This window comes from Alishewanella tabrizica (assembly GCF_014652375.1).
Classification (GTDB): Bacteria; Pseudomonadota; Gammaproteobacteria; order Enterobacterales; family Alteromonadaceae; genus Alishewanella; species Alishewanella tabrizica.
On the sequence record NZ_BMYR01000002.1, the window covers coordinates 57,672 to 115,342 of the forward strand.

The 57,671-nt window shown below is 45.9% G+C and carries 57 protein-coding genes (1 of these 57 only partly in view); 45 read left to right on the top strand and 12 right to left on the bottom strand.

Going from position 1 to position 57,671, the window contains the following annotated elements:
• The 5 genes in view from argC to argH are tightly spaced (at most 60 nt apart) and all read left to right on the top strand, a layout consistent with a single transcriptional unit that may run on beyond the window.
• A protein-coding gene (argC, locus tag IE070_RS02655) for an N-acetyl-gamma-glutamyl-phosphate reductase (RefSeq protein WP_189480200.1) crosses the window boundary here: on the top strand, positions 1–845 show its 3' portion. The gene continues 184 nt to the left of window position 1, outside the view; only the last 845 of its 1,029 coding nucleotides appear in the window; its start codon lies off the left edge, out of view; the stop codon is at positions 843–845.
• Positions 842–1,606: an acetylglutamate kinase gene (argB, locus tag IE070_RS02660; protein WP_189480203.1), complete on the top strand. Its 765-nt coding sequence runs from the start codon at positions 842–844 to the stop codon at positions 1,604–1,606. The genes argC and argB overlap by 4 nt, the downstream gene beginning before the upstream one ends.
• A 60-nt stretch (positions 1,607–1,666) precedes the next feature.
• Positions 1,667–2,581, top strand: coding sequence for an ornithine carbamoyltransferase (locus tag IE070_RS02665; protein WP_189480205.1), 915 nt, complete (start codon positions 1,667–1,669; stop codon positions 2,579–2,581).
• Between the two features lie 8 nt (positions 2,582–2,589).
• Positions 2,590–3,804, top strand: coding sequence for an argininosuccinate synthase (locus tag IE070_RS02670; protein ID WP_189480749.1), 1,215 nt, complete (start codon positions 2,590–2,592; stop codon positions 3,802–3,804).
• 5 nt (positions 3,805–3,809) lie between these two features.
• A complete protein-coding gene (gene argH / locus IE070_RS02675; protein ID WP_189480206.1) occupies positions 3,810–5,195 on the top strand; it encodes an argininosuccinate lyase in 1,386 nt (461 codons plus the stop codon).
• 182 nt (positions 5,196–5,377) lie between these two features.
• On the opposite strand, the gene IE070_RS02680 is transcribed toward argH, so the two are convergent.
• Positions 5,378–7,936 (bottom strand): penicillin-binding protein 1A, encoded by a 2,559-nt coding sequence (locus IE070_RS02680; RefSeq protein ID WP_189480208.1) that lies wholly within the window; start codon positions 7,934–7,936, stop codon positions 5,378–5,380.
• A 155-nt stretch (positions 7,937–8,091) separates the two neighbouring features.
• Between IE070_RS02680 and IE070_RS02685 the strand changes: the two genes are divergently transcribed.
• From IE070_RS02685 to IE070_RS02725, 9 genes are all read left to right on the top strand, one after another.
• On the top strand, positions 8,092–9,171 hold the full coding sequence (locus tag IE070_RS02685) for a pilus assembly protein PilM (RefSeq protein ID WP_189480210.1): 1,080 nt from the start codon (positions 8,092–8,094) through the stop codon (positions 9,169–9,171).
• Complete coding sequence (locus IE070_RS02690; protein WP_189480212.1) at positions 9,159–9,755, top strand: PilN domain-containing protein; 597 nt, start codon at positions 9,159–9,161, stop codon at positions 9,753–9,755. Before IE070_RS02685 ends, IE070_RS02690 begins: the two co-directional genes overlap by 13 nt.
• Complete coding sequence (locus IE070_RS02695; RefSeq protein WP_189480214.1) at positions 9,752–10,351, top strand: type IV pilus inner membrane component PilO; 600 nt, start codon at positions 9,752–9,754, stop codon at positions 10,349–10,351. The genes IE070_RS02690 and IE070_RS02695 overlap by 4 nt, the downstream gene beginning before the upstream one ends.
• The gene (locus tag IE070_RS02700) at positions 10,348–10,881 is read left to right on the top strand and encodes a pilus assembly protein PilP (RefSeq protein ID WP_189480216.1); all 534 of its coding nucleotides are present in this window, start codon (positions 10,348–10,350) and stop codon (positions 10,879–10,881) included. The genes IE070_RS02695 and IE070_RS02700 overlap by 4 nt, the downstream gene beginning before the upstream one ends.
• Positions 10,882–10,896: 15 nt before the next feature.
• Positions 10,897–12,963: a type IV pilus secretin PilQ gene (locus IE070_RS02705; RefSeq protein ID WP_189480218.1), complete on the top strand. Its 2,067-nt coding sequence runs from the start codon at positions 10,897–10,899 to the stop codon at positions 12,961–12,963.
• A gap of 171 nt (positions 12,964–13,134) precedes the next feature.
• Positions 13,135–13,653: a shikimate kinase AroK gene (aroK, locus tag IE070_RS02710; protein ID WP_189480220.1), complete on the top strand. Its 519-nt coding sequence runs from the start codon at positions 13,135–13,137 to the stop codon at positions 13,651–13,653.
• 30 nt (positions 13,654–13,683) lie between these two features.
• Entirely contained in the window at positions 13,684–14,739 is a 1,056-nt protein-coding gene (gene aroB, locus IE070_RS02715; RefSeq protein WP_189480222.1) for a 3-dehydroquinate synthase, read from the top strand.
• Positions 14,739–16,205, top strand: a complete 1,467-nt coding sequence (locus tag IE070_RS02720; protein ID WP_189480225.1) for an SPOR domain-containing protein — start codon at positions 14,739–14,741, stop codon at positions 16,203–16,205. Before aroB ends, IE070_RS02720 begins: the two co-directional genes overlap by 1 nt.
• On the top strand, positions 16,206–17,033 hold the full coding sequence (locus IE070_RS02725; protein WP_189480227.1) for a Dam family site-specific DNA-(adenine-N6)-methyltransferase: 828 nt from the start codon (positions 16,206–16,208) through the stop codon (positions 17,031–17,033). It begins immediately after the preceding gene.
• Positions 17,034–17,129: 96 nt separating this feature from the next.
• Here IE070_RS02725 and IE070_RS02730 read toward each other — a convergent pair whose 3' ends face one another.
• The 3 genes from IE070_RS02730 to IE070_RS02740 all read right to left on the bottom strand — a co-directional run bounded on the left by IE070_RS02730 (position 17,130) and on the right by IE070_RS02740 (position 18,398).
• A complete protein-coding gene (locus IE070_RS02730; RefSeq protein WP_189480228.1) occupies positions 17,130–17,324 on the bottom strand; it encodes a DUF2970 domain-containing protein in 195 nt (64 codons plus the stop codon).
• Positions 17,325–17,335: 11 nt separating this feature from the next.
• A complete protein-coding gene (locus tag IE070_RS02735; protein ID WP_229796901.1) occupies positions 17,336–17,548 on the bottom strand; it encodes a hypothetical protein in 213 nt (70 codons plus the stop codon).
• Positions 17,549–17,714: 166 nt separating this feature from the next.
• Positions 17,715–18,398 (bottom strand): TorF family putative porin, encoded by a 684-nt coding sequence (locus IE070_RS02740; RefSeq protein WP_189480232.1) that lies wholly within the window; start codon positions 18,396–18,398, stop codon positions 17,715–17,717.
• A gap of 262 nt (positions 18,399–18,660) precedes the next feature.
• Here IE070_RS02740 and rpe point away from each other — a divergent pair, with 262 nt between their 5' ends.
• The 9 genes from rpe (at position 18,661) to speD (ending at position 27,125) form a co-directional block, all read left to right on the top strand.
• Complete coding sequence (gene rpe, locus IE070_RS02745) at positions 18,661–19,335, top strand: ribulose-phosphate 3-epimerase (RefSeq protein ID WP_189480234.1); 675 nt, start codon at positions 18,661–18,663, stop codon at positions 19,333–19,335.
• 80 nt (positions 19,336–19,415) lie between these two features.
• Positions 19,416–20,420, top strand: coding sequence for a tryptophan--tRNA ligase (gene trpS, locus IE070_RS02750; RefSeq protein WP_189480235.1), 1,005 nt, complete (start codon positions 19,416–19,418; stop codon positions 20,418–20,420).
• A 27-nt stretch (positions 20,421–20,447) separates the two neighbouring features.
• On the top strand, positions 20,448–21,032 hold the full coding sequence (locus IE070_RS02755) for an anthranilate synthase component II (RefSeq protein WP_189480237.1): 585 nt from the start codon (positions 20,448–20,450) through the stop codon (positions 21,030–21,032).
• A 256-nt stretch (positions 21,033–21,288) separates the two neighbouring features.
• Positions 21,289–22,506 carry an aspartate aminotransferase family protein gene (locus IE070_RS02760; RefSeq protein ID WP_189480239.1) on the top strand — a complete coding sequence of 406 codons (1,218 nt, stop codon included), beginning with the start codon at positions 21,289–21,291 and terminating at the stop codon, positions 22,504–22,506.
• Between the two features lie 128 nt (positions 22,507–22,634).
• Entirely contained in the window at positions 22,635–23,654 is a 1,020-nt protein-coding gene (gene astA, locus IE070_RS02765) for an arginine N-succinyltransferase (protein ID WP_189480241.1), read from the top strand.
• 15 nt (positions 23,655–23,669) lie between these two features.
• On the top strand, positions 23,670–25,139 hold the full coding sequence (astD, locus tag IE070_RS02770; RefSeq protein WP_189480243.1) for a succinylglutamate-semialdehyde dehydrogenase: 1,470 nt from the start codon (positions 23,670–23,672) through the stop codon (positions 25,137–25,139).
• A gap of 146 nt (positions 25,140–25,285) precedes the next feature.
• Positions 25,286–25,636 (top strand): DUF3802 family protein, encoded by a 351-nt coding sequence (locus IE070_RS02775; protein WP_189480244.1) that lies wholly within the window; start codon positions 25,286–25,288, stop codon positions 25,634–25,636.
• Positions 25,637–25,832: 196 nt separating this feature from the next.
• A complete protein-coding gene (locus IE070_RS02780) occupies positions 25,833–26,243 on the top strand; it encodes an OsmC family protein (protein ID WP_189480750.1) in 411 nt (136 codons plus the stop codon).
• 75 nt (positions 26,244–26,318) lie between these two features.
• Positions 26,319–27,125, top strand: coding sequence for an adenosylmethionine decarboxylase (gene speD, locus IE070_RS02785; RefSeq protein ID WP_189480246.1), 807 nt, complete (start codon positions 26,319–26,321; stop codon positions 27,123–27,125).
• A 51-nt stretch (positions 27,126–27,176) separates the two neighbouring features.
• On the opposite strand, the gene IE070_RS02790 is transcribed toward speD, so the two are convergent.
• The gene (locus tag IE070_RS02790) at positions 27,177–28,052 is read right to left on the bottom strand and encodes a phosphoribulokinase (protein WP_189480248.1); all 876 of its coding nucleotides are present in this window, start codon (positions 28,050–28,052) and stop codon (positions 27,177–27,179) included.
• Positions 28,053–28,214: 162 nt separating this feature from the next.
• On the opposite strand from IE070_RS02790, the gene IE070_RS02795 reads away from it, so the two are divergent.
• Positions 28,215–28,610 carry an MAPEG family protein gene (locus IE070_RS02795; protein ID WP_189480250.1) on the top strand — a complete coding sequence of 132 codons (396 nt, stop codon included), beginning with the start codon at positions 28,215–28,217 and terminating at the stop codon, positions 28,608–28,610.
• 53 nt (positions 28,611–28,663) lie between these two features.
• On the opposite strand, the gene IE070_RS02800 is transcribed toward IE070_RS02795, so the two are convergent.
• The 3 genes from IE070_RS02800 to IE070_RS02810 all read right to left on the bottom strand — a co-directional run bounded on the left by IE070_RS02800 (position 28,664) and on the right by IE070_RS02810 (position 32,666).
• Complete coding sequence (locus IE070_RS02800) at positions 28,664–30,445, bottom strand: ExeM/NucH family extracellular endonuclease (RefSeq protein ID WP_189480252.1); 1,782 nt, start codon at positions 30,443–30,445, stop codon at positions 28,664–28,666.
• A gap of 82 nt (positions 30,446–30,527) precedes the next feature.
• On the bottom strand, positions 30,528–31,817 hold the full coding sequence (gene purD, locus IE070_RS02805) for a phosphoribosylamine--glycine ligase (RefSeq protein ID WP_189480254.1): 1,290 nt from the start codon (positions 31,815–31,817) through the stop codon (positions 30,528–30,530).
• A 21-nt stretch (positions 31,818–31,838) separates the two neighbouring features.
• Positions 31,839–32,666, bottom strand: coding sequence for a class I SAM-dependent methyltransferase (locus tag IE070_RS02810; RefSeq protein WP_189480256.1), 828 nt, complete (start codon positions 32,664–32,666; stop codon positions 31,839–31,841).
• Positions 32,667–32,851: 185 nt separating this feature from the next.
• Between IE070_RS02810 and trmJ the strand changes: the two genes are divergently transcribed.
• The 21 genes from trmJ to IE070_RS02915 all read left to right on the top strand — a co-directional run bounded on the left by trmJ (position 32,852) and on the right by IE070_RS02915 (position 54,396).
• Entirely contained in the window at positions 32,852–33,664 is an 813-nt protein-coding gene (trmJ, locus tag IE070_RS02815) for a tRNA (cytosine(32)/uridine(32)-2'-O)-methyltransferase TrmJ (RefSeq protein ID WP_189480752.1), read from the top strand.
• Between the two features lie 23 nt (positions 33,665–33,687).
• Complete coding sequence (cysE, locus tag IE070_RS02820) at positions 33,688–34,497, top strand: serine O-acetyltransferase (protein WP_189480257.1); 810 nt, start codon at positions 33,688–33,690, stop codon at positions 34,495–34,497.
• A gap of 89 nt (positions 34,498–34,586) precedes the next feature.
• On the top strand, positions 34,587–35,066 hold the full coding sequence (iscR, locus tag IE070_RS02825; protein WP_189480259.1) for a Fe-S cluster assembly transcriptional regulator IscR: 480 nt from the start codon (positions 34,587–34,589) through the stop codon (positions 35,064–35,066).
• A 19-nt stretch (positions 35,067–35,085) separates the two neighbouring features.
• Positions 35,086–36,300, top strand: coding sequence for an IscS subfamily cysteine desulfurase (locus IE070_RS02830; RefSeq protein ID WP_189480260.1), 1,215 nt, complete (start codon positions 35,086–35,088; stop codon positions 36,298–36,300).
• A gap of 33 nt (positions 36,301–36,333) precedes the next feature.
• Positions 36,334–36,717, top strand: coding sequence for a Fe-S cluster assembly scaffold IscU (gene iscU, locus IE070_RS02835; RefSeq protein ID WP_189480262.1), 384 nt, complete (start codon positions 36,334–36,336; stop codon positions 36,715–36,717).
• Between the two features lie 6 nt (positions 36,718–36,723).
• Positions 36,724–37,047, top strand: a complete 324-nt coding sequence (gene iscA / locus IE070_RS02840) for an iron-sulfur cluster assembly protein IscA (protein WP_189480264.1) — start codon at positions 36,724–36,726, stop codon at positions 37,045–37,047.
• Between the two features lie 18 nt (positions 37,048–37,065).
• On the top strand, positions 37,066–37,590 hold the full coding sequence (gene hscB / locus IE070_RS02845; protein ID WP_189480266.1) for a co-chaperone HscB: 525 nt from the start codon (positions 37,066–37,068) through the stop codon (positions 37,588–37,590).
• Positions 37,591–37,597: 7 nt separating this feature from the next.
• On the top strand, positions 37,598–39,454 hold the full coding sequence (gene hscA / locus IE070_RS02850) for a Fe-S protein assembly chaperone HscA (RefSeq protein WP_189480268.1): 1,857 nt from the start codon (positions 37,598–37,600) through the stop codon (positions 39,452–39,454).
• A gap of 2 nt (positions 39,455–39,456) precedes the next feature.
• On the top strand, positions 39,457–39,795 hold the full coding sequence (gene fdx / locus IE070_RS02855) for an ISC system 2Fe-2S type ferredoxin (protein WP_189480270.1): 339 nt from the start codon (positions 39,457–39,459) through the stop codon (positions 39,793–39,795).
• 70 nt (positions 39,796–39,865) lie between these two features.
• Complete coding sequence (gene ndk / locus IE070_RS02860) at positions 39,866–40,297, top strand: nucleoside-diphosphate kinase (protein ID WP_189430322.1); 432 nt, start codon at positions 39,866–39,868, stop codon at positions 40,295–40,297.
• Between the two features lie 104 nt (positions 40,298–40,401).
• Positions 40,402–41,529 carry a dual-specificity RNA methyltransferase RlmN gene (gene rlmN / locus IE070_RS02865; RefSeq protein WP_189480272.1) on the top strand — a complete coding sequence of 376 codons (1,128 nt, stop codon included), beginning with the start codon at positions 40,402–40,404 and terminating at the stop codon, positions 41,527–41,529.
• 21 nt (positions 41,530–41,550) lie between these two features.
• Positions 41,551–43,098, top strand: a complete 1,548-nt coding sequence (gene pilW, locus IE070_RS02870) for a type IV pilus biogenesis/stability protein PilW (RefSeq protein WP_189480274.1) — start codon at positions 41,551–41,553, stop codon at positions 43,096–43,098.
• Positions 43,091–44,116: a RodZ domain-containing protein gene (locus IE070_RS02875; RefSeq protein ID WP_189480276.1), complete on the top strand. Its 1,026-nt coding sequence runs from the start codon at positions 43,091–43,093 to the stop codon at positions 44,114–44,116. The genes pilW and IE070_RS02875 overlap by 8 nt, the downstream gene beginning before the upstream one ends.
• Positions 44,116–45,216 (top strand): flavodoxin-dependent (E)-4-hydroxy-3-methylbut-2-enyl-diphosphate synthase, encoded by a 1,101-nt coding sequence (gene ispG, locus IE070_RS02880; RefSeq protein WP_189480278.1) that lies wholly within the window; start codon positions 44,116–44,118, stop codon positions 45,214–45,216. Before IE070_RS02875 ends, ispG begins: the two co-directional genes overlap by 1 nt.
• Before the next feature lie 153 nt (positions 45,217–45,369).
• A complete protein-coding gene (gene hisS / locus IE070_RS02885; RefSeq protein WP_189480279.1) occupies positions 45,370–46,635 on the top strand; it encodes a histidine--tRNA ligase in 1,266 nt (421 codons plus the stop codon).
• A gap of 20 nt (positions 46,636–46,655) precedes the next feature.
• Positions 46,656–47,285 carry a YfgM family protein gene (locus IE070_RS02890; RefSeq protein ID WP_189480281.1) on the top strand — a complete coding sequence of 210 codons (630 nt, stop codon included), beginning with the start codon at positions 46,656–46,658 and terminating at the stop codon, positions 47,283–47,285.
• Between the two features lie 9 nt (positions 47,286–47,294).
• A complete protein-coding gene (bamB, locus tag IE070_RS02895) occupies positions 47,295–48,482 on the top strand; it encodes an outer membrane protein assembly factor BamB (RefSeq protein WP_189480283.1) in 1,188 nt (395 codons plus the stop codon).
• 72 nt (positions 48,483–48,554) lie between these two features.
• Positions 48,555–50,048: a ribosome biogenesis GTPase Der gene (der, locus tag IE070_RS02900; protein ID WP_189480285.1), complete on the top strand. Its 1,494-nt coding sequence runs from the start codon at positions 48,555–48,557 to the stop codon at positions 50,046–50,048.
• Between the two features lie 3 nt (positions 50,049–50,051).
• The gene (locus tag IE070_RS02905; protein ID WP_189480287.1) at positions 50,052–52,307 is read left to right on the top strand and encodes an arginine/lysine/ornithine decarboxylase; all 2,256 of its coding nucleotides are present in this window, start codon (positions 50,052–50,054) and stop codon (positions 52,305–52,307) included.
• A gap of 102 nt (positions 52,308–52,409) precedes the next feature.
• Positions 52,410–53,507 (top strand): DUF2157 domain-containing protein, encoded by a 1,098-nt coding sequence (locus tag IE070_RS02910; protein WP_189480289.1) that lies wholly within the window; start codon positions 52,410–52,412, stop codon positions 53,505–53,507.
• On the top strand, positions 53,500–54,396 hold the full coding sequence (locus IE070_RS02915; protein ID WP_189480291.1) for a DUF4824 family protein: 897 nt from the start codon (positions 53,500–53,502) through the stop codon (positions 54,394–54,396). The genes IE070_RS02910 and IE070_RS02915 overlap by 8 nt, the downstream gene beginning before the upstream one ends.
• Here the strand turns inward: IE070_RS02915 and IE070_RS02920 are convergent.
• The 4 genes from IE070_RS02920 to IE070_RS02935 form a co-directional block, all read right to left on the bottom strand.
• Positions 54,393–55,001: a gamma-glutamylcyclotransferase gene (locus IE070_RS02920; RefSeq protein WP_189480293.1), complete on the bottom strand. Its 609-nt coding sequence runs from the start codon at positions 54,999–55,001 to the stop codon at positions 54,393–54,395. The two genes, IE070_RS02915 and IE070_RS02920, sit on opposite strands and share 4 nt — an antisense overlap.
• Before the next feature lie 47 nt (positions 55,002–55,048).
• The gene (locus IE070_RS02925) at positions 55,049–55,510 is read right to left on the bottom strand and encodes a CreA family protein (protein WP_189480295.1); all 462 of its coding nucleotides are present in this window, start codon (positions 55,508–55,510) and stop codon (positions 55,049–55,051) included.
• Between the two features lie 132 nt (positions 55,511–55,642).
• A complete protein-coding gene (locus IE070_RS02930; protein WP_189480296.1) occupies positions 55,643–56,800 on the bottom strand; it encodes a GGDEF domain-containing protein in 1,158 nt (385 codons plus the stop codon).
• Position 56,801: 1 nt separating this feature from the next.
• Positions 56,802–57,449 carry a DsbA family oxidoreductase gene (locus IE070_RS02935; protein ID WP_189480298.1) on the bottom strand — a complete coding sequence of 216 codons (648 nt, stop codon included), beginning with the start codon at positions 57,447–57,449 and terminating at the stop codon, positions 56,802–56,804.
• Positions 57,450–57,671: the final 222 nt, after the last annotated feature.

A 57,671-nucleotide genomic window follows, 5' to 3' on the forward strand; every position in this document is an offset into this window, starting at 1 on the left:
TTGATATCATGGTTGAGCCATGGAGCGACGCCTTTCTGGACAGTATGACAGTGGATGTGGCTTTTTTAGCCTTACCCCATGAAGCGAGCGAGGAAATTGCGCCAAAGTTACTTGCAAAAGGCATTAAGGTGTTTGATTTATCTGGTGCATTTCGTTTAAAACAAGCGGCTCTTTATCCTCAGTATTATGGTTACGCTCATCAGCATCCTGAACTTTTATCGCAAGCTGTGTATTCACTAATGGAGTGGCAAACTGCGCCGCTTGGCGACTTAGTGTCGGTACCTGGCTGCTATCCCACAGCCTGTTCGTTAGCCTTGTTGCCGGTATTGAAAGCCGGCTTAGTCACAGACGATTGTATTCCTGTGATCAGTGCGACTAGTGGCGTGTCAGGTGCGGGTAGAAAGGCCAGTTTAAGCACCTCTTTCTGCGAAGTAGGTCTTAATGCATACGGGTTCTTTAAACACCGCCATCGCCCAGAAATTGAACAAAATTTAGGGCGCAAAGTGGTATTTACACCGCACTTGGGGAATTTCAAACGCGGCATTTTAGCAACCTGTGTTGTTAATTTAAAAAAGGGTGTAACTGCCCAACAGGTAAACGACGCCTTTGTTGCGGCTTATCAGCATAAGCCCCTGATCCGTTTTAGTCAAAAATCGCCAAATGTTGCAGATGTTGCGGGTACGCCGTTCTGTGATCTGTTTTGGCAACAAGATGGCGAGCAATTAGTGATTATGTCTGCCATCGATAATTTATTAAAAGGTGCGGCGGCTCAGGCAATGCAAGCCGCGAATGTCCGCTTTGATGTACCCGAGACAGCAGGTTTATTACCAGGAGCCTTAGTATGAAACCCGTGGTATTAAAAATGGGGGGCCGTTTATTACAAGATCGCCAAGCATTAGATGCGTTATTGGCGGTATGCGCCACGATTAAACAGCAACGCCCCGTTATCCTCGTGCATGGTGGCGGTGATCAGGTTGACAGTTGGCTGGCGAAATTTGGTTTTACCACTGAGAAAATTGATGGACAGCGCGTTTCGCCTGCTGAACAAATGCCGGTTATTACCGGTGCTTTGGATGGTGCGGTTAATGCTGAAATGGTAAGCCGAGCTATGTTGCAGGGGCTAAATCCTGTTGGGTTAAATCTGTCGGCGGGTAATGCATGTCAATTTCAGGTGAATACGCAACTCGGCGCAGTTGGTATCGCCAAACCTGCAGACGCGAAATTGTTAGAATTGCTTTTGCAGCAAGGGTTTACGCCAGTATTTAGTTCTATTGGTATTGGTCAAGAAGGGCAATTACTGAATGTAAATGCCGATTTAGCCGCTGCGGCCATCTGCCAATTAGTCAAGGGGCAGTTGGTATTACTTACTGATGTACCCGGTATTTTAGATGGCAATATGCAACTGATCCCCGCGTTAAATTCGCAGCATGCCGCGACATTGGTTGCGCAAGGTGTGATTAAAGGTGGTATGAAAGTAAAGTTAGATGCTGCTTTAGAAACCGCTGCGGCGCTGCAAAGCAATATTGTGGTGGCAGGATGGCAAAACCCAAATGATTTAATAAATTTAATGCAGGATAAGCCAGTTGGCACCTGTATTGTTTACTAACTAGCGCGTTCGAGGCGCTTTTAACAATAAGGATACCGCTTAGCGGATAACGCGTGTTTTATGAGTAAACTAACCCAGCTGCTATGTTTAGCTGAACTGGACCAAGCACAGCTGTCAGCATTATTGGATTCGGCACTAAAGATCAAACACTCGCCCCAGGACTATCGGCAGGCATTACAGGGCCGCAGTATTGCTCTGTTATTTGAAAAGCCCTCGTTACGTACTCGCGTGAGTTTTGATGTAGGCATTAACAAGTTAGGTGGCCATAGTGTCTACCTTGATTTGCAAAATGGTGCCATGGGTGTACGAGAATCTGTGGAAGATTTTGGCAGTAACCTTGCGTGTTGGACCGATGCGATCGTGGCGCGGGTTTACTCACAAAAAACCTTGGTTCAATTAGCGCTAAGCAGTAAAAAGCCGGTTATAAACGCTCTAAGTGATCTTTATCATCCTTGCCAGGCGCTAGCGGATCTTCTCACGCTAAAAGAGCAGTTCGGCGATCTCGACAAGGTCCATTTAGCGTTTGTAGGCGATGGTAATAATGTCTGTCATTCGTTAATGCTGGGCGCGGCTATTATGGGGATGGATCTCACGGTGATTACACCGCAAGGTTTTGGTCCAGATGCCCATGTATTATTAAAAGCGCAAGAGATGGCTAAGCAAAGTGGTGCTAAATTAACCTTAAGTCAGCATGTGTCTTCTGCTGCAGGTGTAGATGCCATTTATACCGATACATGGTTATCGATGGGAACACGTGCCGATCCAGCATTAATTGAACAGCTTTTCGCACCCTATCAAATTAATACTGCCGTTATGCAGCGTTTGGCAGTAAAACATTTTATGCATTGTTTACCCGCACATCGTGGTCAGGAAGTGACTAGCGAAGTTCTAGACAGTGAATACTCTTTGGCGTTGCAGCAAGCTGAAAATCGCATGCATGCACAAAATGCCGTGTTAGTTAGTTTATTTAGTTGAGGTTGATGATGAGCATCAAAAACGTAAAAAAAGTCGTATTAGCTTATTCTGGTGGTTTAGATACGTCAGCTATCGTTCCGTGGTTAAAAGATAACTACGATTGTGAAGTTATTGCGTTTGTGGCCAATGTAGGGCAAGGCGACGAAGAGCTGGCAGGCGTAGAAGAAAAAGCGATTAAGTCAGGTGCGAGCAGTTGTTATGTGGTTGATCTGCGTGAAGAGCTGGTAAACGAAGTTATTTTTCCCACCTTAAAAACCGGTGCGGTTTATGAAGGCCAATATCTCCTTGGTACGTCAATGGCACGTCCTGTAATTGCACGCGCCCAAGTTAAGTTGGCATTAGAGCTTGGCGCAGATGCGTTGTGTCATGGTTGTACTGGAAAAGGTAATGATCAAGTGCGGTTTGAAGGTGCTTTTGCAGCGCTAGCGCCACACCTTAAAGTGATTGCGCCTTGGCGTGAGTGGGAGTTTAACTCGCGTCAATCCCTGCTAGATTACTTAGCGAAAAAACAGATCCCAACTACCGCCTCTGCGACCAAAATTTATAGCCGAGATGCAAACTTGTGGCATATTTCGCATGAAGGTGGCGAAATTGAAAATCCATGGAATGAACCTTCTGAACAAATTTGGATGTGGACAAAATCGCCAGAACAAGCACCTGATCAAGCTGCTTACGTTGAGCTTAGTTTTGAGGCCGGTGCACTGACCAAAATTAACGGTCAGACGATGGGCGGTGTTGCCGCTATCGAGTGGTTAAATGAACTGGGATCAGAGCATGGTGTTGGCCGTATTGATATCGTCGAAAACCGGTTAGTGGGTATGAAATCGCGCGGTTGTTACGAGACCCCAGGCGGTACTATTTTGTTAGCTGGTTTAAAAGGCCTTGAAGCCTTGGTGTATGATCGCACCTCATTAAAATACCGTGAAGAAGTTGGACAAGAATTTGCGCAGCTTGTGTATGACGGCCGTTGGTTTACCCCGTTAAAAGATGCGTTACTGGCAGCGGCCACATCACTGGCGCAACAACTTACGGGCGATGTCGTTATTAAGCTGTATAAAGGTAACGTAACGGTTGCGAAACGTCGCTCACCGAATAGCTTATACTCAGAAGCCTTTGCTACTTTTGAGGGTGACGAGGTTTATAACCAAAAAGATGCCGAAGGCTTTATTCGTTTATACAGCTTGGCTAGCCGGATCCGTGCCTTGCACGCGAAAAAGGATTAAGCATTATGGCTATGTGGGGTGGTCGTTTCACTGAAGCGACATTAGCAGAATTTCGGGAGTTTAACGACTCCCTCAGTTTTGATTATCAACTCGCGTTACAAGATATAGAAGCCTCTAGAGCATGGGCAGCAGGCTTACTAAAAGCAGGGATAATTAATCAGGTAGAGGCACAGCAGTTAGACACTGGTTTAGCAGATTTAGCTGTCGCCATTGAAAGTGATCCTAAGTTGCCTTTGCAAACGCAAGAAGAAGATATTCACAGTTGGGTTGAAGCACAGCTGACAGCAAAATTAGGTGCGGTTGCCAAAAAGTTGCATACAGGGCGAAGTCGCAATGATTTAGTGGCTACCGATCTGCGATTGTGGACGCGGTTAAATGCGGGGCATGTACGGCAATCGTTGTTGGGAGCCATCAAAGCGTTATTAGTGTTTGCTGAGCGCGCAAAAACGGCAGTAATGCCTGGCTTTACGCACTTGCAGCGTGCTCAACCGGTATTAGTGGCACACTGGGCACTGGCTTATGTTGAAATGTTTAAACGTGATTTAGGACGTTTAGAGGATGCTGTAGCGCGTCTAGACAGCTGTCCATTAGGCTGTGGTGCGCTTGCCGGGACTGGCGTCGCGATAGATAGGCATACGTTAGCGCAGCGCTTAGGTTTTGCAGTGCCAGCGGCAAACAGTTTAGATGCGGTATCTGATCGTGATTATGTAGTCGAGCTTTCTGCTGCAGCCAGTTTGTGTATGACGCATTTATCGCGCTTGTCTGAAGATGTGATTTTCTTTTGCTCTGGCGAAGCGGGTTTCTTTAAACTTGGCGATGCCATTAGTAGTGGTTCTTCGTTAATGCCACAAAAGAAAAACCCTGACGTGTTTGAATTACTTCGTGGTAAAACCGGTCGGGTATTAGGGCATCTTGTTGCCATTATTCATGTTATAAAAGGCTTACCGCTGGCCTATAACAAAGATATGCAAGAAGACAAACAAGGCTTTTTTGATCTAATGGCAACGTGGCAACAATCGTTATTAGTGCTGGCAACCGTGTTACCCCACCTGAGTGTGAATGACGCGCAGTGTCGTCGCGCAGCCGAGCTTGGTTACAGTAATGCGACCGATTTAGCCGACTATTTAGTTGCTAAAGGGATCCCGTTTCGTGATGCACATGAGCTTTCGGGAGCGCTGGTGTTAAAAGCCTCATCAGCTAAGGTGGCCTTAGAAGCATTACCGCTAGCAGAGATGCAGCAGGTTTGCCCGCTGATTGCGGAAGATGTGTTTGCCGCCTTAACCATTGAAGCTGGGTTGGCAAAGCGTAATGCTTATGGCGGGACGTCACCTGAACAGGTGTTGGCAGCCCTGAAACGCAGTCAGTTGTGGTTTGATAGTTTGCTTGAGTAATATTACTCGGAAAAACCGGCTAAGCCTAATGCTGAACAGTTAGCATCTTTTAGGTCGATTGAGCGCTCCAGTGTTTGATAGTTAAAAGCCTACAGAATCAAATCTGTAGGCTTTTTTATGCCTATTGGCCAAGCTCTTGAAACCGTTTTAGTAAATTGTCACAGGCTATGTTGCAGTTGGCGCTAGAACAACTCGTCTAATTCTGTCGTTTTCTCTTGTTTCTCTTCCCCAAATTGTAACTGTGGCAAACTCCCTGCAGCATACTGGGTCGGCTCAGTTCCCAATTTAAAATACTCAAAATCACTGGTGTAGTCATTGCGACGGCTTAATAAACCAGAGGCTAAATCAATACGAACTGACGATATACCAACCGGCGCGGCTGTAGCACGCTCTGGATAATTAGGTAAGACATCGTTCATAAAACTGAGCCATGCCGGTAAGGCTGTGCGGGCACCTGCCTCGGTCCCGGCGCTTTGATCACGGCCTAAATTGGCATTCCACGTTGCTCGGCCTAAACTGCGATTGGCATCATCAAATCCTACCCAACTGGTCACCACTAAATCGGGCGTAAATCCGGTGAACCAGGTATCTTTAGAATCGTTTGTTGTCCCTGTTTTTCCTGAGATGTCACGGCGCTTTAAGCTCTGTGCCAAGCGGGCTGTGCCATTCCAGCCCGTGCCTTGGCGCCAATCGCCGCCTCCCCAAACACTGCTTTTCAACGCATCTGCAATTAAAAAAGCATTTTGCGCACTAATCACTTGTGGGGCGTGTTTTGGTAATGGATCTTGGTTTTGCAACGATGATTCTGTCGTTTCAGTTGTTAGCTCGGTATTGGTTTGTGCCATATCTGCAGCACAGTTATTACAGGCCAATAGTGGATTATGCTGATAAATAAGTTCGTTTTGCGAATTGAACACTTTGTCAACAACATAGGGTTGTACTAAGTAGCCACCATTGGCAAAAACAGCGTACCCCGTAACCACTTCTAGGGGGGTAGAGGAGGCAGAGCCTAATGCTAAAGTTTCATTTCGGGGTAAGTCAGTTAATGCAAAACCGAATTTTTGTAAGTGTGCAATACTGGCATCGACACCAATACCACGTAACAAACGAATGGATACCACGTTCTTAGATTTCGCCAAGGCTTCTCTGATGCGAATTGGGCCATCATACACGGCCGGTGAATTACGTGGCCGCCAAGCAATACCCGCATTGCTATCCCATTGATGGATTGGTGCATCATTCATAATACTGGCCAGCGTATAATTTTGCTCTAACGCGGCAGAGTATATAAACGGTTTAATGTTTGATCCCACTTGGCGTTTTGCCTGAGTAACGCGATTAAACTGGCTTTGCGAAAAGCTGAATCCGCCAACGAGCGCACGAATTGCGCCATTGTGTGGATCCAGTGCCACGAGAGCACTGCTAACGGTAGGCTCTTGACTTAAACGCCAGTTGTTGTCTTGTTGCCTTACCAAAATATGCATGCCAGGTGCTAATATTGCGGCTGCCGTTTTCGGCGCCGCACCTTGCCGCTCGTCATTTATAAAGCTTCTGGCCCATTTCAAACCGTCCCACTCTAAAGTGACACGCTGACCACCTTTTAACATCACCTCGGCGCTCTGCGACGCAACTGCAGTGACAACTGCGGGTAACAAGTCCTCAATACCAGGTTGCTGATCTAAGTATTGTTGCAACGCGGTTTCGTCTAAAGGGGAGTCTTCTTTAAAAACGGGCGTTTCACCTTCATTATTTTCTAATGTCGCTTTCCAGGCCAGTGCCACCGGACCACGATAGCCATGACGTTCATCATAATTATAAATGTTTTGTTGCAATGCTAAGCGCGCTTGGGTTTGTTGCTTACTGTTGATGGTGGTATACACTTTAAATCCATCAGAGTACGTCATTTCCTCGCCAAATCGTTCAACCATTTGTTGCCGTACCATTTCCGCAATATAGGGGGCAGACGCGGTGATTTGCGCACCATGTAAGCGGCTAGTGACGGGCGCGGCTATAGCATTGTCATAAGTTGTTTTATCAATGGCACCAGTATCTAACATACGTCCAAGCACAATATTGCGACGAGCTCGTGCATTACTGGCTGATCTTACCGGATTGAGCAAAGACGGTGCTTTGGGTAACCCAGCGATGATAGCCATTTCATCAACGGTTAAATCATTAACGGTTTTACCAAAATACACTTGTGCCGCGGCACCTACACCGAATGCGCGTTGACCTAATTCAATTTTATTAAGATAAAGCTCTAGGATCTCATCTTTGCTCAGTAGCTGCTCGATATGAATGGCTAAAAAGATTTCTTTTACTTTGCGGATAATTTTCTTTTCACGCGTCAAAAAGAAGTTTCGTGCAAGTTGTTGTGTGATCGTACTGGCACCTTGGCTTAACTCACCAGAGGTTGCAACAACGGTAGCTGCCCGCACAATACCAATGATATCAATACCTGGATGCTCGTAAAAACGGGTATCTTCGGTGGCTAAAAAGGCTTGAATTAACATCGGTGGCATTTCATCTAGCCTTAAGGGTATGCGTCGTTGTTCGCCAAATTGTGAGATTAACTCACCATCAGCAGTAAACACTTGCATAGGCGTTTGTAAGCGCACGTCTTTTAAGGTCGCCACATCAGGTAACTCATCTTTAAGCACCAGATAAGTGACAAAAATAGTGCTGATGCCGAGAATTGTCAGCAGCACAAAAGCCAGAAAAAGTTTTTTAAACCACGACACCGTGTGCCCCCAATTTTTAACTCCCAATTTCGCTTTAAGGCTGATAGTATATATTTATTAGACTGAGATTAAACGCTTTTTCTTGCTAAAAACCTGGGTCTGGGCTAAGAATAGTTAAACAAAATGGATTAATAATAACGTGGCCACTCGATGCTATGATTAAAAGCCTTTTCAGTAAGAAAGCCCCTATGATGGTGGGGTTAGATATCGGCTCACATTCCGTTAAGGCAGTGTTATTAAGCCTTAACAGCGGTTATTACCGAGTTGAAGCCTTTGCTATTGAACCTATGGCGAAAGGCGCTATGTCTGATCGAGAAATTCAAGACATTGAGGCCGTCAGTTCAGTACTAACAAAAATTCGCAAAAAAATCCCCCGCACTGTCAAATTTGCTGCAATCGCTATTTCAGGTTCCACTGTGATCAGTAAGGTGATTTTTATGGATGTGTCCTTATCTGATGCTGAATTAGAGAGCCAGATCGAAGTTGAAGCCGATACCCTTATTCCTTACCCATTAAACGAAGTAAGCTTAGACTTCGAAAAGCTAGATGTTAACGAAGCTGATCCTTCCAAAGTCAATGTGTTGCTAAGTGCTGCGCGCACCGAAAGTGTCGAAGCACGGGTTGGGGCGTTAGCGGGGGGGGGCTTCACTGCTAAGGTCGTTGATGTTGAAAGTTATGCATTAAGCCGTGCAGCCGAGTTATGTTTTAGTCAATTACCTGCTGATGCCGCCAACAAAGTAGTGGCGATGGTGGATATTGGCGCCACCATGACGTTACTCAGTATTGTGGAGGCGGGCAAAACACTCTACACCCGCGATCAAGTGTTCGGTGGAGAACAATATACCCGTAGTATCTTATCTTATTATAATAAAAGTTATGATGAAGCAGAATTTGCTAAGGTAACAGGCGATTTACCGCCCAATTATACCTTTGAGGTTCTTGCGCCATTTCAAACCATGCTACTGCAACAAATTCGCCGTGGGATACAAATGTATTTAACCAGTAGTGGCAAAGAGGGTATTGATTACTTAGTCATTTCTGGCGGGTCTGGTTTGATTGAAGGTATCGATAAATTGTTGGTTGATGAGTTGGGGATTCATACGATAATCGCGAATCCGTTCACTAGCATGGATGTTGCGGCCACGGTTGAACGCGATCAACTTGACAAATATGCACCACAATTAATGGTTGCCAGCGGGTTGGCGTTGAGGAGCTTTTCGTCATGGCATATATAAATTTACTGCCCTGGCGCGAGGTTGCACGAAAAGAGCGCCAAAAAAACTATGTTATGATTTTAGCGCTCACAGCTTTAGCCAGTTTTTTATTGTTTTTTATTGTAAATCAAATATATAACGCTAGGTTAGATGGCCAAGCTAAGCGAAATCAGTATTTAGAAAGTGAAATACGTATCCTTGATCAGCGCATTGCAGAGATTCGTAACTTAAACGAGACCAAGCGCAGTTTGCAGCAACGCATGACATTAATTGAACAACTGCAAGGCAGCCGCAATTTAGGCACACAAATAATGACTGAAATCGCCAATATTGTGCCAAACGGTGTGTACTTAACCCAGCTTGAAAAGAAAGGCCCCATGTTGCTGCTTGTCGGAAAAAGTGAATCCAATAATCGGCTATCTAATATGCTTCGTGATGCTGAACAATCTGAATTATTAACTGAACCTTATCTCGAGTTTATTCAAGCTGGACAAGACAGGCCGAGTTTGCTTAGCGATTTTCGGATGCATCTAAAAATCAGTGGGTTTGAAGCGTTAGACCAAGCTTCTGCCACGGCTCCGGCCCCACAGGGAGCGACAAAATGAGCCTTAATATGAAGTTGTCTGACATCGATATTAATGATCTCGATTTAGAAAATATGGGATCTTGGCCTATAACGGTTAAAGTTATTTTTGCCGTTATTGTGGCTGCATTGGTATCGGTATTAAGTTATTACCTCTTAATTGATAGTAAAATAGATGAGTTGTCAGCTGCTAAGCAAAAAGAAATAGAATTACGTCAGTTATATCAAACCCGTTATGCTGCTGCTGTTAATCTAGAGGCCTACCGTGAACAAATGAATGAAATGGAGCAGACATTTTCAGTTTTGTTAAAACAGTTACCTACCACGCATGAAACCCCTGGTCTGCTTGATGATATTACGTATGTTGGTACGACAAGTGGCTTAAATTTTTTACGGATTAACTGGGAACCTGAGGTTGAGAAAGAGTTTTATACTGAGTTGCCTATCCGTATTGATGTCGTAGGGGATTATCACCAATTCGGTAATTTTGTAAGCGAAGTTGCGAAGTTACCGCGTATTGTTAGTTTGCATGACTTTACCATTCAAGCTGGGCCTGATAATCGGTTACGCTTTAATGTGGTTGCAAAAACCTACCGTTACAAGGACAGCACGCCATGAGAGCGATCATTGTTGTGAGTGTCGCCCTTTTATGTTTAAGTGGCTGTTTTGACGATGTTAGTGATATTCAGGTTCACATGGAAAATGTGAAAGCGAATACTCGGCAACGGGTTGAGCCTTTACCTCAAGCGAAAGAATTTACGCACATTGCCTATGCTGCGGCAGAACGGCGCAGCCCTTTTGTGGAACCTACACCGGAAGCAATCCAAGATCGCTTTTTACAACAACAAGACTGTTTACACCCAGACCCAAACCGTCGAAAAGAAATGCTAGAACGTTTTGCGCTCGATAATTTAAAGATGCGTGGCACCTTGGGTGATGGAAATAAATTATGGGGTTTAATTGAATCGGCCGATAACGCTTTACATAGAGTGACAATTGATAATTATATGGGCCTTTTTCATGGCCGCGTGACGCGCGTTGAACCAACGTCGATTGATTTGTTGGAGTTAATACCTGACGGCTCGGGTTGCTGGGTAGAACGCACCACAAAAATCCAAATGTTCGATGCTGCAGCAGCAGGCAACTAGGTGTGCGAGTAAATTATGGATAAATTAATTAGAATTAAAAATGTAGGATTGAAAGGTAGCAAACTTGCCTTGTTCGCTTGGTTGCTGGCGGTATTGCCGGCCAGTGCAGCGCCGCTCCTGTACGAAGTGCGTTATAACCCGTTGTTAAATGGTGAAACCGAAATAGAGTTTGTCTTCGACGAGCCGCTACAGCAAGCACCTGAAATTCAAATTTTAACGAGCCCCGCGCGAATTAGTGTTAATTTTGGTCAAGCAGAATTAGAGCAACGATTGGCGGACGTTGCCATTGGGCAAGCAGGGGTTACGAATGTGCGCTCATCGCTGACTGAACAAGGCGTTACGTCTGTCATTGGTATGAATGCTCTTAAAGTATATCGCACACGTTTGAATGATAACGTCTTTGCGGTGCATTTAGCTGATACTCCAGAAGTTGTGCGTCCCGGTGCAGACTCAACCGTAAACCCCAGTTTTGTGAACCAATTACAAGCGGTTGACTTTCGTCGTGGTGATAAAGGCGATGGGCGAATTTTAGTGTTTTTGAAAGAAAATGCCGCTGCAGTGGATGTACAGGAAAGATTGGGTAAGTTAGAAATTGAGTTTCACAATACTGCCATTCCCGATGAATTATTGTATCAATTAGATGTTGTTGATTTTGCAACAGTCGTAAAAGGAGTTGAAACCTTTCGAGAGGGTACCTCCACGCGCTTAGTGGTAGATACGACCCATCAATTTACCTACAGTTATCAGCAAATTGATAATATCTTTACGGTGAGTTTGCAGCGAGATGCAACCAATCGCAGCATTTTAGGTGGCGGCCGTGAATATTCGGGTCGGGCTATCTCACTTAACTTCCAAGATATTCCCATTCGAACGGTGCTGCAGATTATTGCGGATTACAATGGTTTTAATTTGGTTACTAGCGATTCGGTTACTGGCAATATTACCTTGCGCTTAGATGGTACTCCTTGGGATCAAGCCCTTGATATTGTGCTGCGTGTTAAGGGGCTGGATAAACGGATGGAAGGCAATATTTTAATGGTAGCGCCTACTGAAGAATTAGCCTCGCGCGAAGCCAGAGAATTAGAGGCGCGGCAACAAGTTGAGCAGTTAGAACCTCTTTTCTCAGATTTGATCCAAATTAATTATGCAAAATCGGGTGATCTTGCCGGATTGTTATCGAATAAAGATGCAACCTTGTTATCAGCCAGAGGCAGCGTGGTTGTTGATGAGCGTACTAATACGATTTTAATTAAGGATACAGCGCGTAATATTGAAAGCGTGCGTCGTTTGATCGAACGTTTAGATATTCCCGTTCGTCAAGTCCTGATTGAATCACGTATTGTCACGGTGAATGACAACGTTACTGATGAACTCGGTATTCGTTGGGGCTTCAGTGATCAACAAAGCAGCAGCGGAGGTAATCGCGGTGTGTCGGGTACGGCTCCGGGTGCCAATGGCATTTCTACTGGTAACTTTCCTGCTTTAGATGATCGTTGGAATGTAAATTTACCGGTAAGTAATCCGGCGGGTAGCATTGCATTTCATGTTGCACGTCTGGCTGATGGGACTTTATTAGATCTAGAATTATCTGCGTTAGAGCAAGAAAACAAAGGTGAAGTTATTGCAAGCCCGCGTATAACAACCTCTAATCAAAAAGAAGCCAGCATTGAGCAAGGGGTTGAAATTCCTTATGTTCAAGCGGCATCAAGTGGTGCTACTACGGTAGAATTCAAAAAAGCGGTATTGAGTTTAACGGTAACGCCACAAATTACGCCTGATAATAAAATTATCTTAGATTTAGTGATTACACAAAACACGCGTGGTGAAACAGTACAAACGCCAACTGGCCCAGCCACAGCGATTAATACGCAACAAATTACGACACAAGTTTTGGCTGATAATGGCGAGACGATTGTTTTGGGGGGTATTTACCAACAGCAAATCGTTTCTAATGTCAGCAAAGTGCCATTGCTTGGCGATATTCCGTATTTAGGCGTTATGTTCCGTAACAAACGTGAACTTAATGAAAAAAGCGAGCTGCTGATCTTTGTTACCCCACGAATTTTAACCGAGGGACAATAGTCCACTTTGGAGGCGAGTTGCTGACTTGCCTCCAGATTTGCGGCCTTGTCAGAATTAACTTGCCAATGAAAGGGCATTCCTGACATAATTCAGCGCTTCAATTTTTCGTGGGAGCCTAACGGTCCTTGAATTCAACTTTTCTTTGAGTTAGCTGATTTAGCAATACGACATATGGCAGAAAAACGTAATATCTTCCTAGTGGGTCCTATGGGTGCGGGTAAAAGCACAATTGGCCGCCATTTAGCAGACATGCTGCATCTTGAATTTTATGATTCTGATCAGGAAATCGAACGCCGTACCGGTGCAGATATCGCCTGGGTTTTTGATCTAGAGGGTGAGGAAGGCTTTCGTGTACGCGAAGAAGGCGTGATTCAGGATCTTACCGAATTACAAGGTATAGTATTAGCGACGGGGGGCGGCTCAGTATTGAGCAAAGAAACCCGTAATCGCTTGTCTGCACGTGGCATAGTCGTGTACCTAGAGACACCTATTGAAAAACAGGTAGCACGCACGCAGCGCGATAAAAAGCGCCCTTTACTTCAGACTGAAGAAGAACCAAGAGAGGTTCTTGAGCGTTTGGCTGCAGAGCGTAATCCGTTATATGCAGAAATTGCAGATTTTACGGTTCGCACCGATGAACAAAGTGCGCGTGCTGTGGCGAATCAAATTATCGAGAAACTTGGTTTTTAATCGCGTTATTAACGATAAGGAGCGCTGCTAATGCAAAAAGTTGACGTACAACTTGGCGAGCGCAGCTATCCTATCCATATTTCCAGTAATTTCACTGCGTTATTACCTGAGCTAGCTACGGCTGCTCAGGTAGTTATTATTTCTAATCCCCATGTTGCCGCGTTGTATCTTGAGCCTGTTGCTGCGCTTTTTCAGCAACGCCCTAAACACTTTTTATTGCCTGATGGCGAGGCTTACAAAACTTTAGCGTCCTTTGAGCAGATTATGTCTTTTTTGCTTGAGCAAAAAATGTCGCGTGATGTGGTGTTAGTTGCCTTAGGTGGTGGTGTTATTGGCGATATAACGGGGTTCGTAGCGGCGTGTTTTCAACGGGGGGTACGTTTTATTCAAATACCTACCACCTTATTATCTCAGGTTGATTCGTCAGTGGGCGGGAAAACGGCAGTTAACCATCCGCTGGGTAAAAACATGATTGGTGCTTTCAAACAACCGGAACAAGTTGTAATAAATACCCAGGTCTTAACGTCTCTCGCACCGCGTGAGTTTGCCGCAGGCATGGCTGAAGTCGTTAAGTACGGTTTGTTGGGCGATGCAGCTTTTGCACAATGGTTACTGCAACATGCTGCAGCGATTAAGCAACAAGATGCAGAAACGTTAGCGCATATGATTCAACATTGCTGTCAAATGAAAGCCGATATTGTTAGTCGAGATGAGACTGAGCAAGGTGAACGTGCACTCCTTAATTTGGGGCATACCTTTGGTCATGCAATAGAAGCATTTATGGGATATGGTGAATGGCTTCACGGTGAGGCGGTGGCAGTCGGTATGGTGATGGCAGCCCGAGTTGCGGCACAACGTGGCTGGATAACGGCTGAGGAATTAAGTTTTTCGGAAAAACTGATCGCCCAGTTTGACTTGCCAACGGCATCACCTTCGAACATGCATATTGATGACTTTTTGCCTTTTATGAAAACGGATAAAAAAGTCAAAGCGGGCAAAATGCGTTTTATCTTGCCTACCGCGCTAGGCAAAAGTGCGGTGGTTGCTGACGTTACCGAGCACGAGTTACAGCAAGTTTTTGCGTAATGAAAGTCCGAGGCCTGCAACAACAACTCGCAGCGTCAACCTTTCTGCTTCCTTCGCAGCGTGATGTGCTGTCTCGTTTACTGTTCCAATTAGCCTTTAATGATTTTACTCGGCTTGCAATTGTTGGTGGTGCAGGAAGTGGCAAAACAACATTGGCATTAGGTTTGGCTGAGTTGTTTTCCGATTGTGATGAAATTCTGATTAATGTAGCGATGCTGCAAGCCCCTCTGGCGGATGAGTTACTCACAGCACAGTTAGCCAAGCAATGGTTTGCTGAGCCTAATTTGTCCAAAGCACAATTGCTGCACAAATTAACGGCTGTAGCCGAGTCTAGAACTCTAGTATTGATTGCAGATGATCCTGAACACCTGACGGCGACTCAGTACGATTGGATACTGACGCTACCCGTAAGAGTGTTTATGTTCACCAGTCGTGCTGACAGTAATATGCAACTTAATCTCGCCTTGCCCGTAATTACTTTGGCAGATTGTGAACAATTATTAGCAGTTGAAGGATTAGATCCGTTAGCGCTGGCAGAACGCTTTGCGCACAGTCAGCAAAATTTGCATAAATTACTACATAACGTACCTATTCGAACCGCGTCTGCGGCACAGACACACAAACACACCAGCGCCAGTACTAAACCTCCTATATGGGCCCTTGCTGTTGGCTTAGCTCTAGTTCTCATTGTCATTATCGCCAGTTTCTTACCTGACACAACTGAGCCTGTAGATGCGGGTGAGAATGTTGCTCGCAATACGTCTCAAGTGATAGTGCCCTTACCCGATAATACCGAAAACGCAAATGACACCAGCGTATCAAGTACGGAACCGTCTGTTGTCTTATCAGTACCTCAGAATGAACGTTCAGAGATCACTGTAGATAACAAGACAGTTAATGAGGTGCCCGCTGCCGTGATTCCTCCAGTGGATAGTGTTGCACCTGTTCTCGAACCTGAGATTGATCCACGTTTGTCTGAAGTTGTCGATCTTTTACCAGCTGTGATTTCATCAGACGCTGCGGTAATCCAAGCCGAACCGGTTCGTGATCCCATATCACCGGCAACAGAGAATAAGGCTGTAACCGCATCAAATGAGGAAGGTAAGGTGGTAAGGGCATCAGCGCCAAAAGCCGCTCTCTATGATCATCAAACCTTGTTGCAGCTGCCAGCTAGACAATTGTTAGTACAAATTGCAGTATTATCGTCTGAAAACGCTTTACGGCGATTTACCCGTAATTATCCTAAGCTGCCGGTGATGGTCTATCAGCGTCAATGGCAAGGTCGCCAGCAATGGGTTATTGTTAGTGGTCCCTTTATTAATAATGCTGCTGCTAAGCAACATATTCAACAGCTGCCTTCGGCGTTAAGTGCCAGTGGGCCTTTTATTAAAACTGTCGGTGCAGTTCAACAAGAAATAAATGCCTGGCAACAATTAACGCTGTCCGAACCCAGTCAAGGTAATTAAGTGGTACAGAAACGAAGTCGTGCTTTCTTAAAGTGGGCCGGAGGAAAATACAATTTAGTTACTCAACTGCAACAGCACTTGCCTGAGGCTGACTGTTTGGTTGAGCCTTTTGTAGGTGCGGGATCGGTATTTCTTAATACACAGTATCCATCCTATCGTCTGAATGACATTAATGCCGATTTAATTGAGTTGTACAAAATTGTCCAACACGGCGCCGACAAGTATATTGCGGATGCGCGAACCCTTTTTGTTGCGAGTGCCAACGAGCGAAACAGCTATTTGTCGTTACGACAGCAGTTTAACGACGAGACAGATCCTTATCAACGTGCTTTATTATTCTTGTATTTAAACCGGCATGGTTATAATGGTTTGTGCCGATATAATTTATCCGGAAAATTTAATGTGCCATTTGGTAGTTACAAAAAGCCATACTTTCCTGAGGCGGAATTACACTTTTTTGCGGAAAAGTCTCAGCGAGCTGAATTTACGTGTACCAGTTATCAAGACGTTTTTAAGCAATTAAAACCCGGACAAGTAGTGTATTGCGATCCACCTTATGTACCATTAAGTAAAACGGCTAGTTTTACCAGTTATGCACAACAAGGTTTTAGTCTTGATGATCAAGCGCAATTGGCGATTCTTGCTGAACAGGCGCAACATTCAGGTATTACTGTATTAATTAGTAATCACGATACAACTTGGACACGAAAAATATATCAACAAGCGAGTTTACAGAGTATTGAGGTGGCGCGCTCTATCAGCCAAAAGGGCCATGGGCGAGGAAAGGTAGCAGAGTTATTTGCGGTATACGCCGCTAAGAAAACATAAGCCAAAGTGTAAATATAATTAGCTAAAGGTGTTTTAAACCATGCTGTGTTCGCCAGTAAATAGGCATGATTCAATGTGGTGTAATTGAATAGGGCGTTAGCGTAGAACCAAAGAAACGATAAGAATTAATATGCCGACGAACGCGGCTGCCAGTAAAATCCCAGTAATAATGAAAGGCACTGCGCTGCGGCTTTGAAAATCGTGTAAACGTTGTTTTTCAGACTGAACGCCGATAAAGGCACCCAAAACGGCTTTGAACACTTGCCAGATAGTAGTCTGTTTAGTGGTCATGCAAGCGGTAGTTATGATTTTGGGGTATTGGCAGGGAGCATTCGGCTAACCAATTCTAAAAAATCGACAAAGTGAAATTGTGTTGAGCGACTATCGCCAGATAACCAGCTAACCCAACTGCGCTGCGCATCGATACACAATGCGTTTTCCGCGGAAATACAGGGAGTAGGGCTATCCATTTGCCAAACTGCAAAAGCAAGAACAGCTCCGCATGCTATTAGCATCGATCTGCTTGTTTTGGTAAGTTTCATGTTAATTCCTGTTAACCTAATTGCTTCCTGATGATGATAATAGATTCTGTTGCCAGACACAAGCTGATTATTTCTTGTACGCTGTGTCTGGAAACTTTACTCTCAGGTTAAGCTTTGTTATGGCTAAATTCTTTTGGAATTAAAAACTTTTTGATACACCTAACACCACGCGACTGTCGCATAGCGTGCATTCTTTAATATCGGTGTCAATATAGGCTAATGATAAGCCAATGCCTAACACTTCGGTACTTAATGTCACACCATAATCTAAATAGCTGGCAGAGCTATCATCACTATATTCGTTCTGGCCAATATGGAAATCTAGCCCAAAATTTTCACTGAGAGCTAAGCTGTAGCCGGCGTAAACGTAGTAATAGTTACCCGTATTCCCATAATAATCATCACTGTATGCTAATCCTAACGTCAGATCCTTATATGACACAGAGCCATAAAGTTCCCAGAAGTTCGAGCCTTCGAATTCTGTGTTTGGATAGCCATAACGCATGATACCTACATCGGCAGACCAATCTTCAGCGATATCACCGCTCCATCCTAACATTACGTCTAACTCTAAGGTGCCTTGACCACCAAAATCGACACTTGAACCCCATACGGATACGTACAAACCGGATTCAGCAGCCAGCGTTAATCCGCCTTGTAATGCGGGCGCTTCATCTGTTTGCGAAATACCACGGAAGGCATAGTCTGAAACAAAGGTAACATCGCCACTGACTTCTACGGCTTGCGTTTGCATACTGGCAGCGCTCAGCGCGACAAATAAACTGCTATAGGTTGCTACCGAAAGTTTTTTCATTAATGTCATTTTTATGTTCCCCTTATTTTGGATTCACTATAGCTATTTCCAAGATGTGTGCCATTAAACAATATTGAATTTAAACAATGTGTTAGCTTTAATGCTTGTTTGGTTAGACGGCTAGGCTGCCGCTTAATGGTGCATAGCTGCCTGATTATTGTGCAGTATTATGTTAGGTGTCTTGGCCTGCGTTCACTGACGCATAAGCTTACGAAAAGATGCATTGTGGAGCATAATTCAGTAAAGTGATGCTTTTTAAGAGGAGTTTGCTATGTTGCCATACTTGATTGCCCCTTCAATACTTTCAGCCGATTTTGCTCGCTTAGGTGAGGAGGTAACCAAGGTGTTAGCAGCTGGTGCCGATGTTGTCCACTTTGATGTCATGGATAATCATTATGTGCCAAATTTAACCATCGGCCCGATGGTTTGCCAGGCGCTTCGAAAATTCGGGATCACCGCGCCCATTGATGTGCATTTAATGGTTGAGCCAGTTGATGCATTGGTACCACAATTTGCGAAAGCCGGTGCAAGTATCATTACCTTCCATCCAGAAGCGTCAAAGCATATTGACAGAACTTTGCAACTGATTAAAGAAAATGGCTGTCAGGCCGGATTAGTGTTTAATCCGGGCACACCATTAAGCTATTTAGACTATGTGTTAGACAAAGTCGACGTTATTTTATTGATGTCGGTTAATCCGGGCTTTGGTGGCCAAGCCTTTATCCCAGCAACCTTAAATAAGCTGGCCGCAGCTCGGCAATTGATTAAGCAAAGTGGTTTACCTATTCGTTTAGAAATAGATGGTGGCGTAACAGTCGATAATATTGCGGAGATTGCCGCTGCCGGTGCTGATATGTTTGTCGCTGGGTCCGCTATATTTAATAGCCCAGACTATGCCGCTACGATTGAAGCCATGCGGGCTAATTTAGCTAAAATAAGCAATTAATGGCTTTTTGCTGCGTTTACAGCAGTTAAAGGTATAATACAGCAAATTAAGTGTGTAGTAGCAACAGGATAAAGAGCAGCATGAGTCGTAAACCTATCGTACTGAGTGGCGCCCAGCCTTCTGGACAATTAACCATTGGCAACTATTTGGGTGCCTTACGTCAGTGGGATCGCATGCAAGATGATTATAATTGCTTGTATTGCATCGTCGATTTACATGCGATTACGGTGCGCCAAGAGCCTGATGCGCTGCGCAGTGCCTCGCTAGACAGTTTAGCCTTGTATTTGGCGTGTGGCATTGATCCTGAACGCTCTGCCGTTTTTATGCAATCGCATGTGCCAGAGCACAGTCAATTGGCATGGGTATTAAATTGTTATACCCAGTTTGGCGAATTAAGCCGCATGACGCAATTTAAAGATAAATCTGAACGGCATAATAATAATGTTAATGCCGGGCTGTTTACATACCCGGTATTAATGGCGGCAGATATTTTGTTATACCAAGCGAATCAAGTGCCGGTTGGTCACGATCAAAAGCAGCATTTAGAATTAGCACGTGATGTTGCCACGCGGTTTAATGCGCTGCATGGTGATATTTTTACGATTCCTGAGCCTTTTATCCCCGAGGTGGCAGCGCGCGTGATGAGTTTGCAAGAGCCGTTAAAGAAAATGTCAAAGTCTGACGAAAACCCATGGAACTTTGTGGGGTTGTTAGAAGATCCAAAAATGATCAGCAAAAAATTCAAAAAAGCGATCACCGACTCTGAAGATCCACCACGCGTTTATTTTGATCAAGAAAACAAACCTGGCGTAGCTAATTTATTAAATATTTTAAGTGGTGTTACCGGTAAATCAGTGGACGCGCTGGTCGCAGAGTACGAAGGCAAAATGTATGGTCATCTAAAAACGGATGTTGCTGATGCGGTAATTACGTTATTGGAACCGGTACAGCATAAGTTTAAAGAAATTCGTGCTGATCATGCTTTCATGCAACATGTATTACGTGCGGGCGCCGCTAAAGCCCGTGAACACGCCGCTAACACCCTGCAACAGGTTAACGCTGCAGTGGGTTTTGTTGCACCTTAATCTATCACTGACGATCGGGACATCATAATGCTGTTGATGATCGATAATTACGATTCGTTTACCTGGAACCTCGTGCAGTATTTTGCTGCACTAGGCCAGCAGGTATTAGTTAAACGAAATGATGATGTAACAGTAGCGCAAATTAAGCAGTTAGCGCCGCAATACTTAGTCATTTCTCCTGGGCCGGGTACACCCTCTGAGGCGGGTGTTAGCCTTGCGGCGATCGACGCCTTTGCTGGAAAATTGCCTATTTTAGGGGTGTGCTTAGGGCATCAAGCGATTGCACAGGTATTAGGTGCCAAGGTGGTACGTGCAAGGCAAGTTATGCACGGCAAAAACTCGTTTATACAACATCAACAAACGTCAGTATTCAAAGGATTGCCTTCACCATTAAGTGTTACGCGGTATCATTCTTTGGTGGTTGATGCGGACTCGTTGCCGGCGCAGGTTAAGATCACTGCTACCACCATGCCCGCTGCTGATGGTTGGCAAGATATCATGGGCTTAAGTGTTGCTGAGCAGCAGCTACATGGTGTGCAATTTCATCCTGAAGCCATCCTTACTGAACATGGTCAGACCATGTTGGCAAATTTTTTAGCATTGACTGAATAATCTTTTTTTAATTTCTGCGTTTTTCTGCCAGCACAGTTGGGCTCTGTACTGGCGGCCTGCTGTGTTCACTTATGGGTGTAGTCTTAACGGCTATCTATTCATTTCTGCTGCAAATCTATCTGCAGCCCTTATTTTTTAGGGCTTTGCGAGCCTTTTCAACACAAGACACGGCTGTTTAAATCTGTAATAATGCAGGAAATGACCACATATAGTGGTACGCCTTACCTTACTGCCCGCACTAAGAGGATAGAATTATATGACTGCTGAAACTCAGGTAACCAGAGCGCTGTTTGACGAAGTCATGGTGCCTAATTACGCCCCTGCGAAACTTATCCCAGTAAAAGGGCAGGGTTCACGTGTTTGGGATCAAGAGGGTCGTGAATATATTGATTTTGCAGGTGGAATTGCAGTAAGCAGTTTAGGGCATTGTCATCCCGCTTTAGTTAATGCAATTAAAGACCAAGCCGAGAAGTTATGGCATTTAAGTAATGTGCTGACCAATGAACCCGCTCTGCGTTTAGCCCAAAAATTAGTGGATCACACCTTTGCTGAAAAAGTGTACTTCTGTAACTCGGGTGCAGAAGCCAACGAAGCGGCGTTTAAATTGGCTCGTCGCTGGGCGCTTGATACCCATGGTGAGCACAAAAACGAGATCATTTCGTTTGCAAAAAGCTTCCATGGCCGCACTTTTTTTACTGTTACGGTAGGCGGTCAAGCATCCTACTCAGATGGTTTTGGTCCTAAACCTGGCGCTGTGCTGCATGCCGAATACAACAATCTTGACAGTGTTAAAGCGTTAATTTCTGATAAAACCTGTGCCATTGTGGTAGAACCTATTCAAGGTGAAGGCGGCATTATTCCGGGTGATTATGGGTTTTTACAAGGATTACGTGCACTGTGTGATGAACACCATGCTTTGTTAGTGTTTGACGAAGTACAAACCGGTGTTGGTCGTACGGGCAAGTTATTCGATTACATGAACTGTGGTGTAACGCCAGACATTTTAACCTCGGCAAAATCATTAGGGGGTGGTTTCCCAGTGGGTGCGATGTTGACAACAACCGCTATTGCTGCACATTTAAAAGTGGGCACCCATGGTAGTACTTATGGAGGGAATCCCCTTGCTTGTGCTGTTGCAGAAGCGGCCATTGACACCATTAATACGCCTGAGGTGTTAAACGGCGTGATTAAAAACGAGCATATTTTCAGAGAGTGCTTACAGGCGATCAACGACAAGTACCATGTATTTGCTGAAGTTCGAGGCAAAGGTATGCTACTAGGCGCTGTATTAAACGAGCAATATAAAGGCCGTTCACGTGAGTTTTTCTTAGCCGCGGCTGATCACGGTTTATTCGCGTTAGTCGCTGGGGTTGATGTGGTACGTTTTGCGCCCTCGTTAGTGATCACGGAAGAAGAGATTCGTGAAGGAATGAAACGCTTCGATGCCGCGGTTAAGCAAGTCGTTAATAGTTAATTTAAACGCCAGAAAACGGCACTAAGACCGTTGGCTGGGGTAGCGAGCTACCCCAAGTAACATGAATGAAGCTAGCAGGTGAGTGTAATCACCTGCAACATAATAAAGCAAAAATGGAGTAAGCGACGATGATGATAATTCGCCCGATTAGAGCGAATGATTACCCGGCGCTGTATCAGATGGCAGTAGAATCTGGGCATGGTTTTACGTCCTTGCCGGTAAATGAAGAGTTGCTAATGCGAAAGATTAGCCGCTCAGAAGCTTCGTTTACCAAAGCCACTAATACACCGGGTGATGAGGGGTATTTATTCGTTCTAGAAGATACTAGCACCGGCCAAGTTTGTGGCACTAGTGCCCTTGAAGCCGCGGTAGGGTTAGATGATGCGTTTTATCATTATCACTTGGGTAAAGTGGTGCACAGTTCTCGTTCTTTAGGCGTGTATAAAACGGTTGATATTCTTACCCTATGCAACGATTACACTGGGGTAAGCGAACTGTGTACCTTATTTTTGCGCCCCCAGTTTAGGCAAAAGCATAATGGCCGCTTACTGTCAAAAATGCGTTTTTTGTTTTTGGCCGAATTTGCCGCACGGTTTTCGGATAAAATCATTGCTGAGCTACGTGGTGTGTCGGATGCACAAGGCAATTCCCCCTTTTGGCAATGGTTACAAGAACACTTTTTTTCGGTTGATTTTCCTACCGCAGATTATCTTACTGGGATTGGGCAAAAAGAATTTATCGCAGAATTAATGCCTAAATACCCCATATACGTCAGTTTATTAAGCCCTGTTGCCCAGCAAGTCATTGGCAAGGTACATGAACAAACTCGACCGGCTTTGGCATTACTCGAGTCTGAAGGATTTTCATGTCGCGGGTATGTAGATATTTTTGATGCAGGCCCAACGGTAGAAGCGCGCACTTCACATATTCGAACCATTCGCGAAAGCCAACGTTTACAAGTGGAATTAGGTACTGTTGGTGCCGCTGCTGAACCTTATCTTATCAGTAATACCTCGCTGACCGGCTTTCGTGCCAGTTGGGCCATGTTAGCGCCTACAGCAAACAGTAATCATATCACCCTACCCACTGCGTTAGCGAATGCGCTAGATCTTCGCGCGGGCGATTGGGTAAGAATAAGTAAAATTTAAAAACAGGAGTGACAGATGAGCCAAGCAGTGCAATTTATTAATGGTCAGTGGTTAGCTGGCGCAGGCCAAGCTTTTCAATCTTTAGATCCTGCAAAGAATCAGATTATTTGGCAAGGTCAAGCTGCCAGTGCTGCGCAAGTAGCGGACGCCATAGCGGCTGCACGTCAAGCGCAATTAGCCTGGGGCGATTTAAGCTTTAATGAACGTGTGGCCTACGTTAAAAAATTTGCCGAACAGCTCAGCAGTCAAAAAGAGGTATTTGCGGCATGTATCGCTGAGGATACCGGCAAAGCCATGTGGGAAAGCCGTACTGAAGTGGCAGCCATGATTGGTAAAATTGATATTTCAGTGCGTGCTTATGAAGAGCGTACTGGCGTAAAAGAAAACCCTATGCCACAAGGGCGTGCGTTTTTACGGCATAAACCACATGGTGTAGTGGCGGTATTTGGCCCTTATAATTTCCCAGGCCATTTACCCAATGGTCATATTGTACCTGCTTTATTGGCAGGGAATACTGTTGTTTTTAAGCCGTCTGAGTTAACGCCGAAGGTGGCAGAGTTTACCGTTAAATTGTGGCAACAAGCGGGTATCCCTGCGGGGGTGATTAATTTGGTACAGGGTGAAGTTGACACAGGTAAAGCTCTGGCCAGTGATAACGGTATCGATGGCTTATTCTTTACGGGCAGTTCACGTACCGGACATTATTTACATCAACAATTTGCGGGTCGGCCAGAGAAAATTCTCGCGCTGGAAATGGGTGGTAATAATCCTCTATTGGTTAAAGACGTTACCCAGATTGATGCTGCGGTGCATGATATTATTCAATCTGCATTCATTACATCAGGACAGCGCTGTACGTGTGCCCGTAAATTATATTTACCTGCTGATGCACAAGGTGATGCGATATTAGCCAGGTTGCTGCAGGTCAGTGAGGCTATCGTTGTCGGCGAGTATGATGCTCAGCCACAACCCTTTATGGGATCAATGATTTCACAAGCCGCAGCCAAAGGTATGTTAGCAGCACAACAACAATTGATCGCCTTAGGGGGTAAAGTATTACTTGAGTTAACGCAGCCACATGCTGATAAAGCTATTGTGACACCAGGTATTATTGATTGCACTGCCATAACGGATTTTCCAGATGAAGAGCACTTTGGCCCCTTATTGAAAGTCTTCCGCTATACCGATTTTGATCAGGCAATTGATGCGGCTAACCAAACTAGCTTTGGTTTGTCGGCAGGCTTGCTGAGTGATAGCCATGAGTTGTATCAGCATTTTTATAAGCGGATCCGAGCGGGTATTGTAAATTGGAATCGTCCCATTACTGGGGCAAGTTCGGCCGCGCCGTTTGGGGGTATTGGTAAAAGTGGTAACCATCGCGCCAGTGCTTATTATGCAGCAGACTACTGCGCTTATCCGGTTGCGTCGGTGGAGCTTGAGCAAGTTGTTTTACCTGAGCAGTTATCTCCAGGCCTGACGTTTTAAGGACATTAGGTTTACTGTTTATCTGATCGGCGCTCCCGCGCCGATTTGTTTTCTGCAAAATATTTTGCTTAAATAATCCCTGTTAGCTATTCACTGTTGTAATATGGTTAACGCCATTTACGTAGCACTTTTTGAGCAGGTTATTTATGGTCATTGATAAACCCGGTTACGAACACCTGATCCAGTTTCTGACTGAACATTTAACGTTATTTACTGCTCAGGGACCGATCGCTACGCCAAGTAAAACAATTGGGGTATTGCTTGAAGAAAAGATTGCTGAGCAAATCATTACGCTTTGTACCCAGCATAGCGATTTAGAAATGAATCATCGTTCATTAATTATTCGTGAAATCGATGGCATTATGTATGATCTACAAGAAATATTGGCCTCTGTTTTAGAAAAACCCGCCACGGAACATCAACTTGAACTGATTACTGAAATTGCTATGTTGGTAAAAAATCTGTTCGATAACGCCATTGCAGCATTGTTTGATTAACTGCATATCTATTACCACTCTTATAATTAATAGTTTTTTCGCTCTTTTTTCGCTTTTTTCTAAGTCTTGCTGTTCTCTGTCTCCTGTTATGGTTGCCCAGTAGGTTAGCCTTGTTAAACCAAGCGGCGATTTTACTGGCGACTTACAGATGTTTTACGTAGAATATGCAGCCTTATTTTTAAGCTGGAATCGCATCATGGAAGCCAAAGTAAGCTGGGTTAATGGGTTAACCTTTATGGGGCGCTCAGGCAGTGGTCACGCAGTGGTTTTTGACGCCGACCGTGACAGCAATACTGCGCCAACGCCGATGGAAATGTTGTTAATGTCTGCTGGTGCCTGTTCATCGGTAGATGTTGTGGGCATTTTACAAAAAGCGCGGCAGAAAATTGTCGGTTGCGACGTTGAGTTATCAGCAGAGCGGGCTGACACCATTCCTAAAGTCTTTACGCGTTTACACTTACATTTTGTTGTTTCGGGTTCGGAACTGAGTGAGAAGCAGGTCGAGCGAGCTGTTAACTTGTCGGCCGAAAAATACTGTTCTGTTTCCATTATGTTGTCTCAGAGTGTCAAGGTAACGCATTCGTTCAGCATTAAAGATGCTGATTGATCCTCGTGTGTCTGCAAGGTCGGGCTGAAAGTTAACTGCGGCGTGTGTGTGCGTCGTTAGCGGAGAGCAAAAAAATTGGTTAAGCCTTTTGAAAAACTGAAACTACATGGTTTTAATAACCTGACTAAAAGCCTCAGTTTTAGTATTTACGATATTTGTTATGCTAAAACAGAGCAACATCGTCAGGAATATATTGAGTATATTGATGAGCAATACAATGCTGATCGTCTTACGGATATTTTGACCGAAGTAGTGGATATTATTGGCGCCAATGTGCTGAATATTGCTCGTCAAGATTACGATCCTCAAGGCGCCAGTGTGACGATTTTGGTCAGTGAAGAACCGGTGATAGTGGATCCCGATAATACTGAAAATCCAGGTCCCTTGCCCGAGGCAGTAGTTGCACATTTAGATAAAAGCCATATTTGTGTGCATACCTATCCTGAAGTGCATCCACACGATGGTATTTGTACCTTTCGTGCCGATATTGAAGTATCGACCTGCGGTATTATTTCGCCGTTAAAAGCGCTGAATTACCTGATTCATAGTTTTGAATCTGATGTCGTGACCATTGATTATCGCGTGCGTGGTTTTACTCGCGATGTGAATGGTACCAAGCACTATATTGATCATCCTATTTCATCGATTCAAAACTTTATGGACGATGATACCAAGAAAGCGTTTCAGATGATCGATGTTAACGTTTACCAAGAAAACTTATTCCACACCAAAATGATGCTAAAGGAAGGTGATTTAAATAATTACCTGTTTGGAATGGGAACAGACACGATGGCCGCTGAAGAGCAAAAATTGGTAAGTAAGAAAGTGTTTCGCGAAATTCGTGAGATTTTTTACGGTCGCAATTTGCCAGAAATCAAATAAGTTGTTTTGTAAAAAAATAGGCCTGCTCGGGCCTATTTTTTTACCTGCGATTTAACATCTAGCGTGTAAGCGTTTCTGCACTAAGGCTTCAATTAAGGGCGTTAAAATAAGTTCCATGGCTAAACCCATTTTACCTCCAGGTACCACGAGCGTATTAACGCGCGACATAAAAGCACCATCAATCATTTGTAAATAGTAGGGAAAATCCACATGTTTTATGCCCCTAAAACGGATAACAACAAAGCTTTCATCCAATGAGGGGATATCTTTGGCGCTAAAGGGATTTGAGGTGTCAACGGTAGGCACCCGTTGAAAATTGATATGGGTGCGAGAAAATTGCGGCGTGATATGATTAAAGTAATCTTCCATACTGCGAACAATACTGGCTTGCACAGCCTCACGGCTATGCCCACGCTCTGAGGTATCGCGAATAATTTTTTGGATCCACTCTAGGTTAACTATCGGCACCATCCCAATCAATAAATCAACATGTTGCGCCACATTGTGCTGTTCGGTGACTGCCGCGCCATGTAATCCTTCGTAGAACAATAAATCGGTATTAGGACGAATTTCTTGCCAGGGCGTAAAAGTACCAGGTAGTTGATTGTAGGGGACGGCTTCATCAAAGGTATGCAAATATTGACGGATCCGTCCGGTCCCCGTTTCGGCATAACTAGCAAAAAAGTTTTCTAGTGCGCCAAAATCGTTGGCTTCAGGGCCAAAATAACTAATATAACGACCTTCCTCTTTGGCTTTTCGAATAGCCAAATCCATTTCTGGCCGGCTAAAACGGTGAAAGCAATCCCCCTCAACGAAAGCGGCATCAATCCCCAAGGTACGAAAAATATGCTTAAAGGCATTCGTGGTGGTGGTGGTGCCGGCACCCGATGAACCGGTTACCGCAATAATTGGATTTTTAGTAGACATAACGTCAGCCTATAACGTGAACTTTTAATACCTTATCGGAATACCTTGCCAAGGTGCAACTATTATCCATAAGTATGATCTTATTCGTCGTGCGTTAGTACAACTACAAGATATAGTGAGAACACTCATTAAAATAATATTACCGCAAGTAAGGAGTCATTTATGTCAGACATTTTGCTGACACTGGTTATTGTTTCATTATTACCGTTTTTAGCAAAAATGCCGTTGGTCTGGGCAATGCACCGTGCTGGTGGATATGATAACCATTATCCTCGCCGGCAGCAGGCGGCACTCACAGATTTTGGCCAGCGTTGTAATGCGGCGCATTACAACAGTTTCGAAGCCTTATTGGTGTATGTCGCGGCCTGTGTATGCGTTATCGCTGCTACGAGTGTGAGTCCAGCGATGGTGATTGCAGCGTGGAGTTTTGTTTTATGTCGAGTGGCTTATCTTGTATGTTATTGGTTAAATTGGGCAACAGCACGCAGTTTAATTTGGCTCGGCTCTATGGCCGCAGCCATCAGTATGATGCTGATGGCATTAAACACGATAGGCTAAGTTTGAACGCGCTGCGTGTTATCAACAACCGCAACGCGTTCGTGCCACAAGATCTAAAAGCGGAAGGTCGCGATAATCGGATCATGATCCGACGAACGATACGGGTTAGTATCGTATAATTGCTGCCGTTGGCTGGCAGGTTTAAAACGCAAGCTGTAATCCAATAATACCGGCTCATCCGCATTAATGGGCCAGTGTGCGAAATGGTGTAACTTTTCGGCTAAACTTGGGCTAGCGAGCATATGATCTAACGAACCCGACTGCCCTCTAAAAACAAAGGAGTAAGAAGCCGCGTTACCCTCACTGAGGTAAGTCCAACCATGTGTTTCAAAAAAGCGAATAGGATCTTCCATTCGGTAAGCATTAAAGTCACCCACAATAACCTGATGTGGACTCGTTATCCCAGTAGGATAGGTTTGTAGCCATTGTTGTAACGCTGTAGCGGCTGTCACTCTTGCCGCATTCCAACAGGCTTGGCCATCACCTTGATCCTTTTGCAGTTCATAGTCGGCACTGCCTGTACGAGGACAACTACCTTTTGATTTAAAGTGGTTAACCGCTAAGGTAAATTCGGTCTCGCTAGCAATATGGCGAAAACTTTGTGCTATGGGTGCGCGGTGTAGGCGGGTAAATGGCGCTGCGGTTTGCAAGGCAGTGTCGCCTATTGGTACTACTCGATTGCTACGGTAAAACATACCGACTTTAATCGCATCAGAACCTGGCTTGTCGGTTGTGATCACCATGTTATACGGTTCGGCTGCTTGTTGATTAACGGCAGCGAGTAACGTGGCGATGGCACTGCCAGTATCATAGCCGTTATTTTCTAACTCTAACAAACCTATAACGTCTGCATCTAGAGCCAGTAGCGCTGAAACTAGTTTAGCTTGTTGCCGAGCAAGTTCTTCGGGAGAACGTGCGCCACGACGGGTAGGGAAAGCCGGCTCCTGACCTTGCCCAGTAAAGAAATTCAATACATTGTAGCTGGCAATACGCAGTTCGGACGATAGTGCCGCAGTAGGGGCTGCTGGTCTGGGATTGGATACATTAAAACGGGGTTGCTGAGTAGGTAATAATCGGTAACCGCGTTCATCTTGATGCACTATGCCTGCCACATTCAAGACTTCATCACCAACGCGTAATGTACTTTGCGCACTTAGACCGGTATTTGGATAGGGCAGTGGATCCGGGTTTTGACGCCAAGCGCCATCATCTAACAGAATGGCTTGCCGAGTGTGCTGCTCAGCTAATTGCTGTGCTGCCGGACCGGGTGCGACCACTTGTGTTGGCACCATGAGTCGTTCGTTGGCCAGCAAGATCTCGCCATAGCGTCCCAATTGAAACGTATCGGCTACCACTAAAGGTTGAGGGATACTGATCCACATGCCTTCTAGCGCTTCCCAGCTTAAAGGCGCCGTTAACGGTAATTGCAGAGCCAGTGGTTGCATCTCTTGCTGACCACATTGGCTGAGCACCTCAGCGTCAATTAAACTGGTTAATTGATCAACTTCCGCCACAATGCCTTTTACCAGTAACACCTGGCCTTTTTGATATTTTTCTGGTTCTTGTACGACCACAAAAATCCCTTCTGCCGTTGTTGGATCGGCATCGGCTTGCACGCTTTGTAACATTAATCCTGGGGTTGGGCTGTCTAAATATACGTGCCCTAGTACTACACCTTGTACACTGACTTGTTGGCTTAACAGGCTACTGATGTCAGCAGAACCTTGTACTTGGCCTATTTGATGTGATGCCTGCTCACAGAGTGTGGTCGGTTGTTGACAGCCCGCCAATAAGGCAGACAAAAGGGCACCAAAGGTTAACGTAAAAAGACGCATAATGTTTCCTGTTACACTGTATAAAGGGGGCTATTTAAAAAAAGGTGCCGAAGCACCTTTTTCAAACGACAGTATGAAGTTATTAGGTGTTTTGCTCACGCGCAATAGCACGATAACCAATGTCCGTTCGATAAAACACCTGATCCCAACAGATTTGCGACGCTAATTGATAAGCCGCGTGTTGTGCTTCGGTAACGGTATTGCCTAAGGCTGTGGCACAAAGTACGCGCCCGCCATTGGTTACTACGTCGTTATTGTGCAGTTCAGTACCGGCATGAAACACCTTCGTACCGTCAGGCGATGGCGTATCTAATCCGTGGATCACGGCGCCTTTAGCATAAGCATCGGGATAGCCACCTGCGGCCATCACCACACCAACGGCGGCTTGATCGGTAAACTGAATATGTGCTTTATCCAACTCACCTAATACCGCTTGTTGGCAAAGTGTGACAAGATCAGATTCTAAGCGCAGCATGATCGGCTGTGTTTCAGGATCTCCAAAGCGACAGTTAAACTCTAACACCTTGGCGGAGCCATCAGGTGCAATCATTAAACCCGCGTACAAGAAACCTGTATATACGTTACCTTCCGCGGCCATTCCGCGTACCGTCGGATAAATCACTTGCTGCATTACCCAGTCATGCACAGCAGGTGTTACCACTGGTGCAGGCGAATAGGCTCCCATGCCCCCCGTATTGGGGCCTTTGTCACCATTATCTCTGGCTTTATGATCTTGGGATGAGGCAAATGCTAGGGCATTTTGACCATCGACCATAACAATGAAAGATGCTTCTTCGCCAAGTAAAAATTCCTCTATAACAACACGACTGCCGGCATCGCCAAACTTATTCCCGGCTAACATGTCATCAATGGCGGCAAAGGCATCCGCTTCGGTTTGCGCAATAATCACGCCTTTGCCAGCCGCTAAGCCATCTGCCTTAATAACAATAGGTAACCCCAATTGTTGAACAAAGGCTTTGGCCGGGGCAATCTCGGTAAAGTTTTGGTAAGCCGCTGTAGGGATGTTATGTCTCGCTAAAAAGTCCTTGGCAAAGGCTTTTGAACTTTCTAACTGAGCTGCTGCTTGCGTAGGGCCAAAAATCGCCAAGCCAGCAGCTCTAAAATGATCCACTACCCCTTTAGCAAGCGGAGCTTCTGGGCCAACAATGGTTAAATCCACCTGCTGCTGTTGAGCAAACGCCAGTAAGCTAGCGACATCATCCGCGGCAATTGCCACGTTTTCTAATGCTGCTTCGCGCGCAGTCCCGGCATTACCAGGCGCAACAAATACCTGCGTGACACGCGGGGATTGTGCCGCTTTCCAAGCCAGAGCATGTTCACGGCCACCGCCACCTATTACCAATACTTTCATTAGCTTATCCGTTGTTATCAGTTAATTTAAAGGTTTACGAAACTTCAGCGTCATGCGGTCGCTTTCACCAATGGCTAGGTACTTTTCGCGATCAACGTCGCCTAAGCGTAAACTTGGCGGTAAGGTCCACACACCAGAAGGATGATCTGCTGTATCTTTAGGATTGGCGTTGATCTCGCTGGTGCTGTCTAATACAAACCCTGCTTTTTCCGCTAGGCTAACCGCCAAGCTTTGTGGCATGTAGCCGCTTCGCGTCCATTCAGTATTTGACTGTGCTTCGGGTAAACGGTGCTCTACTACCCCAAGTACTCCACCTGGTTTTAGCGCGGTATAAAAATGGGTAAAGGCTGTTAGCATGGCGTCTTCACCACCGGCAATGTACCAATTGTGTAAATTACGAAAGGTCAGTACGACATCTGCGGAACCGGCGGGGGCAATCGTGACACCAGGAGTTGGGGCAAATTCGGTAACTTGCACTTTGGCGTAACGCGGATCTGCGGCCAGTTTTTCTAAAAATGCAGCACGACTGCGTTGACCATAACCGGAGGCATTAGCAGGGAAATGGGCTGCGTAATATTTGCCTTGGTCAGCCAGTAGCGGCGCTAAAATTTCGGTATACCAGCCCGCGCCGGGTGACACTTCAACTACGGTGCTTTGAGGGGTTACTTCAAAAAAATGTAGAGTGGCAGCAGGATTACGGTACTGATCACGTTTTGTGAATTCAGCGGTACGGTGTGGACTATTAACCGCTTGTTCTAGGGCTGGCGTAGACGCTAACAACGCATTGCTGAACATTGCGGCGCTTGACAGTAAGGCGGTCAGGGTGACGATTCGGCTTAAACGAAACATAGTAGGTGACTCCTTATGAAAGTTAGCCTTAGTTTAACAAAGCAAGGCCGTAATTGCAGCGCCTTTTATGGCTGAATTCTTGGGGGCTTTTATTTCACGTTTTAGGTGGCTAGACTGCTAAATTTCAGTCAACAAACGTAGTTGGCTATGCTAGAATGCATACCCTTTTTCGCATGGGTATCGTTATGTTAGAGCAAATCAAAGTGGTGTTAGTTGGCACAACGCATACAGGTAATATGGGTTCGGTTGCCCGCGCTATGAAAACGATGGGCCTCTCGCAGTTGTGTTTGGTTGCGCCTAAGAGCGAGCCTGATGGTCAAGCTTTTGCGTTAGCTGCGGGTGCTAGTGATATCCTTGCTGCGGCTAAAACCTATGATCACCTTGCTGAAGCCGTTGCTGATTGTACGTTAGTGGTAGGCAGTAGCGCCCGTTCCCGCACTCTTAGTTGGCCGATGTTAGCCCCGCGTGAATGTGGATTAAAAGCGGTATCCGAGGCTAAATTAGGCCCTGTGGCATTGGTTTTTGGTCGAGAAAGTAGTGGGTTAACTAACGAAGAATTGCAGCTATGTCAGTACCATGTGTGTATTGATGCCAATCCGGAATATAGTTCACTTAATTTGGCAATGGCGGTACAAATTTTATGCTACGAAGTGCGGATGGCTGTGCTTGCTGAACAGGCGGGCGAGGCTTCAGATGCTGTATCACAGGTCATATCTGATGAAGCAGGCAATATTGCTGCCGACCTTAGTGCGAGCCCGCAGAGTGATAGCGTTAATTATCCAACATCAGCGCAGATGGAAAATTTTTATCAGCATTTAGAAACAGCACTTACCCACACAGGTTTTATTATCAAGCAGCATCCGGGTGTGGTGATGACGAAATTAAAACGATTATTTACTCGCGCACGACCTGAAGAAGCCGAGTACAACATCTTACGCGGTATTTTAACGTCCATGCTGCGCTTAGAAAAAGTTGATCATAAAACGCCCAAAGCGTAACGGATAACTAAGGAGTCATTGGCATGTTTTCTGGCATTAAAGAAGATATTCGAAGTGTTTTTGATCGTGATCCCGCGGCACGCAGTGCGTTTGAAGTCTTTACAACCTATCCAGGGTTACATGCAATTTGGCTGCATCGTGTCAGCCATCGTTTATGGCTAGCGCATTGGCGCTGGTTGGCAAAATGGCTCAGTACGTTAGGGCGTTGGTTAACCGGCGTTGAAATCCATCCTGGTGCAAAAATTGGCCGCCGTTTTTTTATTGATCATGGGATGGGGGTCGTAATAGGTGAAACGGCCGAAATTGGTGATGATTGCACGCTGTATCACGGCGTCACGCTTGGGGGGACCAGTTGGAATCCTGGTAAACGTCATCCTACATTAGGCAAAGGCGTGGTTATTGGTGCGGGCGCTAAAATATTAGGGCCACTCATTGTGGGAGAGAATGCGCGCATTGGCTCTAATGCTGTGGTAGTAAAAGATGTGCCCGCAGGGGCCACGGTAGTGGGTATTCCAGGACGTGTCGTGGCAAAAGTGGCCGCTGAAGTGTCTGAACAACGCCAGCATTTAGCCAAAAAATTTGGGTTTGATGCCTATGCGGTTTCTGCTGAGAATCCTGATCCCGTCGCCAATGCTATTGGCAGCTTATTAGATCACATTCATGTTCTTGACAATAAAGTGAGTGAACTCTGTAAAAGTGTCAATTCATTGGGAGGGAATGTCTGTTCTGAGGTCCCCACGGTAAACATTAATGAAGTGGATTTTCGTGATGCAGAACAGCGTGCAGCCGAGCAACGGCGTAAGGATGTTGAGGCGTTTGATCCACTCATTTAGGGTGAATACCTGACTAGAATACTAGGATTAATACTTGACTAAAACAGTCAGGAATGTACAATGCAACGTATTCTGGAAAGGAGCTATTTATGCGATTAACGTCCAAAGGCCGCTATGCGGTTACCGCAATGCTGGATGTGGCTTTGCATGCTGTGCAAGGCCCGGTACCGTTAGCTGATATTTCAGAACGGCAGGGTATTTCGCTGTCTTATCTAGAACAATTATTTGCCCGCTTACGCAAACAAGGCCTAGTGAGCAGTGTGCGAGGGCCAGGAGGCGGTTATCAATTAGGGTTGGCCGCTTCAGCCATTTCTATCTCAGCAGTGATCGCTGCGGTAGATGAATCAGTAGATGCTACTCGGTGTCAGGGTAAGTCAGATTGCCACGGCGGTGTTCGTTGTTTAACCCATACGCTGTGGAGTAATCTCAGTCACCGAATCGAAGATTTCTTAACCAATATATCCTTGGAAGAATTGGTTAGGCAGGAAGAAATGCGGCAAACCGCTCAGCAACAAAGCCGTAAAATTAAAAATCCCGCAACTGATATCGAAGTCAGCTGCCAGCTGTAAGCGCAACACGGAGCCAATAATGAACCTACCAATATATTTAGACTATGCTGCTACAACCCCGGTTGATCCGCGGGTTGCAGAAAAAATGATGCAATTTCTGACAATGGATGGCCAGTTTGGTAACCCGGCGTCACGTTCACATCGTTTTGGCTGGCAGGCTGAAGAGGCGGTAGAAATTGCCCGTAGCCAGATTGCTGAACTTGTAAATGCTGATCCACGTGAAATTGTATTTACCTCGGGCGCAACCGAATCTAACAATCTTGCTATCAAAGGCGCCGCCGAGTTTTACCATAAAAAAGGTAAACATTTAATTACGGTTAAAACCGAACATAAAGCGGTGTTGGATGCGATGCGGCAGTTAGAACGTGAAGGCTATGAGGTGACATACCTTGATGTTGAAGCCAACGGCTTAGTCGATTTAGAAAAACTCACTAACGCCATGCGCCCCGATACAACCGTTGTTAGCATTATGCATGTGAACAACGAGATTGGTGTGGTGCAAGACATCGCGGCGATCGGTGAGTTATGCCGTAGCAAAGGCATTATTTTTCATGTTGATGCCGCCCAGTCTACTGGCCGCGTGGCCATTGATTTGCAAAATTTAAAAGTAGATTTAATGTCTTTTTCAGGCCATAAAACTTACGGCCCTAAAGGTGTAGGTGCATTATTTGTGCGCCGTAAGCCGCGTATTCGCTTAGAAGCGCAAACGCACGGCGGTGGACATGAGCGCGGCATGCGTTCGGGTACCTTAGCCACTCATCAAATCGTTGCGATGGGTGAATCGTTCCGTATCGCCAAAGAAGAAATGGCTTCAGAGCAAGCGCGTATCACGGTATTACGTGATCGTTTATGGAACGGTATCAAAGATATTGAGCAAGTATTTTTAAATGGTGATGCTACGCAGCGTGTCCCTGGTATTACCAATATCAGCTTTAACTATGTTGAAGGTGAATCGCTGATCATGGCGTTAAAAGATATCGCTGTTTCATCAGGTTCAGCCTGTACATCTGCCAGTTTAGAGCCTTCTTATGTATTACGGGCCCTGGGTTTGTCAGATGAATTAGCGCATAGCTCAATCCGGTTTAGTATTGGTCGTTTTACCACAGAAGAGCAAATTGATCACACTATCAAAATTGTGCACGAAGCGATTGATAAACTTCGTGAAATGTCGCCGCTGTGGGATATGTACAAAGACGGCGTAGATTTAAACACTGTGGCCTGGGTGGCGCACTAATCAGGCGCTATCGCCACATAAGAGGTAACTAACATGGCTTACAGTAATAAAGTAATTGATCACTACGAAAATCCACGTAACGTGGGATCCTTCGCCAAAGATGATCCGAGTGTAGCTACTGGTATGGTCGGTGCACCAGCCTGTGGTGACGTAATGAAGCTACAAATCAAGGTCAATGAGCAAGGCATTATCGAAGATGCTAAGTTTAAAACCTACGGTTGTGGCAGTGCTATTGCGTCGAGTTCGTTGGTAACCGAATGGGTTAAAGGTAAGACGCTGGACGAAGCTCAGCAAATTAAGAATACTGACATTGCGCATGAATTGGCGTTACCGCCGGTAAAAATTCACTGTTCTATCCTAGCGGAAGATGCCATCAAGGCCGCCATCGCAGATTACAAACAAAAGCGTGGGAGCTAACCCCAGATGGCCATTTCAATGACAGTGGCAGCAGCCGAGCGGGTGAGTAGTTTTCTGCAAAACCGTGGTAAAGGTGTTGGCTTGCGCGTAGGCGTGAAAACGACTGGATGTTCAGGCCTGGCTTATGTACTGGAGTTTGTCGATGAATTAAACGACGATGATCAGGTGTTTGAAGATCATGGGTTAAAGTTGATCGTAGATGGCAAAAGTTTGGTGTACATCGATGGCACACAGCTTGATTTTGTGAAAGAAGGCTTAAACGAGGGATTTCAATTTAATAATCCTAACGTTAACGGCGAATGCGGTTGTGGCGAAAGCTTTACCGTGTAAGGCGGGCACTGAGGTAGCATGAATTACTTTCAGTTGTTTGACTTACCCGCGCAATTTGAGTTGGATTTAACCGAGCTGGGTTCACGTTATCTGGCACTTCAAAAACGGTTTCATCCCGATAATTTTGCGGCTGGGTCAGAGCGAGACCGTTTGCTGTCAGTACAGCAAACGGCCAACATCAATGATGCGTATCACAGCCTTAAGCAACCTCTGCTTAGGGCTGAGCATTTATTGGCGTTACGGGGTTTAAAAATTAGTAATGAGCAACGTAGCTTTACTGATCCGGTTTTTTTAATGCAGCAGATGGAGCTGCGTGAGCAGTTGGCCGAGGTGTCGGCACAAGTTGATACGGAACAGGCGATTGCCGATATAGAACAGCAATTACTGAAACAGCGTAAATTGTTGTTAAATGCATTACATCATGCGCTTGCCGCGGGTACCGCAGAGCAAGATCAGGTAGCGGCCGAATTGGTTCGCAAACTAAAATTCTTCTATAAACTGCAGCAAGAGCTGGAGTTAATCGAACAGCAACTACAAGACTAAATTCACTATGGCGTTACTTCAAATCGCGGAGCCGGGCCAAAGCGCGGCCCCGCATCAACACAGATTGGCGGCCGGTATAGACCTTGGCACCACTAACTCACTGGTTGCTACCGTACGTAGCGGTGAAGCTAAAACCTTAGTCAACAAAGCGGGTGAGGCTATGGTGCCTTCGGTCGTACGTTATACGGCTGATGGAATACAGGTGGGTTCTGCAGCACAAGCTGCCGCGGTGGACGATGCTGAAAACACCATAGTGTCAGTTAAACGCTTAATGGGTAAAGGGTATCAAGAAACCTTAGCGCTAGCGCACGAGTTGCCCTATCAATTCGTAGAGCAAGCCGGATTGGTTGCCATTAACACGGTGCAAGGCGTTAAAAATCCGGTAGAAATTTCAGCTGAAATTTTAGCAACGCTGGCAAACACGGCCAGTGAAACGCTAGGCGGAGAATTAAATGGTGTGGTTATCACCGTGCCAGCTTACTTTGATGATGCACAGCGCCAAGCAACCAAAGATGCCGCAAAGTTAGCCGGTTTAACCGTGCTACGCTTACTAAATGAACCCACTGCCGCGGCCTTAGCCTATGGTTTAGATTCTGGCCAAGAGGGAATTATTGCGGTTTACGATTTGGGTGGCGGTACCTTTGATATTTCTATTTTACGTTTACGTCGAGGTGTCTTTGAAGTCTTAGCCACTGGCGGCGATTCCGCGCTGGGTGGTGACGATTTTGATCAAGCACTGGTTACTTTTTTACAACAGCGCCATGGACAACAGGCCTTATCGGCTAGCGCGCGTCGTTTGTATCAGCAGCAAGCACGCGCGATTAAAGAACGTTTAACCGAGCATGCGCAAACGACTTACGATTTTACTGCCGATGGCCAATTAGTAACCGGTGTTGTTAACCGTACCGACTTTACCGATTTAATTACAGGCTTGGTAAAACAGACGATTCGTGCGTGTCGCCAAACGCTGCGTGATGCCGATTTAACTACTGATGATGTCGCAACGGTTGTCATGGTTGGCGGGTCAACTCGTGTACCCTTGGTGCGGCAACTCGTGGCTGATTTTTTTGCTAGCGAACCGTTAACATCAATCGATCCTGATAAGGTGGTGGCGTTAGGTGCGGCGATCCAAGCCAATGTTTTAGTTGGTAATAAAGCCGAACACGAAACCCTCTTGTTAGACGTGATCCCGTTGTCATTGGGTATTGAAACCATGGGCGGGCTTACCGAGAAAATTATTCCGCGCAATACGGTCATTCCGGTGGCGCGAGCACAAGAATTCACTACCTTTAAAGACGGTCAAACGGCTATGGCCATTCATGTGGTGCAAGGTGAGCGTGAATTGGTTGAAGATTGTCGTTCGTTAGCCCGTTTTGAATTACGAGGTATTCCGCCCATGCCTGCTGGTGGTGCCCATATTCGTGTGACCTTTCAAGTTGATGCGGATGGTTTACTCAGTGTCAGTGCGGAAGAGAAATCTACCGGTGTACAAGCCAGTATTCAGGTAAAGCCCTCTTACGGGTTAAGTGATGAGCAAGTAGCATCCATGATCAGAGGCTCAATGCAATATGCACGTCAGGATATGCAGCTTAGGTTATTACGCGAGCAGCAAGTTGAAGCCGAACGGGTGTTAGAAGCCGTGAGTGCCGCTTTAAATTCCGATGCTGCACTGTTAGATGCCGACGAGTTAGCGCAGATTCGGCAATCATTAACGGTGTTACAAAACGTAAAACAGCAAGACAATACTGCTGCAATTAAAGCAGCGATTGAACATACTAATCAGTTAACAGATGAGTTTGCGGCACGGCGTATGGACAAATCCATTCGATTAGCGCTGCAAGGCCATAAGGTAGATGAGGTTTAACCATGCCACAAATCGTATTTTTACCCCATGCAGAGCTGTGTCCAGAAGGCGCTGCGCTTGACGCGAAACGTGGTGAGACCGTGTTAGATGTGGCGCTTCGCAACGGTATTTCTATTGAACATGCTTGTGAAAAATCATGTGCCTGCACTACGTGTCACGTGATTGTGCGCGAAGGGTTTTATTCGCTGAACGAAAGTGATGAGCTTGAAGAAGATATGTTAGACAAAGCGTGGGGTTTAGAACCAGAATCACGCTTAGGCTGTCAGGCACGTATTGCCGATGAAGATTTAGTGGTCGAAATTCCTAAGTACACGGTCAATATGGTCAGCGAAGGTCATTAGGCTTTTTCCAAATTTTAGCGTATAATTTGCCGCCCAAAATTTTAACCCTTTAGATTAATAGGAGCCTAACATGGCCTTAGAACGTACCTTCTCAATTATCAAGCCTGATGCTGTTGCTAAAAACCTGATCGGCGCAATTTACAGCCGTTTTGAAGCTGCAGGCTTACGCATTGTTGCCGCTAAAATGTTACACTTAAGCCGTGAACAAGCTGAAGGCTTCTATGCTGAGCACAAAGAGCGTCCTTTCTTTAACGCTTTAGTGTCTTTTATGACGTCTGGCCCAGTTGTAGTTCAGGTGTTAGAAGGCGAAAACGCTGTATTGAAAAATCGTGAAATCATGGGTGCAACTAACCCGAAAGATGCTTTAGCGGGTACGTTACGCGCTGATTTTGCAGACAGCATCGATGAGAACGCTGTTCACGGTTCAGACGCTGCTGCCTCTGCTGCCCGCGAAATTGCCTATTTCTTCACTGACGCAGAGCTGTGCAGCCGCACACGTTAATCGTTCGCAGTGAGAGAAATACTAAGGGGGCAATAGCCCCCTTCTTTACATTACATGTGTTACACGCATTTTTTATTGATATTGGTTAGCAGGAGTATCCTGGAATGAGCAATTCCGCCGCTTTAGTAAATTTACTGGATCTGACGCGATCACAGATGCAGGATTTTTTCGTCAGCCTTGGTGAAAAGCCATTCCGTGCCGATCAAGTCATGAAATGGATTTATCATTACTGTGTTGATGATTTCGACAAAATGACGAATATCAATAAAAAGCTGCGCGAGTTGTTAAAAACCCGCTGCGAAATAAAAGCGCCAGTGATTGCCACGCGTCAAGACAGTGCTGATGGCACCATTAAATTTGTAATGGCACTGGCGGGTGGTCAAGAAGTAGAAACCGTTTGGATCCCAGAAAAAGATCGACGCACACTCTGTGTTTCATCACAGGTAGGCTGCGCCTTAGATTGTTCGTTTTGTTCTACAGCACAGCAAGGGTTTAACCGTAATTTAAGTGTGTCAGAAATTATTGGTCAAGTATGGCGCGTGTCACAAATTATCGGTAGCTTTGGTGATACGGGCGAAAAGCCGGTGACCAATGTGGTGATGATGGGCATGGGCGAACCCTTATTGAATTTAAACAATGTCGTGCCAGCCATGGAATTAATGTTAGAAGATTTTGGCTTTGGTTTATCCAAGAGACGGGTGACCTTAAGCACCTCTGGCGTGGTACCTGCGTTAGATTTGCTGCGTGAGAAAATTGATGTTGCGTTAGCCATCTCGTTGCATGCCCCCAATAATGCACTGCGTGATGAACTGGTGCCCGTGAATAAGAAATACCCGATGGAGGAGTTTCTAGCTGCCTCGCGTCGCTATATTGAACATTCTAAAGCCAATGACAAAGTGACCGTTGAGTATGTCATGTTAGAGGGCATAAACGACAGCATGGAGCAGGCACACGAACTGGCTAAAGCCTTGAAAGATACGCCATCGAAGATTAATCTTATTCCATTTAATCCGTATCCTGGCTCGCCTTACAAACGTTCAAGCAATTCACGGATTGATCGTTTTAACAAGGTCTTACAAGAACACGGTTTTACTGTTATGGTACGTAAAACGCGCGGAGATGATATTGACGCCGCGTGTGGTCAATTGGTGGGTGATGTTATCGACCGGACCAAACGATTAATTAAAAAGCAGCAAAAAGGTGACGCTATCACAGTAAAAGTGCTGCAATAACAGAATGGATGGCCAGTGGTAATGCAGAAATATCCTGTTGTCACCGCGCTTACGGCACTATTTATGCTCTCAGGCTGTGTGTCTGAGAGTACGTATGTTGCAAATGAGCGCCAAGTTACACAGCGAAATGTCGATAATACTGAAGCAGCTAAAACCCGCATTTCGTTGGGACTAAATTATTTACGCCGTGGTGATAGTACGCAAGCGCTGTATAATTTAGAGCGCGCCAAAACCATGGCGCCCAATTTACCTGAAGTGTATAACGCCTTGGCGTTTTACTATCAAACGGTAGGCGAGCATCTACAAGCGGAAAATGCGTATAAGCAAGCCATTGCCAAAGACAGTAATAATGCCGATGCTTACAACAACTACGGGGCTTTTCTTTGTCAAATTGAGCGCTATGCCGATGCTGAGCGTTTGTTATTGTCAGCCATTTCCAAGCCTGGTTATATTCGGGTGGCTGAGAGTTATGAGAATTTGGCGCTGTGTCAACTTGAGCAAAACGGTTTTGAGCAAGCTCGTACTTATATTGGCTCATCTATTACGCATAATGGTACGCGGATCACTGCGTTAATTAACAGTGCGTCACTTAATTATGCGATGGGGAACCTTGCCGATGCGAAAGCTGACTTACAGCGGATCCAGCGCCTAGGCCGCGTATCGGCACGCAGTACGCTACTGAATTATTTAGTTTCAGAAAAGCAAGGTGATGTATCCACCATGCGCCATGCTGAACAATTATTGTTAACGCTTTATATCGATACTGAAGAAACGCGGCTCTTATTACAGCAGCGCATAATGGAAAGTGAGTTTGAGCAGTTACGTGAGCGCTATAAACAGCATTTATTAGCCAGTTTGCAGCCTTCTGGTTCAACAACCGTGCAATCAGATGCTGCTATGCCACAACCTGTGGCTAACCCGCAGCTGCGTATTCGTCGTAAAACGCCTGAGCATGTAAGCCCAGAAGTAACGCGCTCGACGCTAGCGGCGCACTCTGCCGCTGTAACAACAGAGGCTGCAGCGCCTCAGCCAGTGCTACCAGTGCCACAGTCGACTGTATCACAGTTGACAGGGGTACCGTCGACAGAGCCACAATCGACAGTGCCGCAATCGACAATGCCATCAGATACGTCTGGCGTTAACGCCGTATTACCCGCACCAACCGATTCGACAGCGTCCGTTGCCACCTCTTTACAGCCAACACCAGCATTGCCCACAGAACAAACAACGCTGATTGACGCGCCAGCCTCGACGACACTGCCATCTCAAACAACAGCGCAACCACAAACGATAGCGCAATCACAAACGATAGCGCAGCCGGTAACGTCTGAGGTTCAAGCTTCTGAACCAGAGAAACAGAAGCCGGTACCTGTGCGACTGGCCGCAGCGCAACCCGTAGATGAGTATTATCATCTCGTGGCAGAGGGTGATACTATGTTTGCAATATCATACCGTTATAATATTCGCCTCGAGCGCTTCTTGGCTTGGAACCAGCTAACTGAACAAAGTCGGCTTAAGATTGGTCAGAAACTTTATATTGTGGATCCGGCATCAATTAATCATGAGTAATAACGAACAAGCTCAGCAAACTGTCTCCTCCGAGCTAAGTGTTGGACAGTTACTAAAACAAGAACGTGAGCGACGTCAGCTGACATTAGAGCAAGCTGCGCAACAGCTTAATTTAAAAGCGCATGTGCTACAAAGTATTGAGGCCGATGAGCCAGATAAAACTATACTACCCACCTTTATGCGCGGGTATTTGCGTGCGTATGCCCGTTTTCTGAAGATACCAGAACAGCCATTACTTACGCATTTTGAGCACGCACATCAGGTGAAAAGTGCGCCGGTTAAAATGATGAAAACCTTTTCTAATCGGCAAGCCAAGTTACAAACTGAAACACGGTTTATGTGGTTGACCTATGTTATAGCGGCCTTGTTGCTGGCGTCATTAGCCGCATGGTTATGGCAGGGTGCGCGTGATTTTAATGCCTTAAATGAGCCTATAGCGTCCACAACGGGTCTAACATTAGCCGACCGTGCTGAGTCGATGCCTGTATCCACGGCCGTAGCCGATTTAACTGTCGTTCCAACGACGGCGCCTTCTTTAACAGTACCTACGCAAGTTGCACCAACGTTAGACAATACGGTTACTGCAGAAGCCACACCGCAGGTAGCTGAGGCGTTGCCATCAAGCGCAGCACAATCTGTTTTGGCATCAGAACCGATTACTGTGGCATCTTTACAAGAGACCTCATCAGAAACGGTTACCGCTAACCCCTTAGGCGAGCTTGCTACGGGCATCCCGGCAGAATCTTTTGGAGATAGTAGCGATAGTGGTTTAGATCGCCTTAAAATGACCTTCAGTGACAATTGCTGGATAGATGTACTAGACAGCAATGGTGAGCGTATTGCTTATGGTACTAAGCAACCGGGCTATGTTATGGAATTAAATGCCAAGGGCCCATTTACGATTACCTTGGGTAATCCAGGTGTTGTGGCAATTGAGATTAACCAAACGCCATTTGATATGTCTGGCTTCCCCGGCGGCCGGGTGGCGAAATTTACTTTGGCAGGACAAAACGAATAATGTTTGCAGAGAATCCGATTAAACGTCGGCACAGCACCCAAATTAAAGTGGGTAATGTGTTAATAGGCGGTGATGCCCCGATAGCGGTGCAATCTATGACCAATACCCGCACGACAGATGTCGATGCGACAGTGGCACAAATTCGCGCAATTGCAGCGGCAGGCGCAGATTTAGTGCGTGTCTCTGTGCCAACGATGGAAGCGGCTGAAGCATTCAAGCTGATCAAGCAACAATCTCCGATCCCTCTAGTGGCAGATATCCACTTTGATTACCGTATCGCCTTAAAAGTGGCTGAGTATGGCGTAGATTGTTTGCGCATTAATCCTGGTAACATTGGTCGTGAAGATCGGATCCGTGCGGTGGTTGATGCAGCAAAAGATTACAATATCCCTATTCGTATTGGCGTAAATGGCGGTTCATTAGAAGCCGACATTCAAGAGAAATATCGTGAGCCAACGCCAGAAGCCTTAGTGGAATCGGCCATGCGGCATGTGGATATTTTAGACCGTTTAAACTTTGATCAGTTTAAGGTGAGTGTAAAGGCCTCCGATGTTTTTTTGGCGGTTGGCGCTTATCGCCTATTAGCGACGCAAATTAAGCAACCACTGCATCTTGGGATCACTGAAGCCGGCGGCGCGCGGGCGGGCGCGGTAAAATCAGCCATAGGTCTAGGCATGCTGCTAGCTGAAGGTATTGGTGATACGCTGCGTATTTCTTTAGCTGCTGATCCGGTAGAAGAAGTGAAAGTGGCCTTTGATATTCTTAAGTCGTTACGGATCCGTTCCAGGGGCATTAATTTCATTGCCTGTCCAAGTTGTTCACGACAAGAATTTGATGTCATTAAGACCATGAACGAATTAGAACAACGTTTAGAAGATATTGTCGAGCCTTTAACGGTATCCGTGATTGGTTGTGTTGTAAACGGACCAGGTGAAGCTCTAGTATCAGATTTAGGCGTTGCCGGCGCCAATCGCAAAAGTGGTTTTTACATCAATGGTGAAAGACAACGTTTGCGGCTAGACAATGAACATATAGCGACACAACTTGAACAGCAAGTACGGCAGTATCTGCAGCAACGCATTACGGTCAAACAACTATAACACTGGTTGAGCACTTGCTACGGTCTGTTGTGCTGAAATTCGCATCTTGTTGCAGATTAAGGGTATAATTATCCTCTTTTTTGTGGTGTTTGCTAGCAGGGCTTTGTGGCACGCATAGCTTGGCTTTAGAGAACTAAAAACGGAAGCATTATTTTGTCGAAACCTATTCAGGCAATACGTGGGATGAACGATTGCCTGCCACAAGATACAGGCTTGTGGCAATACGTTGAACACGTTTTACGCGATACGGTCGCCAGTTATGGTTACAGTGAAATTCGTTTCCCTATTGTGGAAATGACAGAGCTGTTTAAGCGTTCCATTGGTGAAGTTACCGATATTGTTGAAAAAGAAATGTATACCTTTAGTGATCGTAATGGTGACAGTTTAACCCTACGTCCTGAGGGAACGGCCTGCTGCGTTAGAGCGGGCAATGAACATGGTTTGCTTTATAATCAAGAACAGCGCCTGTGGTACACCGGGCCAATGTTTCGGCATGAGCGGCCACAAAAAGGCCGCTATCGGCAGTTTCATCAATTTGGTTTAGAAGCCTTTGGTATTGCCAGCGCTGATATTGATGCTGAAGTAATCATGCTGAGTGCACGTGTGTGGCAAAGATTGGGTTTAACACCCCATGTTAAGCTCGAGCTTAATTCTTTAGGGTCTAATGAGGCTCGGGCCGCCTACCGCGATACCCTGATTGCTTATTTAGAACAGCATAAAGCCCTGCTCGATGAAGACAGCTTACGCCGTTTATACAGTAATCCACTGCGGGTATTAGACAGCAAAAATCCGGAAATGGCTGCGATGTTGGCTGCAGCGCCACAGTTAGCCGATCACTTAGATGCCGAGTCAGCTGAGCATTTTACCCAATTACAACACCGTTTAACGGCAGCGGGTGTTGAATTTACCATTAATCCGCGTTTAGTTCGTGGTTTAGATTACTACAATCGTACTGTTTTTGAGTGGGTAACAACCGATTTGGGCTCGCAGGGTACCGTGTGTGCTGGCGGTCGTTATGACGGCTTAGTTGAACAGTTGGGCGGTAAAGCCACGCCAGCAGTGGGGTTTGCGCTGGGGTTAGAACGTTTAATTCTGCTATTGCAAACGCTAGGGCTGGCACCTGCAGAATCCCCTAGCGCCGATATTTATGTTATGGCAATTGGTGCGTCTGCGGAACTTGCAGCGATAAACGTTGCCGAAAAGCTGCGTAACGACTTGTCATCAAAACGTGTTATCTTGCACTGTGGTGGTGGCAATTTGAAAAAACAATTTAAAAAAGCCGATAAATCAGGTGCTGAAATCGCCCTAATTTTAGGTGATGAAGAACTGGCGCGCGGTGAAGTGACCCTGAAATGGCTGCGCCAAGACAAGCCACAACAAACCCTTAAGCTGAGTGAATTGACTCAGCAACTGGCCTAAAAGAATAGCGGAGTAGTTAGGTGGAAATTTACAGCACTGAAGAACAACAAGTTGAAGCCATCAAACGGTTTTGGAACGAATACGGTAAAGCAATTTTAGGCGGTGTGGTGATTGGTTTAGCAGCGCTGTATGGCTGGCGGTATTATCAAGCTGAGCAGCGTGCCAGTGCTGAGGCATTATCTGCAAGCTATGCGCAACTTGTTCAGCAGCAGGGCACAGATGAGCAATGGCTGACGCAGGCACAAAGCTTTATTGCGGCGCAAGGTGGCAATAATTATGCCGTTTTAGCAGCGTTATTAGCGGCGAAAGAAGCTGTTAATGCAGGTAACTTACCTGAAGCGATTAATCAGTTAACCTTTGCTGAAAAACACAGCAGCGATGCTAGTGTAAAAGCGATTGCGCAAATTCGCTTAGCTCGGGTACAACGCGAGACAGGTGATTTTGCGGCTGCACTGGCTACGTTGAACCAAAATGTACCTGAGAGCTTTACCGCTCAGCAAGCCGAATTGAAAGGCGATGTGTTACACGCCAGTGGCGATTTAGTAGCAGCCAAAACGGCCTATCAGCAAGCGTTAGCGAAAGCTGGCCAAAATACACAGCTTTTACAAATTAAACTGGATGAGCTGGCGCACATCACAGTGACTAACTAAGGGGCCAGCATGAATGTATTGTTAAAACATGCAGGTTTAGCGTTAGCAGCGCTGACATTAGTAGCGTGTTCTAGTAAAGAAAAACTGGTGTTACCCGACGTTGAAAATCAGATCAGCCCTAAAAAGGTTTGGGATGTACAAGTGGGTAACGGGGTTGCCCATTATGAATCAGGCTTAAAACCGCTGTTATTTAATGACAAAGTATATATGGCGAGCCGTGAAGGCTTAGTGGTTGCCTTAGATCTTGCTAGTGGTAAGCGGCTGTGGACCTTTGATTTACGTAAAGATGAGACTTTATCAACACTACAGCGTATGCGGCAGCGTTTTTCATCGGACAACGCTCGGATCGCCGGTGGTATTGCACAAGGTTATGGCAATGTTTACTTCGGTACAGAAAATGGTGATGTTGTTGCGCTTAACGCCGAGACGGGCGAACAAGTATGGCGTATCCAGGTACCCGGTGAAGTGCTCGTTAGCCCTGCCGTAGGTGATGCGTTTGTTGTGGTAAAACTGGGCACCGGTACCTTAGTGGGTTTAAATCCCGATAACGGTGAACAACGTTGGGTATTTGAAAACGAACAGCCACCACTGACTATACGTGGTGTTAGCGAGCCGGTAATCGATAGCGGCGGTGTGATTTATGGCACCTCAAATGGTCGCGTTGGCGTATTGGTCGTTGATCGTGGTTTCCAAGCGTGGGAAGAAACGATTGCAACCCCGAAAGGTAGTACCGATTTGTCTCGGTTAGTTGATGTGGATGCCAAACCTATCGTGGTGGCTGGAAATATTTATAGCATTGCCTTTAACGGTGAGCTGTTTGCTATGGATTTGCGCAGTGGTCAGCAAATTTGGAAACGTGATTACGCCAGTTTCCGCAATATGGCTGTCTCTGGCACGGTGCTGTATTTAGTCGATTCTGTTGGTCGTATCTATGCAGTTGATCGCCGTAATGGTACTGAGCTATGGAGTCAAACCGGTTTACATAAGCATTTCTTAACCGGCCCAACCGTGTACAAAGACTATTTGGTGGTGGGTGATAACAAAGGCAATTTGCATTGGTTAAATCGTAGTACCGGCGAATTTGTAGCACGACAAAGCTTTGATGGTTCAGGCTTTTATCGTGAACCCGTTGCGAACAGTGAATATTTAGTGATCACAACGCGTGACGGTGAGCTAACCTTATTACAAACGCCTTAAACTGCGTATTTAAACATTAAGCAGGAAACAGGTCTTAGCGGCCTGTTTTCTTATTTTAGAGGCTGACAAAACATGTTACCTGTAGTTGCCCTTGTGGGGCGTGCCAATGTTGGCAAATCCACCTTATTCAACCGTTTAACGCGGACGCGCGATGCCTTAGTTGCCGACTTTCCGGGGTTAACCCGTGATCGTAAATATGGCTCGGTGAACTTTGAAGGTATGGAGTTTATTGTGGTTGATACCGGTGGTATCGATGGTAATGAACAAGGCATCGAAGTGGAAATGGCGGAGCAATCGCTCAAAGCCATCGACGAAGCCGACGTGGTGTTGTTTATGGTGGACGCCCGAGCGGGCTCTACCGTGGGCGATCAAGCCATTGCTGAGCATATCCGGCGTGTGCGCAAGCCAGTCTTTTTAGTGGCGAATAAAACGGATGGTTTAGACGCCGATACCGCTGTAGCCGATTTTTATAGTCTAGGCATTGGCGAAGTGTATCCTATCGCTGCGGCTCATGGTCGTGGCGTATCGTCATTATTGCAGCATGCGTTATTACCCTTTTTACAAGCCAAGCAAGAGGCCGCGCTGGCGAATGGCGAAGTCCTTCCCGAATTAGATTTAACGTCGGTAAGTGAAGAGGAAGCGGATGCTGAAGCGGCACGTTTGCGCTCAGAACACATTAAGCTCGCCATTGTTGGCCGGCCTAATGTCGGTAAGTCAACGCTAACTAACCGTATTTTAGGTGAAGAGCGGGTGGTGGTGTTTGATATGCCAGGTACCACACGCGATTCAGTTTATATCCCGATGAAACGCAATGAGCGTGATTACACCTTGATTGATACCGCAGGGGTGCGTCGTCGCGGTAAAATTGATGATATGGTCGAAAAGTTTTCGGTCGTAAAAACGCTGCAAGCCATTGAAGATGCCAACGTGGTCATTTTGGTGGTCGATGCGCGCCAAGGTATTTCTGATCAAGATTTAAGTATATTAGGTTTTGTGCTTAATGCGGGGCGTTCACTGGTGTTAGCCGTCAACAAATGGGATGGCCTGAACGATAGCGTAAAAGATGAAATTAAACGCGAGTTGGATCGCCGTTTAGGTTTTATTGATTTTGCCCGCTTGCACTTTATCTCGGCCTTACATGGCTCTGGTGTAGGTAATTTATTTGAATCAGTTGAAGAGGCTTTCGATTCTGCCACCAAACGCGTCAGTACATCATTGCTAACACGTATTATGAAAATGGCACAAGAAGATCACCAGCCGCCAATGGTGTCTGGGCGTAGGGTTAAATTAAAGTACGCCCATGCGGGCGGCTATAATCCACCTATCGTGGTGATACATGGTAATCAGGTCAAAGATTTACCCGATTCCTATAAACGTTATTTAATGAATTATTATCGTAAAGCGTTGCAAATGATGGGGACGCCGATTCGTATTGAATTTAGAGAAGGGGAAAACCCCTTTACCCCAACCAAAAAGAATACCGAAACGGCGTTACAAAAGTATAAACGTGAGCGCCTGTTACTGGCTCGGCAAAAAATGGCCAATAAAACCAAAAGTAAGGACTAACTGATGAATTTCCGTTTTCCCGTCATTGTTATTGACGAAGATTTTCGCTCAGAGAATATTTCAGGCTCAGGTATTCGTGATCTGGCAGAAGCTATTGGCAGCCATGGTTTTGAAGTTATTGGCTATACCAGCTATGTCGATTTAACGGCTTTTGCGCAGCAGGCAAGCCGGGCATCCTGCTTTATTTTATCTATTGATGATGAAGAATTTGGCGGTGGCACTGATGCTGAAGTAAACAGCGCCTTATTAGAGCTACGTGCTTTTGTAAAAGAAGTGCGTAAGCGCAATGCCGATATTCCTATTTTCTTATACGGGGAAACCCGCACTAGCCGCCATATCCCGAACGATATTCTGCGTGAGCTGCACGGCTTTATTCATATGTTTGAAGATACGCCAGAGTTTGTGGCGCGGCATATTATCCGCGAAGCCCGTAAATATTTAGATGCTTTAGCGCCGCCGTTTTTTAATGCGCTAATGGATTACGCACAAGATAGCTCATACTCTTGGCATTGCCCGGGGCACTCTGGCGGCGTTGCCTTCTTAAAGAGTCCGGTTGGCCAAATGTTTCACCAGTTTTTTGGTGAGAATATGCTGCGCGCCGATGTGTGTAACTCGGTTGATGAATTAGGCCAGTTGCTGGATCACACCGGGCCGGTTGCAGAAAGTGAAGCCAATGCGGCGCGGATCTTTAATGCGGATCACCTGTTCTTTGTGACTAACGGTACCTCGACGTCAAATAAGATGGTGTGGCACTCGGTAGTCGCGCCAGGTGATATCGTGGTCGTCGATCGTAACTGCCATAAATCGATTTTGCACTCGATTATTATGACCGGCGCGATTCCGGTGTTTTTAATGCCGACCCGCAACCATTACGGCATTATCGGCCCGATCCCGAAAAGTGAGTTTTCCCCCGAAGCGATTGCGAAAAAGATTGAAGCCAATCCGTTTGCTCGCAATGCGAAAAACAAGAAACCACGTATTTTAACCATTACGCAAAGTACTTATGACGGTATTTTGTATAACGTGGAAGAAATTAAGCAAGAGCTCGGCTCTACCATTGATACGCTGCATTTTGATGAAGCCTGGTTGCCGCATGCTAGCTTCCATGAGTTTTATCATAATATGCATGCTATTGGTAAAGATCGGCCGCGTTCAGAAGATACCTTGGTGTTTGCAACCCAGTCGACGCATAAGCTGTTAGCGGGTTTATCACAGGCCTCGCAAATTTTGGTACAAAATGCCGAGAAACGCAGCTTAGATACGCACCGTTTTAACGAATCGTATTTAATGCACAGCTCCACCAGCCCGCAATATGCCATTATTGCCAGCTGTGATGTGGCAGCCGCGATGATGGAGCCGCCAGGCGGCACGGCACTGGTAGAAGAAAGCTTATTAGAAGCTATCGATTTTCGCCGAGCGATGCGTAAAGTCGACGCCGAATTTGGCGATGATGATTGGTGGTTTAAAGTGTGGGGCCCCGATTTACTGCCAGAAGAGGGCATAGGTAAACGCGAGAAATGGGTGCTGCATGCTACCGACAGTTGGCATGGTTTTGGGGAGATTGAATCGGGCTTTAATATGCTGGATCCGATCAAGGCCACCATTATCACCCCGGGTATGAACCTGCATGGTCAGTTTGATGAAACCGGTATACCGGCCGCTATCGTCAGCAAGTATCTGGCAGAGCACGGTATTATTATCGAGAAAACCGGCCTCTATTCGTTCTTTATTATGTTTACTATTGGTATTACCAAAGGGCGTTGGAACTCGATGGTAACCGAGTTACAGCAATTTAAAGACGACTACGATCAAAACCTGCCAATGTGGCGGGTAATGCCAGAATTTGCGGCGAAGAATAAACGCTACGAAAAAGTCGGTCTGCGCGATCTGTGTCAGCGTATCCATAATATGTATCGCAAGTACGATGTGGCCAAAGTGACCACTGAGATGTACTTATCACATATTGATACTGCCATGACCCCTGCGGATGCCTGGGCGAAGATGGCACACCGCGAGATTGAGCGCGTATCGATTGATGAAATCGAAGGCCGTGTCACTGCTATGCTGGTAACACCTTACCCACCAGGTATTCCACTGATGGTACCGGGCGAGCGCTTTAACAAAACCATTATCAATTACTTGAAATTTACCCGTGATTTTAACGGTGAGTTCCCAGGCTTTGAAACCGACGTACACGGTTTAGTACGCGAAACGGTTGAGGGTGAAGTGAAGTACTTTATCGATGTAGTCAAAGAGTAAAAATCTAGGCGAACGGTTGCATCTGGCAACCGTTCGCCTATGCTGCATGGAAGCAAAACGGCAACAGGGTTTTTCTGTTGCTAACAAGGAGTGGTGAATACCTTGCCTAATCTCTCTGCATTAAGTAAAACACAAGCTCAGGCTCGCGTTAACCAAATACGTGCTTTTCAAGCCGAACAACAGCTGTTATCTGAGCAAGGCATTCTCAAGCTGGATGATAATACCAGCCAACACCTTCGACAATATCATCATAACCTTTTACACCAATTACAGCAGAGTCAAGATATTGATCTAAACGATCAAGCCAGTCATTTATCTTTGGGAATGCAAATCGTCTCTTTTTTAGGGGCGTTGGCGCTGGCGGCCAGTTTGTTCTTTTTGTTTTATCAATATTGGGGTTACTTTGATACGCCGTTGCAATTGGGGATATTAATCAGCGCGCCGTTACTGAGCTTAGGGCTAGTAAGTTGGCTATATCGCATTGATCATACAGGGTATTACGCTAAGTTAGCCGCGCTGGTGTCGTTTGCGGCTTGGGTGCTGAATATTGTGATGCTGGGCAGTATTTTTAATTTACCGGTATCGCCGAATGCCTTTGCTGTCTTTGCGCTCTATGCTTTTCTGTTGGCCTATGCGCTCAACGTCCGTTTGTTATTAGCCGCTGGCATGCTTTGCAGTTATCTTTTTATTGGCGCCCGCTTTGGCAGCTGGATGGGCAGTTACTGGGTGTCGACCGGCGAATATCCGGAACATTTTCTGTTAACCAGCCTGTTGTTCTTTTTGTTACCTCTTAAATTTACGCAACAGCGCTACGATGGTTTTGCTGCCATCTATCAGATCCTCGCGGCGGTAGTGTTCTTTATCGCGATACTGATCCTGGCGAACTGGGGTAGTGTTAGTTATTTACCCTGGTCAGATGGCGTCATTGAAGGGTTGTATCAGGTGCTGGGTTTTGTCTGCAGCGCCTTGCTGGTGCTGTACGGTATTCGGCAACAGGCCGCAAAGTTAATGCTCACTGGTAATGTATTCTTTGCGTTGTTCCTGTATACCAAGTTTTTTGACTGGTGGTGGGACGGGTTACCGAAGTACCTGTTCTTTTTCTTATTGGGACTGACCGCCATTCTGGCACTGTTAATCTTTAACCGGTTACGGCTGGTGGTACAAACCGCATCCAAGCCAGATGAGGTGGCCAATGTCTAAGCCTGGGGCAAAAAAGCGGCTATTGTTAGCGGTGATCACCGTACTAGGCGCCAACGCCTTTATCCTTGGCAACGTGTGGCTAAATCGCAGTGTGGTTATTGCTGAGCTGACGCTGAGTGAGCGGGAGCTTAGTTTGCCATACCACTGGGGTAGGGTGAAAGACGATTCATCATTACGCCTTAATCTAGCCTGGACCACGCCTTGGTTTACGCCAAACGAGGACAAATGGCACTATTTATATCGGCAGCAACAACGTATCCTAACGTTGCAGCCGCCGCAGTTTGCCAGTTTTCGTTTCGGCAGCTGTACGGAAGGCTATCAGCGACAACAGCGCTCTGGTTGGGTGTTGTTGGAGTTTAATGGCCAGAGTTATCAGGACTACCTGAAACAAGCAGAACAATATTATTCTGCGTTACAGCAACGGCTGGCAGCAGAAGCCGTTGCTGAGTTAAATGCCGGCTTGGTACAGGACCGGCTGCGGGAAGCGACCAAGCGTCGGCAAGAACAACTGGAACATGCTGAAGAGCAATGGCGTGTAGCCCGCGAGGAGGTAACCCGGCTGTTTGTGATTGATGCCGCCGCTGATCGCAACTTATTACAACAAACACTGGCAAATCATAGCGGGCCTAAGGCTAGTCAATTATTAATAGTGCCAGCAGATATCCAGCTTAGCTATACCTGGTGTCAGAACGATAAAGCAGCAAAACAGCCCGAGGTGCTGGTAAACCGCTTGGCGGTGGAGTCGTTATATGTGGCCAAGCCGTATGCGCAACGCTTACCAATAGATACCGATCGTCAACAAAAAATTCGCTTTCAGGCTCAGGTGCGCTATGGCCGTTTTGCAGAGCCTTGGCTAAGTGCGCTGACGCTCTCAGGTACAGAACCTTAAGCCGTTGCTTGCTGTTGTAAGTCTAACAGCACCTGCTCCAGTTTAAACACATGCTCATCCTGTTCGTTGAGTTGGCGCAGTGCCTGCGCCAGTTTTAGCAAATACTCGCTATTGGGGCCGCTGGGGCCACGGCTTTCGGCGATTTGCTTGGCAATCACGACTTCTGGTGCCGGCCCCAAATAAGCGGCATTATCCGGGTTAGCAATATACACCACGCCTTGCGTCGTCGCTGAGCTATCGGCTGTGGAGTCGGGAGTTGCGTTATTCAGCCAGTGTAATTCGGTAAAAAAGCGCAGATAGCCATTTTTCTCCCGTTGATCTAAATGAGCAAAGGTATCGGGTGTTACCTGATACGCCATACCAACACAGCGCTTACCGGCTGCCTCCACCAGGGTAACAACCCGGCCCGGCGCCTCTGGCGTACCGCGGTGATCGTGCGAACCTTGCCAAAAGCGCCGCTGCCACCCAGTAATATATGCAGGCTTGGCCTGTAAATAGGGAAAATCAACCTTATAAATCAGCGAGCCATAACCAAATAACCAAACTGACTCCAAATGATCCAGCGGTTGGCGCTGTTGGTTTAACGCCATAGTATCGTAAGACATCAGGCTCCCGATCTTATTAATATTGCAACCTTGAATGAGTAAAGCACTTATTCCGGCTGTTTACTGATATACGCATCTGTTCCCCATAGCGGCACGGTTGACAGGCTATGTTTAAAGCTACCCGAGGTTTCTTTGGTCGAATAGGCTAAGTACATCAGCGTTTGGTTTTCGGCGTCAAAGATACGGCGAATTTTCATGGTCTTAAAAAAGATGCTTTTTGATTTGGTAAAAAGCACCTCACCATTTTTGCTTTTATCGATTTGTGCAATCATGGCGGCCGTGATCGGACCCGTTTGACGACAAGCGAGGGAGCTGTCAGACGGATCAGACAGGTTAAGATTGGCTTCAATACTGGAAACATGGCAGGTAATACCGGTGATCACAGGATCGGTAAAGGCATCAAGCTTAATATCTTTAGTGGTAAACAAACCGAGCGAGACATCGCCCACTTCATTTTTATTACAGCCAACCAGTAATAATCCTAATAAGACAGTGCAGACTACGCGCATAATGAAGGTTCCTTATTGATGAATGTGTATTCTGGTTTATTCGGACAAGCCTTAAGGTTTCACAGGGTTTTTCGATTTACGAGAAGGTCATACTATGCAGTGTAGTCTTTACTGGTGGTTTTTAAAACACGCTTAGGGACTAGGGATATAGGTTGCCAGTGTGACGGTGTTTCTACCGGCCTGTTTGCTGGCATAAAGCGCCTCGTCAGCCAGTTTAAATGCTCTGGTGCGATCATGCTTAAAGGGAAGCACATGTACGACACCAATACTGATAGTTAAATTAACCTGAAGATCGCCAATAAACTCAAGCTGTTTAGCCACTTGCTGACAAAGACGCTGACCTACTTTTAACGCCGTTGCCTCGTCGATATCAATCAATAATGCGGCATACTCTTCACCGCCAATACGGCCAATAATATCATTGCTGCGTAATTGTTTTGATAATAGCTTAGCCACTAAACTAATGGCTTGATCGCCGATGGCATGGCCATAGGTATCATTTACGGTTTTAAATAAATCGATATCAATCATCATAAAGGCGGCGGGTGTTGTGGCATGTTGTTGCCAATAACGGGCAAGCTGCGTAAAAAAATGGCTCCGATTTGCCAGGCGGGTTAAGCCATCGCGTTGTGACTTTAGGGTAAGTTTGCGTTCTAGTTTTAAAAAGCTTAACCAAGGCAGTAACAAGGCAGTGAGGGTCGTTAGTAAAATATGGCTAATCAGGGTATACACCGACGACTCAGGCAGGCCATGGATATTTAGGTGTTGCCAATTCATCACAACCAGCGCGGCTTGGATCAGCATCACCATCGCATGTAACAAAAAGACGGTTTGCAGGGTGCGAGTAAACGTCGGCTCAGTAATGATCGATTTTTGTAGTAAATAGGCGCACAAACAAAAGGTAAAAGCGATGGCCAGCGCCACCAAAATACTCAGTACGCCAGGCAGAGGATGACTCACAAAAAACAGTAACGCCACCAAGGCTAATGTCATAAAACCGTATTGACGCCGTTGTTTAGTAAATCGAAAACGTGAGAACTGGATCAAACCAGCTAAGACATAGACTGGCGCCAACAACAGTAAACAATCGGCGAGAAAAAAACTGAGCAATTCAGGTAGCTGATAAGGACGCAGTACCACCAGCATTGAACCGAGCACGAAACAGATACAGGAATAAGACCAAAGTTTAAAACAACGATCTTTAGGTTTGCGTCGGTACAGCAAATACAAATACAGACCGACCATAAAATTGGTTGCTAGTGCCAGCAAAATTACGGTGGGTAAATGCATTTTAGGGCATTTCCTGCGCGATTTGCTGCAGGGCTGCAGCCAGTTGCTGCGGTGCTTGAGCTCCCGAAATCAAGTATTTATTATTCACAATAAATGCCGGTACGGAAGATATTCCTGCATGTTGATAACGGGTAATATCGTCTTGTACTTGTTGGCTATACTCTGTGCTGCCAAGAATAGCAGCCGCAAGATCGGCATCTAACCCGGCGTTCACCGCGCAATTTACTAATACCTGATGATCCGCGACATTGGCTGCTTCACCAAAATAGGCGTTAAACAAGGCTAACTTCATGGCAGTGGCTTGTCCCTGTTTGTCAGCCCATTTCACTAAGCGATGTGCATCAAAGGTGTTACACGTGAATCGCTGTTGCATCTTGCTAAAATTAAGCCCTAAATCAGCAGCCAGTTCCATAAGATGTGTTTGCGCCTGACGCATCTCAGTTTCGCTTTTGCCATATTTTCGGCTAAGTGCAGGCAATATCGGCTCTTGCGGTGCCAGTTTGTCAGGATTTAACTCAAAAGCGCGCCATGTCAGAACTACGTTTAATTCTGGTAGGGTTTTTAATGCCTGTTCTAAGCGTATATAACCAATAGCACACCAAGGACAAGCAATATCAGAAACTAAGTCGAGGGTTAATGTCGTTAACATTATTAGTCACTTATTAGTTGCGGCGCGATGTTAATCTGCGCCTGATGGCTTATGGTAGCATATTCGGGAATTAAACCGCTTACTTGAAAATCAGCTTTGTGTGTTTTTCATCTTCTTGGTGCACGTCATCACACGTTAACTCAGCGTACTCTGGGCATTTTCATTTAGAAACCTTCTGTAATTAACAAAAACGCTTGTTGCAGAGTAAAAAACGCACTGGGG

Excerpts from the sequence above, each read along its gene's own strand:
- argB (WP_189480203.1), top strand. The coding sequence starts at position 842 with ATGAAACCCGTGGTATTAAAAATGGGGGGCCGTTTATTACAAGATCGC.
- IE070_RS02665 (WP_189480205.1), top strand. The coding sequence starts at position 1,667 with ATGAGTAAACTAACCCAGCTGCTATGTTTAGCTGAACTGGACCAAGCA.
- IE070_RS02670 (WP_189480749.1), top strand. The coding sequence starts at position 2,590 with ATGAGCATCAAAAACGTAAAAAAAGTCGTATTAGCTTATTCTGGTGGT.
- argH (WP_189480206.1), top strand. The coding sequence starts at position 3,810 with ATGGCTATGTGGGGTGGTCGTTTCACTGAAGCGACATTAGCAGAATTT.
- IE070_RS02685 (WP_189480210.1), top strand. The coding sequence starts at position 8,092 with ATGATTAAAAGCCTTTTCAGTAAGAAAGCCCCTATGATGGTGGGGTTA.
- IE070_RS02690 (WP_189480212.1), top strand. The coding sequence starts at position 9,159 with ATGGCATATATAAATTTACTGCCCTGGCGCGAGGTTGCACGAAAAGAG.
- IE070_RS02695 (WP_189480214.1), top strand. The coding sequence starts at position 9,752 with ATGAGCCTTAATATGAAGTTGTCTGACATCGATATTAATGATCTCGAT.
- IE070_RS02700 (WP_189480216.1), top strand. The coding sequence starts at position 10,348 with ATGAGAGCGATCATTGTTGTGAGTGTCGCCCTTTTATGTTTAAGTGGC.
- IE070_RS02705 (WP_189480218.1), top strand. The coding sequence starts at position 10,897 with ATGGATAAATTAATTAGAATTAAAAATGTAGGATTGAAAGGTAGCAAA.
- aroK (WP_189480220.1), top strand. The coding sequence starts at position 13,135 with ATGGCAGAAAAACGTAATATCTTCCTAGTGGGTCCTATGGGTGCGGGT.
- aroB (WP_189480222.1), top strand. The coding sequence starts at position 13,684 with ATGCAAAAAGTTGACGTACAACTTGGCGAGCGCAGCTATCCTATCCAT.
- IE070_RS02720 (WP_189480225.1), top strand. The coding sequence starts at position 14,739 with ATGAAAGTCCGAGGCCTGCAACAACAACTCGCAGCGTCAACCTTTCTG.
- IE070_RS02730 (WP_189480228.1), bottom strand. The coding sequence starts at position 17,324 with ATGACCACTAAACAGACTACTATCTGGCAAGTGTTCAAAGCCGTTTTG.
- IE070_RS02735 (WP_229796901.1), bottom strand. The coding sequence starts at position 17,548 with ATGCTAATAGCATGCGGAGCTGTTCTTGCTTTTGCAGTTTGGCAAATG.
- IE070_RS02740 (WP_189480232.1), bottom strand. The coding sequence starts at position 18,398 with ATGACATTAATGAAAAAACTTTCGGTAGCAACCTATAGCAGTTTATTT.
- rpe (WP_189480234.1), top strand. The coding sequence starts at position 18,661 with ATGTTGCCATACTTGATTGCCCCTTCAATACTTTCAGCCGATTTTGCT.
- trpS (WP_189480235.1), top strand. The coding sequence starts at position 19,416 with ATGAGTCGTAAACCTATCGTACTGAGTGGCGCCCAGCCTTCTGGACAA.
- IE070_RS02755 (WP_189480237.1), top strand. The coding sequence starts at position 20,448 with ATGCTGTTGATGATCGATAATTACGATTCGTTTACCTGGAACCTCGTG.
- IE070_RS02760 (WP_189480239.1), top strand. The coding sequence starts at position 21,289 with ATGACTGCTGAAACTCAGGTAACCAGAGCGCTGTTTGACGAAGTCATG.
- astA (WP_189480241.1), top strand. The coding sequence starts at position 22,635 with ATGATGATAATTCGCCCGATTAGAGCGAATGATTACCCGGCGCTGTAT.
- astD (WP_189480243.1), top strand. The coding sequence starts at position 23,670 with ATGAGCCAAGCAGTGCAATTTATTAATGGTCAGTGGTTAGCTGGCGCA.
- IE070_RS02775 (WP_189480244.1), top strand. The coding sequence starts at position 25,286 with ATGGTCATTGATAAACCCGGTTACGAACACCTGATCCAGTTTCTGACT.
- IE070_RS02780 (WP_189480750.1), top strand. The coding sequence starts at position 25,833 with ATGGAAGCCAAAGTAAGCTGGGTTAATGGGTTAACCTTTATGGGGCGC.
- IE070_RS02790 (WP_189480248.1), bottom strand. The coding sequence starts at position 28,052 with ATGTCTACTAAAAATCCAATTATTGCGGTAACCGGTTCATCGGGTGCC.
- IE070_RS02795 (WP_189480250.1), top strand. The coding sequence starts at position 28,215 with ATGTCAGACATTTTGCTGACACTGGTTATTGTTTCATTATTACCGTTT.
- IE070_RS02800 (WP_189480252.1), bottom strand. The coding sequence starts at position 30,445 with ATGCGTCTTTTTACGTTAACCTTTGGTGCCCTTTTGTCTGCCTTATTG.
- purD (WP_189480254.1), bottom strand. The coding sequence starts at position 31,817 with ATGAAAGTATTGGTAATAGGTGGCGGTGGCCGTGAACATGCTCTGGCT.
- IE070_RS02810 (WP_189480256.1), bottom strand. The coding sequence starts at position 32,666 with ATGTTTCGTTTAAGCCGAATCGTCACCCTGACCGCCTTACTGTCAAGC.
- trmJ (WP_189480752.1), top strand. The coding sequence starts at position 32,852 with ATGTTAGAGCAAATCAAAGTGGTGTTAGTTGGCACAACGCATACAGGT.
- cysE (WP_189480257.1), top strand. The coding sequence starts at position 33,688 with ATGTTTTCTGGCATTAAAGAAGATATTCGAAGTGTTTTTGATCGTGAT.
- iscR (WP_189480259.1), top strand. The coding sequence starts at position 34,587 with ATGCGATTAACGTCCAAAGGCCGCTATGCGGTTACCGCAATGCTGGAT.
- IE070_RS02830 (WP_189480260.1), top strand. The coding sequence starts at position 35,086 with ATGAACCTACCAATATATTTAGACTATGCTGCTACAACCCCGGTTGAT.
- iscU (WP_189480262.1), top strand. The coding sequence starts at position 36,334 with ATGGCTTACAGTAATAAAGTAATTGATCACTACGAAAATCCACGTAAC.
- iscA (WP_189480264.1), top strand. The coding sequence starts at position 36,724 with ATGGCCATTTCAATGACAGTGGCAGCAGCCGAGCGGGTGAGTAGTTTT.
- hscB (WP_189480266.1), top strand. The coding sequence starts at position 37,066 with ATGAATTACTTTCAGTTGTTTGACTTACCCGCGCAATTTGAGTTGGAT.
- hscA (WP_189480268.1), top strand. The coding sequence starts at position 37,598 with ATGGCGTTACTTCAAATCGCGGAGCCGGGCCAAAGCGCGGCCCCGCAT.
- fdx (WP_189480270.1), top strand. The coding sequence starts at position 39,457 with ATGCCACAAATCGTATTTTTACCCCATGCAGAGCTGTGTCCAGAAGGC.
- ndk (WP_189430322.1), top strand. The coding sequence starts at position 39,866 with ATGGCCTTAGAACGTACCTTCTCAATTATCAAGCCTGATGCTGTTGCT.
- rlmN (WP_189480272.1), top strand. The coding sequence starts at position 40,402 with ATGAGCAATTCCGCCGCTTTAGTAAATTTACTGGATCTGACGCGATCA.
- pilW (WP_189480274.1), top strand. The coding sequence starts at position 41,551 with ATGCAGAAATATCCTGTTGTCACCGCGCTTACGGCACTATTTATGCTC.
- IE070_RS02875 (WP_189480276.1), top strand. The coding sequence starts at position 43,091 with ATGAGTAATAACGAACAAGCTCAGCAAACTGTCTCCTCCGAGCTAAGT.
- ispG (WP_189480278.1), top strand. The coding sequence starts at position 44,116 with ATGTTTGCAGAGAATCCGATTAAACGTCGGCACAGCACCCAAATTAAA.
- bamB (WP_189480283.1), top strand. The coding sequence starts at position 47,295 with ATGAATGTATTGTTAAAACATGCAGGTTTAGCGTTAGCAGCGCTGACA.
- der (WP_189480285.1), top strand. The coding sequence starts at position 48,555 with ATGTTACCTGTAGTTGCCCTTGTGGGGCGTGCCAATGTTGGCAAATCC.
- IE070_RS02905 (WP_189480287.1), top strand. The coding sequence starts at position 50,052 with ATGAATTTCCGTTTTCCCGTCATTGTTATTGACGAAGATTTTCGCTCA.
- IE070_RS02915 (WP_189480291.1), top strand. The coding sequence starts at position 53,500 with ATGTCTAAGCCTGGGGCAAAAAAGCGGCTATTGTTAGCGGTGATCACC.
- IE070_RS02920 (WP_189480293.1), bottom strand. The coding sequence starts at position 55,001 with ATGTCTTACGATACTATGGCGTTAAACCAACAGCGCCAACCGCTGGAT.
- IE070_RS02925 (WP_189480295.1), bottom strand. The coding sequence starts at position 55,510 with ATGCGCGTAGTCTGCACTGTCTTATTAGGATTATTACTGGTTGGCTGT.
- IE070_RS02930 (WP_189480296.1), bottom strand. The coding sequence starts at position 56,800 with ATGCATTTACCCACCGTAATTTTGCTGGCACTAGCAACCAATTTTATG.
- IE070_RS02935 (WP_189480298.1), bottom strand. The coding sequence starts at position 57,449 with ATGTTAACGACATTAACCCTCGACTTAGTTTCTGATATTGCTTGTCCT.